Here is a 57671-nt window from a genome sequence, read left to right on the forward strand (position 1 = left end):
GAGACCCGGGCGCCCATGCGTGCCGCCAGCACCGCCAGCGCGCCGCCGCCTGTGCAGACGTCCAGGAGATCCATGTCCGCCGCGAGACCTTCCGCGTGGAGCGCTCGGGCGAGCAGGCGGGTGTCGTCCTGAGGGGCGTACACCCCGGGCAGGGTCCACAGGGAGCCGAGGTCGGCGGGCGTCAGGGCGGCGGTCGTCATCGGGTACCTCCGGTGGGAGTGCGGTCCAGCGGTGTGATCGTTCCGCCAGGCGCTGAACCAACCCTTTCTCCAGCCTCTGCGCACCTGTGCTCCGCCGCCACTGCTGGGGCGATCACCGGGCCACCTGCCCCCTGCCCGCCCTTCCATGTGCCGGCCGAACCGCCGGGGACCGGCGGGGGACCGCCGGGGGAGCGACGGGGGAGCGACGGTTCGGTGCGGGACGCGCTCTCGCGGTGGCGGGAGGCGGCGGTGCCGAGGACGGCCGTGCCTACGCGGACATGTCCTCGGCGCCCTTCCTCGCTCAGGTCGCGGACCGCTCCAGAATCACCTTCAGCGCTCCGCTCTCAGCGCTGGAGAACACGTCGTACGCCTCCTCCATCCGGTCCAGTTCGAAGCTGTGCGTGACCAGCGACGAGGTGGGCAGCCGGCGGGCGGTCGCCATATCCGTCAGCATCGGCGTGGAGAAGGTGTCCACCAGCCCTGTCGTGATGGTCACGTCCTTGATCCACAGGTCTTCCAGGTGCAGTACGGCCGGCTTGCCGTGCACTCCGACATTGGCGACGTGCCCGCCCGGTCGCACCATGCGGGTGCAGAGCTCGAAGGTCTCCGGCAGCCCCACCGCCTCGATCGCCACATCGGCCCCGAGTCCGCCGGTCAGATCCGCGATCAGATGCGCGGGATCCTCCCTCGCGTCCGCCACCGCGTCCGCGCCGATCCGCCGCGCCACCTCAAGACGGGACGGCGCCAGATCGACCGCGATGACACGGCCCGGTGAGAACAGCCGGGCCGTGGCGACGGCGGCCAGACCGATGGGCCCCGCACCGACCACGACCACCGTGTCGCCCGGCCGGACCCGGCCGTTGAGCACCCCCACCTCGTAGGCGGTGGGAAAGATGTCGGCGAGCAGGACCGCGTCCTGGCTGTCCAGGGCACCGGGCAGTGGGTGGACCGACAGATCGGCGAAGGGCACCCGCACATACTCGGCCTGCGTCCCGTCGATGAGATGTCCCAGTACCCAGCCCCCGCCGCCCAGGCACTGGCCGTACCGGGCCTCGCGGCAGAAACGGCAGCGCCCGCACGCCGAGACGCAGGACACCAGCACCCGGTCGCCGGGCCGTACGGTACGCACATCACCACCCGTCTCCACGACCTCGCCGACGGCCTCATGACCGAGAACGGTCCCGGGAACGACCTCCGGGAGGTCTCCCTTGAGGATGTGCAGATCGGTGCCGCAGATGGTGACCGAGTCGACGCGGACGATCACATCCGCCCCGTCCTTGACCGAGGGTTCGGGGACCTCGTCCCATGAGGACCGTCCGGGCCCGTGAAAGACCAATGCCTTCATGACGCGCATCTCCTCGCCGGCGAGTCGGTGGTGGCCCGCCGATGGCGATCGGTGGTTGATTCAGGGGTGTTCGGGGATTTTCTCCCTACGCCCAGCCTGCGGCGGTGTACCCGGCGGGCGCATGGGCCGACCGGCCCCGTACGGGGACCCGCCGACCCGTTGGGCATGGGCACCCGCCGACCGTTCGGCCCGGCTGCCTCCCTGTTCGCCCGTACGACCTGTTCGCCCGTACGGCCTGCTGGCCCGTACGGCCCGTCGGCCCGTTCGTTCCGGGAACTCAGTCGTGGGGGACGACGGCCACGGGGCACGGCGCGTGATGCAAGGACGCCGACAGGACATGTCCGACCCGGGGGGAGAGCGCGGGCCGGTTCCTCCGGCGGCCGACCACCAGCAGTCCGGCTCCGGCCGCGCCCCGGACAACCGCCCGCGCCGCACTCTCCACCCACACCGTGTCCTCCACGCGCACCTCCGGGAACTTCTCCCGCCAGGGCCGCAGCGCCCCCGCCAGTTCCTCACATGCCTCCCGCGCCGCCCTCCCGGCCACCGTCCCCGGGGTGTACGGGTCGGCGCCGCCATGAGTGAACGCGGGCGGCGGGAGGTTCCTGCCGTGGACGGCCCGCAGGGTGACCCCGCGCCGCGCCGCACTGTCGAAGGCGAACTCGATCAGGGCGTCGCGGGGACCGTGCAGACTCAGTCCCATCACCACATCACGTCCCTCGAACACGGAGGCGGTGTCATCCTGGTCGCCCCGGTCGTCCCCGGCGCGCACGAGAACCACGGGGCCGTCGGCTCTCGCCACCACATGCAGGCCCGTTCGGCCGAGGAAGTAGCTGGCCATGGGCGCCATGTCCTGGGAACCGAGCACCAGCGCGTCCGACTCCCGCGCCGCCGCGAGCAGCGCGCTCACCGGGTCCTGGGCGACCAGGTCCTCGACGACGGACAGATCCGGGTGGTGCTCGGTGACGGTACGCAGAGCCTCCGCCATGATCCGTTCCGCCCAGTAGTTCTGATCGCTCTCCCGGACGGCCCCGCCGGGTTCGACGGACAGCAGTACCCACGCGTGCAGCAGACGCAGCGTCGCCTGCCGCAGCTCCGCCTCCCGCGCCGCCCAGCGGACGGCGGACAGCGACTCGGGGGTGCCGTCCAGTCCAACGGTGACGACCGGTGTCATGACGACGCTCCGCGGCCAGGACCGGAGGCGCCGGCGTCCCACACCGGTTGCCTCAGATCCTCGGAGACCGACACGACACCGTCCACGCTGCGGCACAGCCGTAGCAGTACGGGCACCAGGCGGCCGTCCTCCACCGTGCCGTGCAGGGCGACTTCGCCCTCCTTGACATCGGCCGTGACCGCCCCCGGCGCCAGGCCGAGCGTTTCGGCCAGGACATCGTGTGTGATCTCGTCCCGGATGGCGTGGTCCTGCCGCAGAAACACCCTGAGCAGGTCGGCGCGGCTGACGATGCCACGCAGTGTGTCCGTCTCATCCACCACAGGCAGACGCTTGACGTTCTGCACCGCCATGAGACGGGCGGCCTCCACAACGGTCCACTCGGGGTGCGCGCGGACCACCGGGGCGGACATGATCTCCTCGGCGGTGCTGCCCTCGACACGGGCGCGCTCCCACGCCTCCAGGTCCGGCAGCGGTGTCCGGCCCGACAGATCGGACCGTCCCGCCGCCTTGCGCAGCAGATCCGCTTCCGACACCAGGCCGACCGGACGGCCCGCGGTGTCAATCACGGGTACGGCGCTGATGTCGTGGTCCGCCAGTGTCCTGGCGATCTCCTTGAAAGGGGTGCCGGGCCGCACACTCACCACGTTGTGGGTCATCAGCTCACTGATGCTGCGGTGGTCCATGTCCTCACTGCTCCCTTTGTGGCCGTTTCTCATGGGTGACCGTGTCTCATGGCCATGACCGCGAGGGCGCGGCCATATCTCCTCTCCTCCACCGTCTCCGGCCCCACCGCCGGACGCCATGAGCCACTCGGCCCCTCATGGCGGGAACAGAGGGGGACCGGCCCCCACTCCGGGCCGACGGGCCCCGCCTTCAGGCCGACGGGCCCCGGTACAGGGCCGTACGGCCCCTGCCGCCGACCCGACGGGCGGCGGCAGGCTGGCAGGGAGGTCGGAGAGAAACGGGTATCACCCCATCGGGGGAGCAGTCACCCAATCGGGAGCAGTCGTGTGGTCACCCACGCTTGACGGAACGACGGTGAGCGGCCTGGTCACCGAGGCCACGGCCGCGCCTTCCATGCACAACGCCCAGCCCTGGCGCTTCCACTACACCCCGGAGAGCCGGACCCTCGCCCTCTCCGCGGACCTCGACCGTGCCATGCCGGACTCCGACCCCACCCTGGCCGGTCTGCACATGGGCTGCGGTGCCGCACTGCTGAACCTCCGGGTCGCGGCCGTCCACCAGGGGCTCCGCCCGGTGACGACTGTGCTGCCCGACCCCCGCGATCCCGTACTCCTGGCGACCGTACGACTCGAATCCGCGGCGACCGCGACAGAGGCACCGGACGACGGACTCCGCGCGTTGTACCCGGCGATCCTTGAGAGGCACACCAGCCGTCAGCCCTTCTCGGACCAGGAGGTGCCGGAGGAGGACCGGCGCGCGCTTGCCGGAGCCGCCGGGCAGGAGGGCGCCGAACTCGTCTTCCTCACCGGCCCGCACCTCCAGTTCGTCGTGGATCTGATCCGGGACGCCGAGGGATACAGCCGAATGTCCCCCGGAAGGGAGGCCGAGCTGCACCGGTGGACCTGGAACTCCGCGTCCGCTTCATACGCCGACGGAGTCCCCGACTACGCCTTCGGACCGCGCGAGAGGGGCGGCGGGGCTCCGGTGCGCGACTTCGCGGGCAGCGGCGTGGTGCCCGGCAGACCGATGGTGGACTTCGAGGACCGGCCCCAGCTGTCCTTGCTGAGCACTCCGGGGAACGGACCCGGCGACTGGCTGCGCGCGGGAGAGGCGATGGAACGCGTGCTGCTCCTCGCCACACTGCGCGGACTGTCCGGTACACCCGCCACTCAGGCACTCGAACGGCCGGAACTGAGCTGGCTGCTCCGCGATCCGGTGTCGGGCTCCGGACATGTGCAGATGGTCCTGCGCCTGGGCTACGGCCCTCGCGGCCCCCGGACCCCACGCCGCCCGGTACGGGACGTGCTGACGATCGGCGACTGACCGGCGCCCCGAAGAACGATGCGAAGAACGGCGCGAACGACGGCGCGAACGACGACGAGAGGCGGTGGCAGCCATGGAACTTCCCATGGTCGTGGGAGTGGACGGATCCGAAGGCAGCCTTGAGGCGGTCGACTGGGCGGCGGCCGAGGCGGCGCGTTCCGGCCTGCCGCTGCGACTGGTCCATGCCTCGCTGTGGGAACACTACGAGGCACCCCTCACGGGGCTCGGCACCGACCGCCCCTCCGAGCGGATATTCGCGGAGAACGTCGTCGCCACGGCCGAGGAGCGGGTGCACCGTCTCGCCGCCGATGTGAAGGTGTCCACCGACATCCAGCCGGAGGATCCGGTGACGGCGCTGCTGCGAGCGGCGCCGGACGCCTCCGTTCTGATAGTGGGATCCCGTGGACGCGGCCCGGTCAGGACCATGCTTCTCGGATCCGTGAGCCTGGCCGTCGCGGCCAGGGCCCGCTGTCCCGTGGTCGTGGTCCGCGGCGAGGAGACCGACCGGCGACCTGCCTCCCGGCGGGTGGTCCTCGGCGTCGGGAACTCCACCGGGAGCACCGCCGCCGCGCGCTTCGCCCTTCGCGAGGCGCGGTTGAGGGGCTGCGAACTCGTCGCCGTACGGGCCTGGCGCTACCCGGCCTACGAGATCACACCGTGCCAGATGATCGGCGGAGACCAGGCGGAGGCGTACCGGCAGGAGGCGGAGGAGTGCCTGGACCAGCTCCTGGGGGCGGTCGACGCCGATCACTCCGACGTCGTCGTACGGCGCAGGCTCGTCCAGGGCACGGCGCATCAGACACTCCTTGAGGAGGCGACGAGTGCCGATCTGCTGGTCGTCGGTGCGAAGCGTCGGCACGCCGCCGTCGGTCTCCAGCTCGGCCGTGTCAATCACGCGATGCTGCACCACGCCGCCTGCCCGGTCGCGGTCGTCCCGGCCACCGACCGCGCGGCCGACACGGAAGCCGAGCCCGCGTCCGAACCTGAGCCCGCGTCGGAGTCCCGGTTCACGATGTTGAGCGGCGAAGAGTGCCGTGCCCTCCTCTCGACGCATGGTGTCGGTCGGGTGGCCGTGAATACGCACAACGGTCCCGCTGTCGTTCCCGTCAACTATGTCGTGGCGGGGGACGGCTCAGTGGCGTACAGGACGGCCCCGGGCACCGTCGCGGCGGCTGCCGCCGAACACGAGGTCGTCTTCGAGGTCGACCATGTCGACGACGCGGTGCGCCAGGGCTGGAGTGTCAATGTCGTCGGCGTCGCGCGTGCCGTGACGGGAGACGCCGCGGCGCGCGGACTGGACCAGCAGGCCTACACCGCCCCGTGGGCGGGCGACCACCGCCGGCTGTGGCTCGCGATTTTCCCCGCCCGGATGACGGGCCGTCGGATAGGCCCCGTTCCGGCCACCGGTCCGTGAGCGGAGCGGGCTCATGCCGGCTTGTCGCGCGGTCACGCGCACCGGCTGTCAGCCGGGTTCCATATAGGGACGCCGGAAGATCCTCGTCCGCTCCGCGCCGTCCGGGCGTACCACCTCCACCGCCCGCTCCACCGCGGACTCCAGCCGTCCGCCCGTATCGACCCTGACCGCCTCGGGCCACGGATCCGCCGCCGCGGCCATCGCTTCGGCCACGCCGGGACCGGCGTCGGAAGGCCCTGGAGGGCGGTCGGCGAGCCGGCGGGCCGTCACACCCGGCGGTACCTCACAGCACAGTGGAACCAGATCCGCGCTGCGGTCCCGGGCCATCTCGGCGGCCATGGTCCGCCATGTACGGTCCGTCCATGTGGCGTCGAGCACCACGGACTCTCCCAGGGACAGCAGGGCCGAGGCCCGGTCGATCAGCTCTTCGTACGTACGCCGTGTCCACTCGGGGGTGTACGCGCCCTTCCCGTACTCGGCGGGCGCGGGTTGTTCCGGCGGTACACCGGCCAGTTCCTTCCGGAGCCGGTCGCTGCTCAGCAGGGTGAGTCCCAGCCGGTCGGCGAGCGCGCCCGCCAGGGTGGACTTCCCGCTCGCGGGGAGACCGCCGACCAGGACGAGCCGTACAGCCGAGGTCCGCAGGTGCCGCAGGGCGAGAGCCGCGAGCCGTTCCGCGTCCGACCGCGCCACGGCGCTCCCCTGCCCGGCCTGGAAGAGCGAGACCTTCGCCCGGACGAAGGCGCGGTAGGCGACGTAGTGGTGACGCAGGGACGGCGGAGCGGGATCGCCGGAGAACTCGCTGTAGCGCGCGAGGAAGTACGCGGCGGCGCCGGGCGCCCCCAGGTGCTCCAGATCCATGGTGAGGAACGCGGCGTCGTCGAGGCCGTCGACGTAACGCAGGGTGTCGTCGAATTCCAGGCAGTCCAGCACACGGGGGCCGTCGTCGAGGCAGAAGATGTCCTCGGCCCGCAGATCGCCGTGCCCGTCCACCACGCGGCCTTCCCGGATACGGGAGTCGAAGATGTTCCGTCTGCCGTCGAGATAGCGCCGCACCAGGCGTTCGATCTCCGCCATGCCGCTCGGAGGAGGCTGGCCGCTGAGTCCGTGGACCTGCTCGAAGCTCGCCTCCCAACGGGCTCGCAGCGCGTCACGGGTGCCCTCGTGGGAGATCACGGGGCCGCGTGGCGAGTCGGCGTGGCAAGCCGCGAGCAGGCGGGCGATCCTGCGCAGATCGTCGTCCACCGGGGCCCCGATGCCCACACGGTGTGCCAGTCGGCTGCCGGGAGGCATCCGGCTCATCACCACGACCGGTTCCGGCGGGCCGCCCCACGGCAGGTGGACCTCGGCGACACCCTCGTACACGTCGGGCGCGAAACGGCGGTTGAGCCGGACCTCCCGCTCGCACGCCGCGAGACGGGCGGCCGGCGTACTGAAGTCGAGGAAGCCGAGGTCGACGGCCTTCTTGACCTTGTAGGCGTGCTCGTCGATGAACACCACGACCGCGGTATGCGTCTCGGACAGTTCCGCGCGGGAACCACCACCGGCGCGGAACACCTCGCGGTTCGATGACATCACTTTCCTCAGTGTTCCGCCCGTGGTGCGGATGTGTCGCGCCCGAAACTCCGCCGCCGCCCGGCGGACGCCGGATCACCGGGCGGCAGATGCCCCGGGACGCCATCCGACGCATACCCGCACCGTGGTTGAACCTCCCCGCGACCGAATACGAATCACCTGATGAGCCCAGCGCAGCCCAGCGCCGCCCACCCCAGCCCAGCCACATGAGCGGTGGTCAGGGCCGGTGGAGGGGAGCCGCGCCGACCCAGCGGTGGTAGGCGTCCATGTCGACGTTGCCGCCGCACACGATGGTGACGACGTGCCGGCCGGCGAAGCGGCCGCGGTCTTCGAGGATCGCGGCGATGCCGAGCGCGGCCGAGGGTTCGGCGACGAGGCCGGCGTGGTCGAGGAGCATGCGCATACCGGTGGTGATCGATGCCTCCTGGACCAGGACGGCGTCGTCGGCGACCAGGAGGAGGTCGTCCAGGACGGCCGGGATGGGGAACCGGCCGGCGACGCCGTCGGCGATGGTGTCGGTGGAGTCGGTGGTGACGACGCGCCGCGTGCGCCACGAGTGGGTCATCGCGGGTGCGCCCAGCGGCTGGACGCAGATCACCTCGACCTCGGGCGCCAGCGCCTTCAGCACATGGCCGATGCCGGTGGCCAGCGCGCCGCCGCCGAGAGCGATCAGGACGGTGTCGAACGACGGTGCGGTGTCGAGCAGTTCGAGGCCGATGGTCGCCGCGCCCTCGCAGGTCTCGATGTCCAGGCTGTCTTCGAGGAGCCGGATGCCGTCGTACCGTGCGATGGCCGCGGCCCGTTCGCGAGCCGTCTCGTGGTCGCCGTCCACCAGTTCCAGTCCGGCGCCCAGCGCGCGGATGCGATCGAGCTTGGCCACGGTCGCGGAGCGGGAGGCCACGACGGTGACGTCGAGGCCCCGGCCGCGGCCGGACCAGGCGAGGGCCTGGCCGAGGTTGCCCGCGCTGGCGCACACCACGGCCCGCGGACCGTGGGCGGCGAGCAGACTCGCGACGAGCTCGGTACCGCGGGCCTTGAAACTGCGGACCGGGTTCGCCGTTTCGAGCTTGATGCTCACCGCGCACCCGAGGGCGGGCTCCAGCGCCTCGCAGCGGTACAGCGGAGTGTCGAGGAAAACCGGATCGATCACCCGGCGAGCCGCCCGGATCCGACCGGTGTCAAGGCGCGTCTCCAGCACGACACGACAGCGTAGTGCCGGCGGTGCCGCTCCGTTGAGGATATATCCGCCGAGCGATGCTAACTTAGGCTAGGCTAACCTAAGGAGTGTTGATGGCTCTCGCAGATGTCCGGGCGGCCGGACCCACCGACGCCGAGCGGATCCGTTCGGTCATGACACGTTCCGACTCCTTGAGTCTCACGACCGACGGCAATGGCTACGACTTGATGTCCATGCACACCGTTGACGGGCGCGGAACGCTGCGGCTGCGCGTTCCCTCGGAGAGCCCGCTCGCCGACGAGGCCGTGCTCGCGCCGGGTGGCACCCTCGCGGGTCTGATCGAGTTCACCGACCTCGCCCCCGTACCGGTCCGCGACCGGGTCCGCTCGCGCGTCACCCTCGCGGGCCGTCTCACCCCGGCCGAGATCCAGGACGCGCCCGAGGTGCTCGTCCTCCGCCTGGACATGGCCCGCGCCGCCATCGAACGGGACGGTGGGACCGCGAGCGTCGGCCTCGGTGAACTGGCCGCCGCGCGGCCCGACCCGTTGGCCGTCGAAGAAGCGGCGCTGCTCACTCATCTCGACCGGGACCACGGCGATGTGGTCGCCCAGCTGAGCGGACTCGTCGACCGAAACGTCCTCCAGGGCGTTGTCCGCCTCCGTCCACTCGCGCTGGACCGCTACGGGCTCGTCCTGCGCTGCGAGTACGCCCGGCAACACCAGGACGTGCGGCTCACGTTCCGTTCGCCGGCCCGGAACGCGGACGACATCGGCGTCCGGGTCGCGCAGCTCCTTTCCCCGCGCCGGGGCGACTCGCACCGGTGCCGCTCCGAACACTCGTGACGCGGCTGTCGGCCGACCGCGAGAGCGAGAGGCCATTGACCCCCGCCATGCCCGCTTCCGATCACCGCCTCGACCGGCCCGTGGTGCGGACCGCCACGCCGGCGGACGCCCGGACCCTGCACCGGTTGTCATCGACGTTTGTCCGCGGCGGCGCGCTGCGAGAGCGTCCGGAAGGCCATTACGCTCGCCATGCCGGGCGCTTCCTCGTCGCCGCGACGGCGACCGGAACCATCGAGGGCTGTGTGGCACTGCGCTTCTACCCGGCGTGCTCACCCGTCTACCCGGCGCGCTCGCCCGTGTACCGGAATCCTTCGCGGGCCGCGTGGCCGGACGCCGGTCGCAGCGCCGCGGTCGTCTACAACTTCTGTGTCGCCCCCGGTAGTCAGCGGCGCGGCGTCGGCTCGGCCCTGCTGCGGGCGGTTCTCTCCAAGGCCGGACCTCGGTCCGTGTTCACCGCGACGACCGGCGGCGGTGAGCTGTTCCTGCGGCACGCCTTCCATATCTGCGACGCGAGCACCGCACCTGCCGCCTGGCTGGCCGCACTCGACCCACGCCGAGGATCGACGGTCCTCTCCCGATGCGTCGGGACCTTTGCCGACGGGTGTGAGCCGGCCCGTCCGCAGGTGCGGGCGCACGACGAGGGTGAGGCGTGTCGCCGACTTGCCTACGAGGAAAGCCAAGGGTAACTTTCCTCGTAGGAAAGTGAAGCGGGGACGGGAGGGCAAGCGACGTGAGCACGCCGGTGGATGCCGAACAGGCATGGAGAGATCTTCAGCGCATCAGAGTGCCGCAGGAGCGGGTGTACGACGAGGTCGAGCGGTTCGCCGCGGGCGGCTGGGGCACCACCTGGGCGACGGCCGCGCTCATGTGGCTTTTCCTGGCCGGTCTGGGCCTGGACCTGCCCGGCTGGGGTGTGGGGCTGGCCATCGCCGTGTACGCCGCGCTGCTGGGCGTGCTGGCCGTGCTCCACAACCGCCGGAGCCGGGTGCGCCTGCACCACACCCGGTGCACCCCGCGGATGTTCGGCACCTTCGTGGCGGGGGCGGTGGTGACCGGCGGGACGGCCCTGCTCTCCGGCCGTCTGGTCGATTCGCTGGAGCCGATGCCCGGCAGTCTGATCCAGGCCACGGTCTCGGCGACGGTGTTCGTGCTGTTCGTCGGGCCGTCGGGCCGCTGGGCGGCCGGGTCGGCACGGGACCGCGGCACACAGTCCGCCGGCACCAGCACCAGCACGGGCACGGGCACGGGGGTGGACCGATGAGCATCCCCGCCGGATTCGACGAGCTGATCCACCCCGCCACCCGGCTGTCGGTGGTCGCGCTGCTCGCCGCCACCGAATGGGCGGACTTCGCGTTCGTCCGCGACAGCCTCTCGCTCAGCGACTCCGCACTCTCCAAACAGCTGCACACCCTGGAGGAGGCCGGATATCTGGAGCTCCACAAGGACGGCGGCGGCCGCAAGCGGCGCACCAGGGTACGGCTGACGGACCGCGGCCGTACCGCCTTCGAGGGGCACGTCGCGGCGCTCCGGGCGATCGTCGAGGGCGCCGGTCCCCTGGCGGAGACCGAAGCACCACCCGAAACACCACCACGACAGCGACATCACTCGGGGGCAGGACGATGACGCCGGAGCACACACACGCCCAGCCCGTCGTCCACGCGCGCGACGTGACGATGACCTACGGCGACATCGACGTCCTCCACGGCGTCGACCTGGACATCCACCGCGGCGAGGTCTTCGCGCTGCTCGGCCCCAACGGTGCCGGGAAGACCACCACCGTCGAAATCCTGGAGGGCTTCCGCCAACGTTCCGCCGGTGAGGTGAGCGTCCTCGGTACGGACCCGGAGCGGGGCGACGACGCGTGGCGCGGCCGGATCGGACTGGTCCTTCAGTCCTGGCGCGACCACCAGCGCTGGCGGGTCGCCGAGCTGCTGACGCACTTCGCCATGTACTACCCCGACCCGCGCGACCCGGCCGAACTGCTGGCCCTGGTCGGCCTCACCGACCAGGCCGGCCGGCAGGTGGGCCGGCTGTCCGGCGGCCAGCGCCGGCGGCTGGACGTCGCGCTCGGCATCGTCGGCCGCCCCGAACTCCTCTTCCTGGACGAGCCGACCACCGGCTTCGACCCGGAGGCGCGGCACGAGTTCCACGTCCTGGTCGAACGGCTGGCCCGCGACGAGGGTGTCACCGTCCTGCTCACCACCCACGACCTGGTGGAGGCCGAGCGGCTCGCCGACCGGATCGCCATGCTGGTCGGCGGCCGGATCCGGGCCTGCGGCACACCCGCGGAACTGGCCCGGCGGGCCGCCGCCCGCGCCGAGGTCCGCTGGACGGCCGACGACGGGACGTCCCGCCGCGAACGCACCGGGGACCCCTCACGGCTCGTCTGGGAGCTCCACCAGCACACGGACGGCCCGATCGCCGGCCTGGAGGTCCGCCGCCCGACGCTGGAGGACACCTACCTGCACATGGTGCACCGGGAGGCCGACGGCACGGACGGGGACGCGGACGAGGAGGCACGGGCCGCATGACGAAGACACCCGTGAAGACAGCCGTGAAGACACCTGTGAAGTCACCCGTGAGGACGCCCATGACGAACGGCCGGCGTGCCGGACTCCAGCGTGGCGGCATCGAGCTGCGGCACCTCCTGCGCAACGGCAAGGAGATGTCCGGCCACCTGACCAACGTGGTCGTCGCGCTGCTCGTCGCCGCCTACATCAGCGGCGACGTGCCCGGCACCCGGACCCCGATGGCCCATCTGATGCTGGCGGGCTTCGCCGCCTACCTGCTGTTCCAGATCGGACTGATCAACCTCCCGCAGATGCTTGTCGCCGAGCGGGAGGAAGGCGCCCTGCTGCGGCTGCGCGCCACACCCGGCGGGATACCCGCCTACCTCGTCGCCAAGTGCGTGCTGGTGGTCGTCGTGGCGGTCGGCACCCTGGCCCTGCTCCTGGCGGCCGCGGCGCTGCTGGTGGACGGGCCACTGCCGCACGGGCCGGGCGACTGGCTGACGCTGCTGTGGGTCACCACGCTCGGGCTGCTCGCCGTCGTACCGCTGGGCGCGGCCATAGGAGCGGTACTGCCCAACCCCCGCGAGGCGCTGGCGTTGATCATGCTGCCGACGATGGGGCTCCTGTTCACCTCCGGAACGGTGTTCCCGATCACCTCGCTGCCCGTGCCGGTCCAGCAGGTGGCCGCGGTCTTCCCGCTCAAGTGGATGGCGCAGGGCCTGCGTTCGGCGCTGCTCCCCGACACGGCACGGACCGCCGAGGCGGCCGGCTCCTGGGAACTGCCCATGGTCGCCCTGGTCCTGACCGCCTGGGCGGTCCTCGGGTTCCTCCTCGCGGTGCCCCTCCTGCGCCGCGCCGCCCGCCGCGAGTCCGGCTCCCGCCTGTCCGCGCGCCACCGCAAGGCGGCACAGAGCGGCGCGCTGCCCGCGTAGGTCCTCTCCGGTCGGATGCGCGACCACGTCCGCGGATCGCCGGGCCCGGTGACCCGCGACAACGGCCGGGAGCCGGAACACGGGCGTACGGAAGGCGCCGTGACCTGAGGCGCCGTGACCTGAAGTCGACCCGGCGGCGACCTGCCGCGGACCCGGCGGCAGCGGCCTGGGCCCATAGTGTGGGGCGTTGGTTCCGCGTGACCTTGTGATCCCGCAGCCCGCGCACAATCATGGGCTCATGTCACCTCGCGCTGGACAGTTCGACGTCGCGTCGGTTCTGCGGGAGGTGAAGATGGTCCGCCTGGAGGGGCTGGTCCGTATCCGCGACCTCCAGCTTCCCCTGCTGAGGCTCGCGGCCGTGTCGGTCCCCGGCGCCGTCACGGACGCCTGGCCCGTCGAGGTGGAGAACCTGCTGCGTACGGCCGTTTCCCGGCTCGGCGGGGGCGACCTTCAGCAGGCGGCCGAACTCACCCTCGGGCTGTCCCCGGGTATGCGCGACCGGGCGGCGGCGGACCGGCGCAGACTCGCGGCCGGGGTCTACAGCCTCAGCGTGGAGCGGTTCCGCAAGAGCCAGGAGGAGATGGTCCTCGGGCAGATCGCCGAACAGGTGTGCTGGCTCGCGGGCACCGGGATGCGGGGCACACCACCGGCGGGGATCGCGCTGCTGGCCCCCCATCTCCAGCACCGGGTGCTGGATTTATCGCGGACCCGGCAGCCGCTGCGGGTCGTGCTGCATGTCCATCCCGTCGAGCTGCTGCGCGGTGTGGACGTCGTCGTCTCCCCGAGCAACACCCATCTCGGCCTGCCGGAGATGTACAAGGCGTCCGTGTCCGCGTCGCTGCGCCGGGCCGCGGCGGTGCGCGACACCGCGGGCGATGTGATCGCCGACCCCGTCAACGAGGACCTGATGCGCTGGCGCGAGGAACACGGTGTACTGCACCGCCCGGCCCAGGCCGGCACGGTCGCGCCGACCGGGCCCGGTGCGCTGGCCCAGCGCGGCGTCCGCCGTATCTACCACGCGGCGGTGGCCGTCCCCCGGCCCGGTACGAACGACTACGACGTCACCCCGCAGTACGTGGCCGGGGCGGCCGCCCGCGTACTGGGGCTGATGACACGGGAACGCGACGCGTACGCACCGCCGCTGCGGTCCGTCTGCTTCCCGCTCCTCGGCGCGGGCCGCGGTGGCCTGCCCCCCGAGACCAGTGTCAGTGCTCTCTGGACGGCGATCGCCGCGAACACCGCGCCGGACCACGAGCTGCATCTGATCGTACGAAGGCCGCTCGTGGCCGACCTCGTGGTGGACGTCCTCGGCGCGCGACCGCTTCCGCCGGAGGCGGCCGGCTCGCACCCCGGTGAGGAGAAAGGGCAGATGTGCGGGTGAACCCCTTCATGATGCTGGCCGCCTTCGCGGCCGACTGGCCCCGGATATCGGCGTTGCTCGACACCGGAGGGCGCCGGACGCTGACCGTACAGCTGACCGGTCTGCGGACGGCCCCTAGCGGCAGCGCCGAGGAACGGTCGGCCGCAGACGCGGCGGTACGGGCCGTGCTGGACGCGCTGCCCGCCGACGACGCGGTCCGGCTGTGGCGCGAGGGGAACACGAAACGCTTCGCGGGCACGTCACCGGCCGTTCTCCACCAGGGGTACGCCGCCGCCGATCTGTGCCTGCTCGTCATCGACGGCAACCCGATGGTCGGCCCGTATCTCGGGCCGCTGCGCGAACGGCTGCTGGCGGTAGCGACGTTGAGCCCGGACGACATCGGTGGGCCCATGGACCCCCGCCTGATCGTGCTGTCCCATCACAACGGCGAACGCCGCCTGCCCGCCTTTCAGTTCGAGGCCGGGGCCATGCCCTGGAGGGTGGTCCTGGCGGTCAACGAGGAGCTGGGCGCGGACACGGACCCGTGGGGCGCGGCCGACTGGTGGCTGGGCGCCAACGCCTGGACGGGGACCGCGCCGGCCGGTCTCCTCGGCCGGGACCGCGACCAGGAGTTACTGGGCGCGGCACGTGCCCTGGCCGTCCCGGACGGGGAGGAGTAGCCGTGCCCAAGTACCCGCCCCCCGATGTCCTGCCCGGCAAGCCGAACCGCGCGACGCTGCCCGCGGGCACCCCCGTCTTCCGGGTGCACACCACCCACCGTGAGGCGACAGGCTTCAACTCCCGGGCCGCGCACCCCTTCTACTACGGCGGCCGGTTCGACAGCACCACGTACGAGAAGTACGGCTTCCTCTACCTGGGCTTCAGCGCCGGCGCCGCCGTGTGCGAGGTGCTGCTGCGCTCGATGCCCTTCGACAGCGACGGCTCACCACGGCTGCTGCCCCGAGTCGCCTTCGAGCGGCGCAGCCTGTCGTTCCTGCGGCTGACCGCCGACATCGAGGTCGTGTCCCTGATGTCCGGTACGGACCTGGCGGCGGTGGCGCAGGACACCTGGCTGGTGCACACCGAGGGCGCGGACTATCCGCAGACCCGTGACTGGGGCCACTGGATCCGGCGGCGCACGGAACCCTGGGCCCAGGGATTCGTCTGGCCCTCCAAGCGCGAGCCCGCCGACCGGGTCGCGGTCCTGTTCCAGGACCGCTGCGGGACCGCGCCTCTGGAATCCGCCGGGCCCGGCCCCGTCGACTTCGGCACCCGGCGGGGCGAGGAGTGGCTCAACGGCGTGCTCGCCCCGTATCGCGCACATACCGCGCCGCGGCAGCGAGGACGGACGCTCTGACATGGCGGACAAGCCGTACGACCTCAGCACCCTGGTGTACGAAATCCAGCAGGCGTCGAACGGGGGCGTGACCGACGGGCGCGACATGGGCCGCATGGCCGACGTGGTGCTCGACCATCTCGGCTGCGCCACGGCGGCCGAGGCGTACGAGAGGCTCTACCACGACTGGCGCGCTCTGCCCCGGGGCACCCTGATGTCCGCCATGCGGGCGGGGCATGTGCTCAGCGTCGTGACCATGCTGATATTCCACGATCCGCTCCCCGGCCGGTACCGGGCGGAGCTCCTCCGTGAGGCGCGGGACCACGGGCCGGCGGACCCGCGGTGGCAGGCGCAGATCATAGTCCTGGGCAATATGTTCGCGATGCACGGTCCCCTCGGGAATCCCGCGGAACTGGAGACCGCTCTGGCGCATCTCGAAGAAGCGCGGGCCATGCTGCCGCCCGGCAGTCCGGAAGAGGACAACATCACGTTGGTGCATGCCGGCGTCCGGGTCAATCTCGCCCAACTCGGCGGCGGGGAGGACGACTTCGATTCCGCCGTCGCCGATCTCGAACGGCTGCGCGACTCACCCGCCTTCGACGAGACCCAGCGGCTGCACATGGCCGCGCAGCTCACCGCCTTCCGTATGCACCAGGCCAGCCGGCGCGAGGACGAGGACGCGCTCGCCGGGAACATCCGCGAACTGGAATCCATCCTGGCCCGGTTGTCGCCCGATCACATGGACCGCGTCGCGCTGGAGGGGAACCTCGAAACCGCCAGGGGCCACCTGCGGATGCTGCGGGAGCGGAGCACCGGACGGTCCGATCCGGACACCATCGCGGTCCTGCCCCCTCTGCGCGAGGTGCGCCGGCAGATCTCGGTGCTGCCGCGCGACGCGCGGGCCGACCGGCTCCGGGAGATGGGGCTCGGCAGGATTGTCCATCACCTGGCGACCGGCGACCACCAGGGCATCGTCGAGTCGATGGAGCTCCTTGAGGAGGCCCTGGACCTGCTCGAACCCGACGACGACAGCTGGATCCGCTGCACGTCGATCCTGGGCACCGTCCATCACGCTCTCGCCGTGCTGGGGAAGCTGCCCCCCGCGGACCGCTCCCACCACCTCGACCAGGGCATCTCCTGGCTGAAGCACAGTCTGCGACTGGCCGGCGGCCCGGAACACCCGCTCCGGGGGTCCATCGGCACGTCCCTGGCCTTCGCCTACCGTGTCCGCGGCGATGCCCAGACGCTGGACAGACGGGTCGCACGCCTCAATCACGCCGAGTCCCGCCGCGTGGGCCTCGACGCGGTGGGGGCGAGCGCCTGGAGCGTGCTGCTCCAGTCCGGTACGGCGCACGCGGCGGAGACCGGCCGCGGCGCGGGAGAGCAGGCGCTCGACGTGGCCCGCTGGTGCATCACCGACGGTGCCTACGACGAGGCCGTCCGCGCGCTGGACGCCGGGCGCGGGCTCGTCCTGCACGCGGCCACCGCGGCGGCGACGGTGCCCGACATGCTGACCGCCCTCGGGCAGTCCGCCCTCGCGGACGAGTGGCGTGCGGCGGGAGCCGTCGTACCCGAAGTGGGGCAGGCGACGATGCTGACCGGCGGGGTCACGTTCTCGGGACCGTCGAGCCGGCTGCGACGGCGTGTGCTTCAGGCACTCACCGCGTCCCCGCGCTGGCGGCGGCTGCTGGAACTGCCCTCGCCCGGCGAGATCGGCGAGGCCCTGCGCGCCATGGGCCGTACCGCCCTGGTGTATCTGGTGCCCGGCGGCGACGGTGTCCCGGGAACGGCGCTTGTCGTCACCGCCGACGGCACCGTCACACCGGTCCGGCTCAGCGGACTGACCCTCGAAGCGTCCCCGTTGGCGGAGTACCGGGCCACCGGCGCCCCGGGCCGTACGCCTGGCCGCGCACCGGGCGGTCCGCCTGGCCGTACCCCGGGCCGTACCGCGGGCGGTCCGCCCACGGCGAGCCCGCCTCCCCAGCAGCAGCAGCAGTCGCCGCCGGACGGTGGCCGGGCCGCGCTGGAGCGGCTCTGCGACTGGGCGGGATCCGCGGTGATGGCCCCCCTGCTCAAGGAACTGCCCCGCGGCTGGGGCCGGGCGCCCTCCGTCGTCCTGGTCCCGATGGCCGAACTGGGAGTGGTGCCCTGGCACGCCGCGCGGCTCCCCGGCCGGCGCGGTGCGCGGCGCCACGCCTGCCAGGAGGCCGAGATCTCCTATCTCCCCTCGGCCCGTCTGCTGTGCGAGGTCGCCGCCAGGGCCGAGACCGGCGCACGGCAGGCCCTGGTCGTCGGCAACCCGACCCGGGACCTGCACCACGCGGGTGAGGAGGCCGCGGCCATCCACCGTACGTTCTACCCGGACGGCACCCTGCTCGGCCCCGGCGACGCCACCCCCGCCGCCCTGACCGACCGGCTGCGGCGGCAGCGCGGTGGCGTACTGCACCTGGCCTGCCACGGGGTGGTGGAGCGGGGCGAGCGGCGCAGCGCGTATCTCCTGCTGTCCGGGGGGCGGCTGGCCGCCGAGGAGCTGACCGAGGGGGTGGCCAGATACCGGCATCTGGAGCTGGTGGTGCTCGCGGCGTGCAGCACCAGTGTGTCCGGCCACGGCCATGACGAGGCGTACAGCCTGTCCACCGCGTTCCTGGTCGCGGGGGCCCGCTCCGTGCTGGGTTCCCTGTGGCCGGTGCCCGACGAGGCGACCTCCCTGCTGATGTACATGACCCATCACTACATGCGCCGCGAGGGGCAGCCGCCCGGCCGGGCCCTGCGCAGCGCCCAGTTGTGGATGCTGAACGGCGGACGGCAGGCGCCGCCGGGGATGCCGGCGGACATGGTGGCCCGCGTCCCGCACATCGACGCCGGCGATCTGGCGGGCTGGGCCGGGTTCACCCATCTGGGCTGGTGAACCCGCCCGCCGGACCGGGGCACCTCGCCCGATCGGGGCACCCCAACGGATCAGGGCACCTCGGTGCGTACCAGCACCGAGGCGGTGCCCCACCGGCCCACCTCGTGCGCCGGACCGCCCGCGAGGCGCCCGCCGCGCGGCGGTACGAACCGCAGCAGCCCGTCCCCGCCCCCGCCCCCGCCCGCGGGTACGGCGCCGGCGCGAGCGGCGCCGGATGTGCCCAGGGACCAGGCGGGCAGTCGGAACGGGGCGATGTTCAGCTCGTTCTCGGCGACGATCGCCTTCAGCCAGTCCCGGGCGAACGCGTTCCGCACCACGGGACGGCCCGGTGGGAGCCGCAGCCACACCGGCTCGCCCCGCCGCGCCATGCCCGCGTTTCCCCCGGCGACGAACTCACCCTCGTACAGTCCCGGGGACGACTCGTAGTTGTCCGCCAGGTCGAGCAGAACACACCACAGAGGGTTCACCCAGTCGTTGTGGATCCGCACCCGTACCCGCGGTTCCCGGCCGTCACGGGTGTACGAGCAGACGGCCTCGCCGGTCACGGTGTACCGGAAGTCGCCGACCAGCGGCTCGACCGTCACACGCACCAGCGACGACAGCCACGGATCGGGGTTGGCGAGGTCCCGCAGCCGGTGCCAGCGGGCGATGTGCGTAAGACAGTCCGCGACCCGGTCGGCGTCGGCGGACGACCGCAGCGGCAGCGGGTCCAGGGGGTGCCCGCCGCCCCCGGACACCAGGGCCCGGCCGCCGCCCGCCTCGACCAGCAGTGCCGGCGCGTCTCCGGTCGACTCCCCGGTCCACTCCCCGGTGTTGTCCCCGGCCAGGGACAGCATGGGCGCGCTCGCGACGGCGGCCGAGACCGCGCGTACGGCGTCGGGCTGTCCCACGACCGTCACGACGGCCGGCGGGAACGCCAGCGCGGACGGCGTCACGCCGTGCACCGTCTCCCGCTCGTCCGCGCCGGGCCGCCAGTCCGCCGGCTCCACCAGGGAGGACTCCGCGCGGACCTCGCGCACCACGACCCTCCGGGCCCCGCCCGCCCGCCGGACGTCCTCCTGGCCGATGCTTCCAACGGCGCCGATGACGGTGAACTCGGCTCCGGGTGCCCGCAGTCCATGCGCGTAGCCGCAGTTGACCTCCCAGCCCGCCGTTGTGTGGCGCAGCAGGAACGGTGAGCCGGCCGCGGCGTCGCCGTACAGGAAGAGGCGGTCCTCGGGCCCGCGCAGTTCGGGGTGCTGGGCGTGGTGCGCGCCGCGGACGCGTTCCTCGACGAGGGAGTGCAGCGCGCCATAGGTGGCCGCGGGGCCGAGCCGGTCCAGAGCCAGCAGCAGCGCGTGGCTGAAGTATCCGCGGCTGAGACCGTCGATCACCGCCTCGTGGGCCTTCTCCTGCGGGCGGCACGCGGCGAGCAGGACATGCTCGCGCGGTACCGGGCCCGGTGCGCCGGCGGACCGTGACACGCCGGGATCCGCCGTACGCCACCAGGGCCGCCACGCGACTCCCCGCGCGGTGGCCTCGCGGGTGGCGCCGCCCGAGTGGCAGCAGTCGAGGACCGCGATCACATGGGTGCCGTCCTGCGCGATCTCGTCGAGAAGCGCGCCCAGTTCGGTGTCCTGAAGGAGCGGCTGCCCGCCCTCGTCGAGGCTGTCGTGGCACACCAGCGCCTGGCAGGTGCCGGTGGCCGAACGAGGGTCGTCGGTCGTCTCCTCGCTGCCGTGACCGCTGAACCACAGCAGGGCCGTGTCGCCGGGGCGGCTCCGCCCGAGGTGGTGTCTGATGCCCTCGGTCACCGCCGCCTTCGTGGCCCGCTCATCGCGCAGCCGCAGGATCTCCGGCACGAATCCGGTCTGCCGCCGCAACCAGCGCTCCGCCGCCTCCACATCGTTCACACAGCCGTTCAGCGGGTGTTTCGGATAGTCGTCGATGCCCACCAACAGGGCGTACACGGTCCGCATGCGGTGATACTGCCAGGCCGTCCGGGGCGCGGGCGGGGCGTTCCCGGGTCGGTTGCCGGGCGGTTGCCGCCGTCGGCGTGCCGGAGCGCGCCCAAGGCAGTTGAATGTTCCGTCTGGAGAGTTGGAACCATTCAGGACCAGAAAGGAAGCCAGCGTGACTTTCGGGGGACAGAATCCGTACGGCCCGACGTGGCGGCCGGACGGGACACCGGCACCAGGTGTGCCACCACAGGGCGGGACGAATCCCTATGCGGGGCCGCATCCTTATCCCGGGCAGCATCCCTATCCCGGGCCGCATCCTTATGCCGGGCCGCCGCCTTACCGGCCGTATGTCCGGCCCCGTTCGCTGTGGCAGGAACTGCGCGAGGACGACTGGCCGCCGCTGTTCGAACTGCTGCGCCGCCTGCCCGTCCACGGCTGTATATGGATCCCCGTTCTCTTCTGCTTCTTGCCCGGATTCCTGCTGCTGCTGGCCTACCCGGTGGCGCGCTCGGCCCGTCGGCAGGCACGCCGGAAATTCTCGCCGTACAGCCACCGCCGTATCCAGGACCCGGAAATGACGCGCGTGCAGAAGGCCAGGACTTGGCTCGCGCTGGCGGCGTCCTTCCTGATCCTCGTGGTCTACGGCAGCGGGGAGGACTGGGCGGAGATCCAGGAGCAGTACACGCTCCGGCTGACGATCACACCCTGGCTGCTGCTCCTCACCGCACCCGTGGTGATCGCCGTCCTCTTCCGGCTGGCGCCTCCGGCCGCGCGGCCGGAGATGCGCGCCCGGCTGCGCCCCGCCGTGCGGTCGGTGCTCTGGTACTTCGGTGCCTTCACGGCCGTACCGCTGCTGTTCGCGGGCGTGATGCTCCTCGACCGGACATATCAGAACGTCACGGTCGCTCCGCTCATCACGATCGCGCTGATGTATCCGGTGCTGTGGGTCGTGTTCTTCGTCCTCTTCGCCTCGCCGACGGTGGTCCGTACCGTGTTCGGTGTCTCCGAGGTGCACGCGGCGCTTCCGGCGCTGCTCACCGGGGTTCTGGTGTGGGAACTCGCGGCCATCAATCTGACGGCGGGCATGCCGCCGGGCCCGCTGTTCATCCAGATCTGCGCGGTCCTCGGCGGACCGGCGTCGGTAACGGCGGTGGCATGGTGGGAAGTCGCGCGGTTGCGGAGTCGCTTCGGGGTGAGGCTGCGGGGCTAAGGGCTGTCCCGTAATCCCCGGCGGGCTCGCGACGACGGCTACGGCACCTCGCAGCGTTGTCGGAACACCCGAATACTTCCAGTATGCGGGCGCCCCTCCGCCTTGCGATGCACCGCATCCGACGCCGCTCGCTGATCCACCAGGGATTACGGGACAACCCTTAGGATCTTTCGTTTGGGTTTGGCTGGTCAGTTGATCGAATGGGTCTGCCCGCCAACACCGGGGATGCTCCCGCCGGCGCCTGGCAGCGTCTGTCTCCTGGTGAGGACATCGGCGCCACCGGTCCCGGCGCCCCGGCGCGCGGGTGCGTTCGTCCGTGTGCCCATGCGGGGCCGCCACGTATGCGTGGCGGCCCCGCATGATGGCCTTCTTGCCGTCCGTGGGGGAGCGTGGGTGGCCACGCGCCGGCGGGAGGGCGGATGAGTGCCGGGCACTCACACCCAGCGCCACACCTGGTTCGCGCGGTTCCATTCCGTGCCCGAGGTGATGCAGTTCCACACCTGTAGAGGTGACTGCTCACCCGGCTGGCCGGAGGGGGAGTTGACTTCCATGCATCGTCCGCTCAAACGGTTCCTGATGATCATGTAAGTAATGGGGAAGCACATGCACGGCCCCTGCGGCGGACGGATCTCCTGCGTGTACCACTCATTCGACCGGCCGCCTGCGTCGCAGTACGGGTCCTGAACGATCGGTACGCCGTTCGCGGGGTTGCCGCCGGCAACGGTCAGGCACTGGCCGGAGTGACGTGCCTTGATGCGGAAGAATCCGTTTCCGCTGTCGAGCCGTTCGAACTCCTGCGACCAGCTTGCGTTGTCAGGCCAGAGGAAGACCCCGGTGCCCGGGTTGGTGTAGGCCCACATGACGTCCGCGCGGAGCCCGGTCCACTGATTCACGATCTCCACGTACGGGGGATCCGCGGCCGCCGCCGCTTCCCGGGCAGTGGCTGACGGGATGGCCACGAGGCTCGCCAGTGTGATCATCGCCGCTACCAGCGTCGTTTGCCTCAGTCTTCTTTTCCGTAAGAAATGCAACCCATTCCCCTTCCCTGGCGTTCACCGGTGAGATGTGGTGACGAGCGGATGAGATCGGAGTGTTCCCGGTTCGCGAAGCTGGGTGCGAATCCGGGGCAGGATCGACCATGCCCGCCTACGTCGGTGACGTGCCGTTACCCAATCGGTTTCCGGGCATGTTTCTGGGTCGGGGCGAATGGGGCGCTGGAAAACACCGCGCCGTCACCCGTCCCCGAATCCCAGACATTTCTCGCCCCCGCGTCCATCGTGGAGGGGGCGGCGTGCGGGCGACAGGTGCCTGTTCCGCCACCTTGACCCCTCGGATGACCTGTGCATGACATGCCCTTCGGCTTATTCTCGCTTCGGGAAGCCGACCGGGGGGCCGCTGTGAACGAGGCAAGTCTGTTACGGCACGCGCTGCGCGCTGCCCACCGCATCGTCAACAACGAGCCCTACGTGGAGGACTTGGCCGAAGGGCTGCTCCGCGCCGTCGGCGCGGACTGCGTATGTATCGACATATGCCCTTCCTGGCGGACGCGGACGCCATCGGTGACCATGGCCGGAGAACCCAACGGCCTGTCCGCAGGCGAGATCGACCAGTGGATGGCCCTGTCCGCCGACGACCCGTACCTCGGGAACCTGCTCGCCACCAGCGACCCACGCCCGTACCGCATAAGCGACTTCATGACCTTCAACCGTTTCCGGCAGACTCTCGTCTACCAGGAAGTGTTCGCCCGGTACGGCATGCGCCATCTGCTGGTGATGGCACCACGCGTCACCGACGAGAACCTGGTGCTCATCGGCCTGACACGCAGGCTCCACGACTTCTCCGACCGCGAGACCCAGGCTCTCCACCCCATTCGCGACCTCATCGCCACAGCGCTGGACTTCCAAGCCCAGACCACCGCGATTCAAGCCAGGATCGATGCGGACCCGCCCGGCGCCCCACGGCACCGGCGCACCCTCACCGAACGCGAAACCCAGGTGCTCGCGCTTATCGCCACCGGCCACACCAACGACCAGGCCGCCCGCAAACTCGGTATCAGCCCACGAACCATCCGCAAACACCTCGAAGGCGTCTTCACCAAAGCCAACGTCCCCAGCCGCGCCGCCGCCGTCGCCTGGTGGCTCCGCCAACCCGAAAATCACGCCCGGCGATGACCCGGCGAAGCTCAATCCGGGGTGTCGGGCGTGGTGATGTCGCAGTCCTTCCGCGTGAGGGGACGGGGGTCGCCCGCCGGTCTGGCGCACAGCTTCGTGGACACGACAGCGCCGTCGTCGCCCTTGCGTACCCGGACCAGCGCGATGCCGTGGCCCTCGCGGTCGCCGTACACGGGGGCCTTGGTGAAGTCGATCGTGCCGGTGGCCATGTTCTTGAGCGTGACCGTTCTGAGGTTCACCCACGTGGTGGCGCGGTTCTGCGGTTCCCGGCTCGGGCCGCGGCTCGCGCCTTCGGTCAGGGGCCGCTGCGGCTGCCGGCTGCGGCTGCGGCTCGCGGCCTCGTACAGAGCCTGAGTCGCGTCGTGCGAGAGAGCGGTCTGGCCGTTGCGGAGGAAGGGGCTCGTGTACGACGCGTCCTTGCCGTCGAGGCCGGGAAGGAATTTCTTGGCGTTCGCGTAGAAGAGCGTACCGTCGGCGGGCGTTTCGAGATCGGCCAGAGAGGCGTGGTAGAGCGTCACCTTCTGGGCCACGGGTTCACCGCGTCCGAAATCCGCCTTGGACAAGTCGTCGCCCGTGATGACGGCGATCCTCCGGTCGCCGCACCTCGAAGTCAGCTCCGACATCAGCGGCCCGACGTCCTCGGTCCTGCCCGCGAAGTAGATGACGGAAGGAGGCTCGCCCTGTTCGCAGAGCTTCTCGATCTGGTTCTCCAGTGACGCCGTGCCGACACTCACCTGGTAACGCAGCTCCTTCGTGATGAAGCCCTCCCTCTTCAGCATCCGCCCGCCGTAGTACGCCTGCTCGTCGGTGTAGAGATCGTCGCTGCCGAGGGTGTTCCGGGCGAGGACGGCGGCATACTGCGGCTTGGCCGGAGTGCGAAGCTGGCGGACGAGAATTCCCAACTGGTCGGCCTGCCAGTTGTCGGGCGCGGCAAGGCTGAACCAGTTGGGCATCTGGCGCGGGAGATAGGCGGCCGAGTTCGTCCCCGACACCACGGGCAGGCCCGCCTCCACCAGCCGCTCCGCGGTGGCCAGGCTGGTCTTGAGATCGCGCCCCAGCCCGATCACACCCACCACGGTGGGATCCCTCTCCGCGTACGTGGCGATCCTGTCGGCCATCGTCTTCTGCCGGCTCATGTCGATCCCGCCGTTGGCGGGCAGGACACGGAGTTTGACCTTGTTCCTCCTGTTGATCACCACCTGCGCCAGATAGACCCCGGCCAGTTCCTCGGACCCCTTCACCAGGGGCCGCCCGCCGTCCTCCGGGGAACTGCTCAGCGGTCCGGCGTACACCACGGTGACATAGGAGCCCTGGTGGCCCCGCTCGATCCGCGCGTTCTCGGCGTGGATCCGGTCCTCCAACTGCCCGAGAGTCCATGGGACGGCGTTGTCGGCGGTTCCGTCGTCGGCGGTTCCGGTCTTCCCCGCGTCGGCGAACCGTACGCCGCCGGTGGCGATTCCGATGCACTCGTCCGTGCCGCCCACGCCCTCGACCAGCTCGGTGTCGTGGTTCGCGGTCAGTACCCCGGCGGAGCAGTAACGGTTCCGCAGATCCCACCAGGAGTAGCCGAGCGAGCCCACGATCAGCAGTCCGGCGAGGGAGAAGACGGGCAGCGACCAGACGAGGCGGGCGAGGGCCGGGCGCGACGGAGCACGGGTGCACCAGCGTCGCTGCTCCTCCAGCCGCCGCAGGTCCTCGGTGGGCAGCGCGATCCGCAGTTCCCACGGCACCTGTCCCGACCGGCTGGGTGACTGGCCGGCCCGCAGCCCGTGCTCCCACTCCTGGTGGGCCTGCCGGATGCCGTCCCGCAGCCCGTCGGAGAGCTGAGCGGCCTGCTGGACGGGGCGGGCGGAATGGTGCTGGTCGAGCAGGCGCACTTGGTCCTTGGCCACGGAGGCCACCAGCAGGAGCGGGTCGAGTTCGCTGCGGACACTGCGTACGTCACTGACCGCCTTGATCAGCGCGAAACCGCCGCCCTGTTCATCGGCGCCGGGCAGGAAGAGCATCGGGGGCCGGGTGCGTTTGAGACCGCGCAGGTCCCAGCTGCGGCGGCGGTGGTTGTCCCGCAGATCTTCGAGGAGCGCCAGGACATGGAGCTGGAGCTGCGCCTGCCCGCCCTCGCGCACACTGTCCGCCACCTCGTTGGCGCGAGCCGCGATGGCCCTCCAGGAACGGAACGGATGCAGCAGCCGCACTTCGGAGGGCTGCTGACCGGAGACAGGCAGGAGAAAGGTCGTGGTCAGGAACCAGCGGCTCTCGCGGCGCAGCCACAGGAAGATCGGGGCGCGCCCCGGCAGCCAGTAGTTGAGGGCCGTGAGCAGCGCCAGGATGCCGAGTACCGCGGCCAGTGCCACCCACAGGTCGACACTGGCCAGCAGCACCGCGAGCCCGGCGACCACGCTGGCCGGGAGCACATGGGCGGTGTCGAAGAGGGAGGGGCCGACCCGCCAGCGGGACCCCGCCCTGGGCCGCCAGCGCTGTTTCGCGAGCTGGTCGAGCAGCTGCTGTTCCCGCTCGCGTTCCGCGTCGGGTGTGGTGGGCGAGGGCGGCGGACCGTCGCGGTCCAGTTCCCGTACGGCCTCCTCTATGGCGCGCACCAGCCGCAGCCGGGGGAAGGCGTAGCGTCGGTACAGCGCCCCCGGGGAGTCCCAGCGCCGCGGTTCCCCCAGTTTCCGTACGAGATGGGCGGCCCGTACGGGCTCGGGCGCCTCCCGTGGCGCCTTGGGCGGAACGGCGAGACGGCTGCCGTGTGCCTCCTGCCCGGCGCGTAATTCCTCGACGAGCTTGCCGACCCGTTCGTCCTGGGCGGACTCCTCGGCGTGCAGGACGATCACGGGCATCAAAGGATCGCTGGTGCGGAATTCGTGGATCAGTGTCTCGATATGGGCCTGGACGTCGATCCCCGCCTGGGAAGACATCCGCGGGTGTTCCTGCCCGCACTCCGCAGGGCCACGCCGGTTCCGCTTTATCAAGGCAACCCCCCCTTCACCAATGGTGAGTTGCGAGAATAACCGTTACCGGAAGGGCTGGAGAGGTCCCGAGCGGCGACGATGCACAACCGGTAGGGAGGGGAAAGGCGGCACACCGCGGAGGGTGGAATTCCGCGGAAGATGGGGCTCCGCCTTTCGGACGCGCTTCTCACGTGGACCGGCACCCGGGGCGGGTCGGCGGTCGGCCGGCCCGCCCCGTCCTGCTGGTGTCAGGGGGTGCAGTTCAGGGTGCCGGCGCGCAGGGCGTGGCCACCGTCGTTGGCGTCGTCGGACCACACAACCGGCTTCTTGCCGTTGGCGCAGGTGGACTGCGGGGCGATGGCGAAGCCCTCGTTGTTGTAGTCGGACATCCCCGAGGGGCGGTCGTGGACGGCGGTGGGCCTGAACCGGCCCTGGGCGTCGATCTCCAAGGTGGAGGTCCGGCCCTGGCAGGTGTCGTCACAGGCCGCCCACAGAAGGCCGGTCGCGGGCTCGAACTCCAGGTCCATCACGGCGGGGAAGCCGCTGGAAACGGTGGCGACGCGGGTGTATCCGGTACCGGACAGGTTGAGGGCGTAGGCGTAGATGGTGCCGTTGGCCTCCAGGCCGACGAAGTACAAGCCGGTGCCGTGGCCCGGGTAGGAGGCCGGGTCGTAGGCTGCGCCGGTGTGCTCGTCGCGGAAGCCCTGCGCGGTCAGGAGGGAGTCGGGGACCCAGGAGATGCCCTCGGGCCCGGAGTTGGCGTCGACGGCGGGCAGGTCGGAGGTGAGGTTCCAGCTGCCGGTCGCGTTGAGCGACGAGGCGCTGGAGGCGACGTCGAAGCGCAGGATCTCCGGTCGGCTCTTGCCGTCGTTGTCGTTGTCCCGTTCGGAGACGGCGAACATCCCGTCGGGGGTGACGACCACGCCTTCCGTATCCGGTTCGCCGCTACCGCCCTTGTAGTGCAGGGACTTGCCCGACGACCAGCCGGAGGCCGAGTCGCGCTTCCAGGTCGTGCCGCTGGGCACCAGCCGGTAGAGCTTGCTCGGACCGTTGTTCACCGCCCACAGCACACCGGGGCTCTCGAAGGACAGCCCGCTGAGGTTCTCGCCGAACAGGTTCGAGGCGTCCGCGACGGTCACCGCGGATCCCCCCGGCCACGGCCCCTGGACCGGAGTTCCGCCTCCGCCTCCGCTGGTGCCGCACGCGTTGGCCGCGCCCTCGGTCGCCGCGGTCGTCGTGGTGAACGCACCCGTGCCATCAGGGCAGCGTCCGTACGTGGTGTCGGCGTGGTCGGTCCAGGAGTAGGAGTCCACCAGGGCGCCATTCGCGTCGTACAGCCGCGCGGAGTCCTTGTCGCCCAGCCCGAACGACGACTCGACGTCCAGCGCGAGGAACGCGCCCGCGGCGAGCGATGTGTTCTTGGCGATCTTGTAGGAGTGGTCGTCGTCGTTGTCCTTCACGACCCACTTGGACACGTCGACCGCGACCGGGCCGGTGTTCACCAACTCGACCCAGTCGCCCGAGCCGCCGCTGGACTCGACCTCATTGATCCGTACCGTGCTCTGCGCCGCTTGGGCCTGCGCGTGCGCGGATGCCGGGGCGCCGGCCAGGCCGAGGGCGAAGGCGGACAGTGCGGCCGCGGTGAGTCGGGCTCTTCTGTGCCAGTGCGTACGCAAGATGGCCAGTCCTCTTTTCGTGGGGGAGGAGGAGAGCGAGCAAGGAGCGCGCCGACGCTCCCGGCGAAGCTTCCGCCACACCGGCGACGGCCATCTGAACTCCCCGCGAACAGCGGGGAGTCGGCGCAGACACCACACCGCCCTCGCTCAGACTTCGGCGGGCTCTTCGGCGGGCTCTTCGGTGGACGCTTCGGTGGGCTCTTCGGGGGTCATGGCTTTCTGATCCCGCGGCTCCGGGCCGGGCCGGCCCGGCAACAGGAGCCGGCAACAGGAGACAGAGCGGAACAGCCGCGGCTGTGAACGCGGCGCGGCGAAGGGGAGGGTGAAGGAGAGGGTGAAGGCGGCGATGGCGACCGGGCGGGGTCCGAGGCGGTCCGTGTACCGGCCGGCGAGCGAGCGGGAGAGGAGGGTGCCGACGCCCTGCGGGATGAGCAGCAGCGCGGCGCCGAGGGCGTCCTGGCCGCGCACCTGCTGCCGGTGGAGCGGCAGCGGCATGGTCCCGTGGAGGGCGGCGGCGCCGGACAGGAACACCAGCGCCGACGACGAGGCGAGGGCGCGGTGACGGAACGGCCTCACGTCGATCAGGACGTCCTCACCCTCGTACGGGAGATCAACGCCGCCACCCGCGTCCGGCTCGTCACCGTCATGAGCGTGCGACTGGCCGGCTACCACGAGGAGACCGGAACCAGCCCCGGTGATCTGATCGAACCCCCGGCCGTCGGCACGATCTTCCTCGCCCTGGTGCGCCGACCGCGGCAGCACCGTGAACGGGCGGGGCCGCCGCGGGGGCCGGACGGTGATGATGTCCGTGTCCGGTAATGGCCGGTCGACGAGCCGTCGGCGGTCGCGGGGAAACTCTCGTCCGGACGCGGAAGCCTGCGCACAGTGGTCACGACGCCAACGTCACCCGCCGGGGGGAGATTCGGCGGGATCACACTCGATGTGGGGGTAATCATGCGCACGCGTATCCGCTCTGCCGCAGCCGTCGTTGTCGGCGCCTCGGCCCTGTCCGCTCTCGCCCTGCCGGCCGTTCAGGCGGCTTCGGCGGCTCCGGTCGCTCCGGCCGCTCCGGCCGACGATGTACAAGGCGACACCCAGATATCCAACGTGATCGTCAACGACGGCAAGTCCATCGTGGTCGGCGCTACGGGCAAGGCGTCCGTGACCGTCAAGCTGACGGCCTCCGACCCGAACGGCATCAGCGACGCCGGCGGAATCCTGTACCACGGCACCGACGTCAACCACAACGACTGGGGTGTGACGCTCCCCAGCTGCGGCGAGCACCTCGTCACCACCTACACCTGCACCTTCGCGCTGAAGAGCACCTCGGCCCGGCACTTCGGCGTGAGCAAGAACTCGCAGGCGGGCACCTGGAAGATGTGGGCCTACGCCATCGGCGCCGACGGCGACTACAGATTCAGGGATCCCGCGAAGACCTTCAAGGTGCTGCGCGCCACCAAGCTGACCGCCAACGCGGCCCCGGAGCCGGTGAAGAAGGGCAAAACCATCACGGTCACCGGCAGCCTGACCCGGGCGGACTGGGAGAGCCACAAGGACATCGGCTACGGCGGCCAGTCCGTTGTCCTCCAGTTCCGCAAGGCCGGGACCACCAACTACGTGAACGTCAAGGGCATCAAGTCCACCAGCACGGGCTCCCTGAAGACCACCGTCACCGCCGCCACCGACGGCTACTACCGCTTCACCTACGCGGGCTCGGCGACCGCCGGCGCGGTCAGCGCGACCGGCGACTCCATCGACGTCCGATAGGCATCGCACCGTCACACTCGCGGACACACACCACACGCGGCGCCGGACCGTCCTCAGGGGCGATCCGGCGCCGCTTTCCGCGCGTCGCCCATCGCGGGTTCGCGCGCGCTCGACCACGCTGGACGCCCGAGGCAGGCCCTGCGGGTCAGGGTCACCATGGCCAGGGCATCGCGTTTCGGTCATCCAGCACTATGTGTGCGCGCCCCCCGGCGGGCCGCGGTGGTGGGGTGACGGCGGTCAGACGCGGGCCTTGCGGCTGCGGGCGAAGGCGAAGGCGAAGGCCGCGCCGCCGAGCGCCAGGGCGGCGGCTCCGGTGCGGGCGACGGTCATCGTGCCGTTGCCGCCGGTCGAGGCGAGCGAGCCGGTGGCGGCCGGGGCGTCGCCGCCCGTGGTGCCGGAAGCCCCGGAGGCCCCGGGGGTGGCGCTGTTCCGGGTGCCGGTCTGGGGGGAGGGCTGGTTGCCGCCGCCGGTGCTGCCCGAGCCGCCGGTGGTACTGGTGGCGGCGCCGCCCGGCACGGTCACGGTGAAGGTGCCGGTGTTGTTGGCCTTGTCGGTGTCGTACGGCAGCGCGCCTCCGTAGGCGAGCTGCGCCGTCACGGAACTGCTGGTGGTGGCTGGGGCGTCGGCGTCGACCTTCACGGTGAAGGTCAGCCGCTGCGTGTGGCCGCTGTCGAAGGGGGAGTCGAGGTCGCACATGTACTGCGGCGCGCCGAGCGCGGGCTCGCCGCTGCCGCCTTCGGTCCACGGGTCGCACGCGGCGGGCACCCGCGTCGTGGTGGTGCCCCTGGGGATGCCGACCAGCAGGCCGAGGTTGTCGTCGTACGTGGAGCGGTCGACCGAGGCCGGACCCAGGTTGCCGACCGTGGCGGTCAGCGTGGCCGTGGCGCCGGGCTCGGCAGTGGCGGTGTCACCGGTGACGGCGAGGTCAGCGGTGTTGGCCGCGTGGATGGCCCACTGGGAGTGCTGGGGCGCGCTGGCGGCCGGCGGCGCGCTGCCGTCGGGCACGAGCGACAGGTCGGCGGCGCTCGCGATCCTGGGCGTCACCGGCACGGTGGTGGAGGTGGCTGTCGGGGCGTAGCTGAGGAATTCGTAGAGCGCGGACTTCTTCACCTTGAGCTTCAGCGCGGTGGACAGCTTGTACTTCTTGCCGGGTTCGATCGGGGTGGTGAAGTGGCACGTCGCGATCGTCTGCTCCCATCTGCCGGTGTTTTCGTCGGTGTCGTAGTCGCAGTTCGGGAAGTGTGTCGCGAAGGAGAGGCCCCGGGAGATCGCGAACCGGTAGTCCGTGGTCGCGGCGGTCAGCGAGCCGGTGTTGGCCACGGTGATCGGCGCGGTCAGGGTGCTGCCGGGCTTGGCGTCGTCGATCTGCTTGATGGAGTTGACGACCAGGCCGACCGCGCCGACGGTGACCTTGACGGTGAAGGGGGCGAGCGCCTTGCCGGAAGCGGTACCGGTGATGACGGCCGTGCCGCTGGTCCCGAGCGCGGCCTCCGGCTTGGCCTTGATGTCGACGATGCCGCCGGTTCCGTTCTCGTCGACGTCACCGCGGTCGAAGGCGCACAGCCCGTTGACGCAGAAGTCGTTCGAGGTGCTGGTAAAGGAGCTGATGCCGGTGATGTCGACGGTGACGCGGACGTCTTGGAGGGTGCTGCCGTTCGAGTCCAGCCCCCAGCTGACCTGGCCCTCGCCATCGTCCGGCACCGCGAGCCCGACCGCGGGGGCAGCGAACAGATACGGCGCGGACCCGCCGTCCGCGTGTGCCGGGCCGGTGGCCAGAGCCCCTCCGAGCAGGGTGACCGCCGCCGCGGTCAGAGTGGCCGCCCATCGGCGCCAGGTACGTATCGACATCGTACGGTTACCCCCATGGTCCTCGGAGTACAGGTTCAGGACACCCCATGCGACCCCCGAGCGACCCGGATGGTTGCCCTGAGCGCCCGTCGGCCTTCACGAAAATCCGAGAGCGAACATGAACGCCGCGGGCGAAGGCTCAACACTCCATCAGCGGTCGTCAGCCGCCGTCGACTACGGGATCTGCCGGATGCTGCCGAGGCCACCGTGCGGTCAGTCAGGCGGAGTTGGGGAGTTGGGGACGGTTCGTCGGAGCTCTGGCGCGGTTGACGTCGTCGGCCGGGAGTTCCACCGGGTCCGCGACGAAGCCATCAACGACGAAGCCGTCAACCGCGTGTTGCGGTTGCTGCGGACGGGCGTCCCGGTCGAGTTGTCCCGTGACCGGGCGCCTTCCACGGTCACGGGACGGGGCGACCTGTTCCGGCTCGTCGGGGCGGCTGCGCCGTATCGGTCGGGTCCGTGCGCGCCCGGTGGACGTCTACTCACGCGCCGGGCGCGGTGCGATGCTGGCTTGGGGTGTGCGGCCGGGGCGTGTCGGGTGCCATGGCCGCCGGGAATGGGGAGGCCGAGGGCATGCGGTGGTTCGGCAGACGGCGGGAACGCGGCGACAAGGGCACCGGCGGTACGGAGCGGTCCGGCGCCCCCGAGCCCGGGGCGCGCGAGAGTGGGCGGACCGGCGGGGAGGGGATTCCGCCGCTGCCCGGCGAGTATGCGGACGACACGGACGGTCCGGCGTCGATGACCGCACTCCAGCGCGCGGCCTGCGCGCTCCGGGCCTTCGTCCAGGGCGACGAGGCGCTGGCGGTGACCCTGTGCAAAAGGGCCATACTCGTCGGTGCCGGGACGGAGCTGTTCGCCATGGCCGAGTACCGGCTCGGCATCGGCGTGGCGGACTATCAGGCCGTGCGGCACCTCCTGGACGCGGCCGGCGTAGGCGGCATGGCCCCCGCCCACCCCTTCCCACGCGCGGAGGCCCTGAACAACCTGCGCGCCAGGGACGCGCAGTGGACGGAGCTGTGCCACAGGGCCCGGTCCGGGGACGGTCCGTCATGTTCCGACCTGGGCGTCCTGCTGCGCGGCTGGGGTGACGAGACCGGCGCCGAGCACTGGTACCGCAAGGCGATCGACGCCGGCGACCCCACGGCCAGCGGTGCCAACAACCTCGGCAACCTGCTGCGCGACCAGGGCCGGCCCGACGACGCCGTTCCCTGGTGGACCCGCGCGGCGGAACAGGGCGCCGTGGCCTCCATGGTCAGCCTGGGCGCTTTCGCCTATGAGCACGGGGACACCGCCCTGGCGGAACGCTGGTTCCGCGCGGCGATCACGGCGGGGGATCCGGACGGTGTGGCCGCCACCAACATGGGCGGCATCGCCCATGATCAGGGCCGCACCGGGAAGGCCGCCCAGTGGTGGGCCCAGGCCGTGGACAAGGGCCACGCACCGGCCCTGACCCAGCTCGCCGGCCTGGCAATGGAACGGGGGGACCTGGAATCCGCCGAACGGCTTCTGCGCCAGGCCCTCGATCAGGGCGACCCTCACGCCCTCAACGCGTTGGCCTTCCTCCTCGAACGCACCGGCCGCACCGAGGACGGCGGCCCCACGACGGGTCCACCGGCCCCCACCACCGACTGAGACCACCGACTGAGACCACCGATTGAGACCACCGACTGATACCGGCAACGGCCCTGGAGCGGCAGCCATCTGACAGGCCATCAGTACTGCGGGCACCTGACATACGGTGAGAGCCACGGTGCCACCGGCCGGGCCGTGGCCCGGCCACGGTTCGGCGATGGCGTGGCGCGAGCCGCCACTGCCTCCGGTACGAGCCCTCTCGTACGGCGCCCCGCGGCCGCGCGCCCCCGCAGCCCCGCCCCGCGCCCGGCTATCGCGGTCACTGTCGAGTACAGGCCCCGGCGCGCGCGTCCGAAGTGGCCCGGCCGGGCTGGGCTGCCGGGCCTCCACCGGGCGGTGACGTACGGGGCGCACGGCCGGACGAGCCGGCCCTTCCACCCCTCGTCCTCACCGACCACCTCACCGACCACCTCGCTGATCTGGGGGTCATCCTTCGGCCGGAGTCGAGGTCAGGAACCGTCGCCGTCCGCCGGTTCGGGGGTGCGCTCCGGCCCCGGCGAGGCGCTGGCGCGCCCGGCCGGTGAGGACGGCGGGCTCTGCGGCGATTCGCCGGTCGGCTGAAAGCCGCGCTCCTCGTCGGGGGACTCCAGCCAGGCCTGTTCCATCGGGGTCAGCGGCTCGTCATTCGGCTGTTCCTCGGGCATCTGCTCCTCGGGCATGCGTGGATGTCCCTTCGTCGTCCGGACCGCCGGCAGGTACGGGTGCGCGCACCAGCTCAAGCACGTCGATGTTCTCAACGCGTAGATACAGCCCGGCGGTTCCCGTCACCGGCGCGCCGATGCTGCCGTCGGAACGCATCTCGTACGCCCACTCCAGGAAGAGGTCCGCGCCGTGGGGATAGCCCGAGGCGTACGAGCGCGTGCCGTACCAGCCGCCCACCCACGTACCGTCCTTGAGCCTGGCACGTATGAAGCAGGGGGCGCCGTTGTCGGCGGCGCCGAAGAGGTGGTCCCAGGCGGTCGGCGCGGAGCGGTAGACGGCCACGGCCCGGCGTCGCTGCCACCAGGAGACGGACGCCGCCGCGGCGGCCGGGACGGCCAGGAAAAGCGCCAGCGACCACAGGCCGACCGCTCTGGGGTGCGCGGCGAGGGCCGTGTACTGAAGGCCCTTTCCCGTGCGGAAGGTGTCCAGGAGCTGGGGGCCGATGGCCGCGGCGTAGACGGCGTTGAGGGCGACACTCGCGGTGATGGCGCGCAGCACCCGCTCACCGAACTGGGACTCGCCGGGGACCGGGCCGCGCCATCGCTCGCGCAGGTACTGGTATGAGATGCCCGGCAGCACCAGGAGGACCAGGAAGGTCAGTTGCTGCACGGAGGACGGAGGCTGCATCGGCTCACCATCGCATCCCCGCGCACGGGTGTCCCCCGCCTGGCACCATCGTTACTGTCGGGACGGGAACGGCTTTTGACGGGCGGCTGTCACCGTGCGGGGCCGCGGTGCGGGGGGTGGGCTGATGGATCGGCGGGGGGATCTGCGGAGGGTCGTTCAGGAGCGGATCGGGCGCATCGCGCGCAGCCAGGATTTCACCCTGGCCCTGGCCGACGAGGCGCTCGCCGAGGCCCAGGCACTGACGGAGGCGCTGCACGGGGACGAGTCCGACGTGCCGGCCCGGCATGTGCTGGGGTGGTTCTTCTACACGCGCCACCTCGCGCTCGCCGCCGCCGGGAAGGGAGAGCGGGACCGGGAAGTGGCGCTGGACCTGCTGGAGCCCGTCCTGGCGCTGGGATACGAGACCGTGCCGGCCGAACTGCGGCCCACGCTCGCCGAGCGGATGGTGCCCGCCGCCCTCGGCATGCGGGCGGAGGACGAGGAGACGGCGGTGGCCGTGGTCCGGTTCGCCGTACGCCTTCTGGACGCGCTTCCCGTCGCCCACCCGCGGTGGGCCGGGCTCGCCCGCCGCGCGGCGGCGCTCGCCGTCTCGTTCCGGCCGGCCGCGGCCGTGCTGGACGAGTTCACGGCCCGGCTCTGGGGGCGGGCCACGCCCGGCTCCGCGGAACTCGACGCGGTGGTCACGGTCCTGGAGACCCAGCTGGCGGCCCTGCCCGAGAACGCCCCCGAACGGCCCGGCTACCTGTCGAACCTGGGCCTGGCCCTCTCGCGCCGGTACGCGGCGACCCGGGACGCGCGGGACCTGGAGGCGGCCGTACGCGCGGGACGTTCCGCGGTGGACGGCACCCCCGACGACGCCGAGCACCGTGCCGTGCGCGCGAACCAGGGACACAATCTCACCTCCGTCCTCGTCACGCGGTATGAGCGCGAACCGACGGACGACCATCTGCGCGAGGCCATCGACGTCGCGCGGCAGTGCGTGGCGGACACCCCCGCCGAGGACCCCAACGCCCGCGACCGGTCCGGGAATCTGGCCGTCCTGACCCGCCTCGCCCACCAACGCACCGGCGACCCGGGCGACCTGCGGACCGCGATCGACGCGCACACCGCGGCCGTCGACCTCGTCCCCGAGCCGGAGCGCGCCACCTCGCCCCATGTCGGCAGGCTGGGCACACTGCTGTGGCAGCGTTACGAGTCGCAGGGCGACGCCCTCGACCTCAGCGGAGCCCTCGACCTGCTTCAGCGGGCACGGCCCCCGCTGCCCGCGCGGGGAGACGGTGAGCCGGCGATCGCGCATCGGGTGGAGTCGCCGCCCGTGCGGGGAGACGACGAGCGCTCCGTGCTGGTCTCCCTGGGCGGCGCGCTCCTCGCCCGCCACCAGCGCCACGGCGACCCGGCCGACCTGGACGACGCCGTACGCTGCCTGGAAGCGGTGGGCGGGGACGACGTGATCGCGACCACCGCGTCGGCCAACCTGGGGGCTGTGCTGTGGGCCCGGCACTCGCTCACGGGCGATCCCGGCGACCTGGACAGGGCGATCGCCCGCCTGGAGAACGTCGCCGCCCGCCTGGACAGGGCGATCACCCGCCTGGAGAACGTCGCCGCCCGCCTGGAGAATGTCGCCGCCCCCCTGACCGGGCCCGATCCGGCCGGCTCCGTCACGCACGCCAACCTCTCCCTGGCCCTGCTCTCCCGCCACCAGCGCTCCGGCGACGCCCGCGATGTGGAGGCCGCCGTCGCCCACGCGCGCACCGCTCTGGCCCACGCCCCCCTGGACGGAGCCGTCCGCGCCGAGCGGGCGACCCAGCTCGGCAAGGCCCTGCACGCCCGCCACCAGCTCCTCGGTGCCCCGGCGGACCTCGACGAGGCCATCGACGTCCTGACCACGGCCCGCCCCCATATGCCGGCCGGCCACCCCAAGCGGTCCGCCCTCCTGAGCACGCTCGCCATCGCCCTGCACACCCAGTACAAGCACTCCGGGGCACTGGGCGACCTCACGGACGCGATCAGCGCCCACCGTACGGTCGTCGACCTGCTCCTGCCGGAGAACCCCCTGCGCCTGGTGGCCCAGTCCGACCTGGCGGTCGTCCTGTGGTCACACTACGAACGCACCCGCGACCGGGCCGCGATCGACGAGGGGATCACGATCCTGCGCACGGTGTGCGACGCCACCCCGGCCGACCACCCGCAACGCCCCGGCCGCCTCGACAACCTGGCCATCCTGTTGCGCTCCCGCTTCGCCGGCCTGGGGGAACGCGGGGACTGGCAGGACGCGGTGGAGGCCGCCGAGGCAGCCTTCGCGGCGACGCCGGAGAACCACCCGGACCACGCGATGCACGCCAACAACCTCGCCGGGATCCTGCTCACCCCCTTCCGCGCGCGTACCTCGCTGCCTCCCGCCGATCCCGATCCCAATCCCGATCCCGATCCCCGTTCCGACCCCGATTCCGATTCCGATCCCCGTTCCGGCTCCCGCTCCGGCCCAGGCTTCGAAGCCGACCTGGCCGCCCTCGACCGGGCGGTGACGGCCGCACGGTCCGCCGTGGCGGCGACCGGACGGCACGCACCCGCGCGCGGGGGCTATCTCTCCGTCCTCGGCAACGCGCTGCGCCTGCGCCACGACCGCACCCACGACCCCGAGGACCGCGACGACGCGGCCGCCTCGTGGGAAGAAGCGGCCGGCACCGCCGGGGCGGCCCCCACCCTGCGCATCCGCGCCGCCCGCGCCCTCGCCTCCCTGCTGCGCGACACGGACCTGCCCAGGGCCCGACGCGCCCTGGAGGCCGCCGTGCCCCTTCTGCAACTGACCGTCCCCCGGCACCTGGAGCGCGACGACCGGCAGCACGCCCTGAGCGATGTGCCGGGTCTGGCCGGCGACGCCGCCGCCCTGGTCCTGGCCGACCCGTCACTGCCCGCCGCCGAACGGCCCGAACGTGCCCTGGCAGTTCTGGAGTCGGGCCGGTCGGTGCTGCTCGGCCAGGCCTTGGACATCCGCGGCAGCCTGGCCGACGTCCGCGCACACGCCTCTGAACTGGCCGACCGTTTCGTCCGCCTGCGCGACCTGCTCGACCGCCCTTCGCAGCCCGCGCCGGTCACCGAGGGCGATCCCGTACCCGCGTCGGGCCGGCGGCAGCGCTGGGCGAAGGAACTCGACGCCGTCCTCGGGGAGATCCGGGAGCTGCCCGACCTGGACGGCTTCGCGGCACCGCTCGCACCCGAGGAACTGTCGGCCCAGGCCGGTCAGGGCCCGGTCGTGACGTTCAACCTCAGTACGTTCGGCAGCCACGCGCTGCTGCTCACCACCGAGGGCGTCACCGCCGTCGAGCTGCCCGCCCTGACACCGGGAAGGACCGCCCGGTCGGTGGACGCCTTCCACCGAGACCTGCGCACCACCTCCGACCGGAAGGTCTCCGGCGCGAGGCGGCTGGCTGCCCAGGACCGGCTTCGCCAGACCCTGGCCGAGCTGTGGACCGACGCCGTCCTCCCCGTCCTGAAGGCACTGGGCCTGCACTCCCCGCCCCCTTCCGGCAGCCCTCTGCCCCGTGTGTGGTGGGCGCCCGGCGGACTGCTCGGCATGCTGCCCCTGCACGCCGCAGGCGTACCGGGCGGGCCGAGCCTCCTGGACCACGCCGTGTCCTCCTACGTCCCCACCATCCGGGCGTTACGCCACGCCCGCAGCAGGAGCGGCCCCCGCTCAACCCACCCGGCGCTGATCGTGTCCATGCCCGTAACCCCGGGTCCCCGGGAACTGCGCGACCTGCGCCACGCGGTCACCGAGACCGACGCCGTGCGCCGGCATCTGCCCGAAGCGGCCTTCTACGCGACCGGCGAAAACGCGGAGAAGGCCGGCGTCCCCGCTCCGCGGCGCGCGGCCGTGCTCGCCGACCTGCCAGGACGGGCCGTGACCCACTTCGCCTGCCACGCCACCACCGACCACACCGACCCGTCCCGCAGCGCCCTGTTGCTGGCCGACCACGCGACCGCACCACTCACCGTGGCGGACCTCACGGCCATCGACCTGGACCGGGCTTTCCTGGCCTATCTGTCGGCCTGTACCACCGCCACCACCCGGGCGGCCGACCTCCTCGACGAGGCCGTCCATCTCGCCGCCGCTTTCCATCTCGCCGGATTCCCCCATGTCATCGGCACCCTGTGGGAGGTCCAGGACCTCTCGGCCGCAGGACTGGCCGCCACGTTCTACGGCAACCTGTCCCTGGCGAGCACCACCACCGGTTCCCCCGGCGGCCGTTCGCCCGATCCGGCGCGGGCCCTGCACACCGCCGTGTCCGAACTGCGCCGCGCCGCCCCCCGGCTGCCCTCGCTGTGGGCCGCGCACATCCACTTGGGCGCCTGAACCGCCGGTGGGCCTGACAGCACGGCAGGTGCGGCTGCTGATCGTCAGCTGGGAAGCGGTCAGTCGGCGACGGGAGTCTCGGGCTGCGTCTCGTACGAGTGCTGGATCGCTTGACGGTCGTGTCGTCGGTGTGGTCGCGAGGGTCCGGGTTGATCGCCGGTGCGGTGTGAGAGGTGTCGCCTACCGGACCTTCGCGTAGACACGCATCTGTTCGGCCAGCCGGTCGAGTTCGGCCGACTCCGCGGGTGAGGTGTTGCTGAGTCCGCTGTGTGCGGCCGTCGAGCTCCGCAGGAAGCGCCGCAGCAGGGGTACGAGCAGCCCTTCCGGCAGAGTCCGCAACGCGGCGAATCCGCGCGGGACCGGTGGCGTCGGCATGGCGGCCAGGTTCTGCCGCATGAGATGGAGCATGCCGCGGACCGCGTCCGGATCGTCGGCCAGCGCTGCCGGGCCGCCCGCCGCCCGCACCGCTTGCCCGAGTGGCACCGTGAACGCGGCGTGCGTCTTGAGCCAGGCATCCATCCGCGGCTCGGGCCTGGCGTTGATCCCGGTGGTACGGAACGCCTCCACGATCCGTTCCAGTCGCGGGGTGGTACGGCCGTCCGGTTCGCCGATCGGCATCGCGACCCGGCGGGCCAGGAAGTTGGCCGCGCGGTGGCGGACCACGTCGCCGTCCATCGTGCCGCCGGCCGCGGGGAAGCCGAGCAGCACCCGCTCGTGGCCGATCACCGCGCCCAGCGGCTCCGCGCCGGCCGCCCAGCTGAGCAGGAACAGCACGTCGCCCTCGGAACCGGCGAGTGACTCCAGCACCGCGTCCATCTGATGGGTGCGGACGAAGACGGCGATCAGGTCGTAGCCGCCGGCCGGGTGCTCGACCACCGGTACCGGTACCCGCCTGACGGCCGGGCTGTTCTCCTCGGCGAGCCGCACGCCGCCGTGCCGGCGCAGGGCGGCCAGCCGCTCGCCCCGGGCGAGGAGCGAGATGTCGTGCCCGGCCTCGTGCATGCGGACGGAGAACAGGCTGCCGAGAACCCCGGCGCCGTACACAAGCAATTTCATGACAACCCTCTATCGTCTGTTCGATCGTCTGTTCGGTTCAGTCATACGTTCGTTTGATTCGAACGTCTGTATAGTATGCACATGGCGCCAACCGACACCCGCACCAAGATCCTCGACGCGGCCGAACACCTCTTCGCCGAGCGCGGATACCGCGGTACCTCGATCCGCGCGATCACCGACCTCGCCGGAGCGAATCTGGCCGCCGTCGGATACCACTTCGGCTCGAAGGCGGAACTCCTGGCCGCGGTCGCCCGCCGCGTGACCGAGCCCATCACCGCCGCCCAGCGCGCCGGGCTCGACAAACTGCTCGCCCGGACCCCGGACCCGGCGGTCACCGAACTGGTGGAAGCGTTCGCGGGGCCGCTGTTCGACGGGATGCCGGCCGGCGACGAGGGCGGCGCCCGCACGTCCCGGCTGCTCGTGACGATCCTCAGCGACCCGGCCGAGGAGGCGCGCAGCTGGACCGGCCCGGCCGAGGACACGGTCCGCGAGCGCTACCTGGCGGCCTTCGCGCGCGCACTGCCCGGCCTCGCCCCGGAGGAGCTGTTGTTCCGGATGCGGGGGATTTTCGCCGTGACGGCCGTGGACCGCGTCGAGGTCTACAACCGGCCCTCCCCGGCCTGCCCGACCCCGGTGGCGGGCGAGGCGGCCCGGCGCTGGGTGATCACGTTCCTGACGGCGGCGATGAGCGCCCCATCGAGCGCGGCCTGACGACCGGCCGCTCGCCGTCCAGGTGGTGAAGGCGACCACTGAGCACAGTGCGAAGGCTGCCACTGGGCACGGTGAAGGCAGCCACTGAGCAGCCCGGTCCCGCAGGGGCGGGACCGGCGCTCCCGCCTGGGCTTCCCCTACCTGCGGACCATGTCTGCCGCGACTTCCTACTGCCGCCGCAGTACAGCGCAGAGCCTGTCGGCGGACGACGACGATGACCTGTCGGGAGACGAACAATCGGGGCATTGGCAGGGGCCGGTCGTAGTACCGGCGGGTCAGCCCCGACGGGGCATCGCCCTGTCGTCTCGAAATACTGACAGGAGAGCTTCTTCCGTGGCTACCTTCCTCTACCGACTGGGTCACCTGGCGTTCCGGAAACGGCGATGGGTCGCCCTGATGTGGGTGGCGATCCTCGCCGCCACCGCCTTCGCCGCGGTCAAGGCCCCCGCGGCGCCCGACGACGGCTTCGCGATGCCGGGCACGGAGTCGCAGAACGCATTCGACCTGTTGGACCAGCGCTTCCCCTCGGGCAACTCCGAGGGCGCGGACGCCCGCCTCGTCTTCGTCGCGCCGGACGGTCAGAAGATCACCGCGACGCGGTACAGGGAGGCCATCGGCGAGGCCGTCACCGCAGTGGCCGAGGGCGGGCAGGTCGCGACCGCCCTTGACCCGTTCGACGCCCACGCGGTGAGCAAGGACAACTCGACGGCGTACTCCAGCATTTCGTACGCCGAGAAGGCCGAGGATCTCACCGACGCCACGAAGAAGACCCTCACCGACGCGGCCGACGACGCACGTGACGCGGGTCTGACCGTCGAGATCGGCGGCTCCGCGCTGGGGGTCGCGCCCGAGTTCGGCGGGACCACCGAGATCATCGGCGTGGCCATCGCCGCGGTGGTGCTGGTCATCACCTTCGGGTCGTTCGTAGCGGCGGGTCTGCCGCTGCTCACGGCGCTGCTGAGCATCGGTGTCGGTGTGGCCGGGATCGTCGCCGTGGGTCTCTCCACGACGACCACCACCCTCGCCCTGATGCTGGGGCTGGCGGTGGGCATCGACTACGCCTTGTTCATCGTCTCGCGCTACAGCGCCGAACGAGCCGCGGGCCACAGCCCCGCGGAGGCGGCGGCCCGAGCCGCGGGAACGGCCGGCTCCGCCGTGGTGTTCGCGGGTCTCACCGTGGTCATCGCGCTCGCCGGACTGTCCGTGGTGGGCGTTCCCACGCTCACGAAGATGGGCCTGGCGGCGGCCGCGACGGTGGTCATCGCCGTCCTGATCGCGGTGACCTTGGTGCCCGCGGTGCTGGGCTTCGCGCCGAAGGCCGTCCTCTCCCGCAAGGTCCGCACAGCTCCGGAGCCGACTCCCGCGACCGAGCCCAGTGCTCCCGCGACCAAGCCCAACATGGGCACCCGCTGGGCCCGTTTCGTGGTGGGCCGGCCCCTGCCGGTACTTCTGCTGAGCATCGTGGGTCTGGGGATACTCGCGGTGCCGACCCTCGACCTGCGGCTGGGTCTGCCCGGTGACGAGGCGCAGCCCACGTCGACCACCCAGCGCCGTGCCTATGACGACTTGGCGGAAGGCTTCGGGCCCGGCTTCAACGGTCCCCTGACCGTGGTCGTCGACGCGAAGGGCGCGCGGGACCCGAAGGCGGCGGTGGCGGCGGTCGCCAGGAAGCTGGCCGCGACCGACGGTGTCGTCTCCGTCTCGCCCGCCATGTTCAACAGGTCCGGCGACACCGCGATCATCAGTGCCACCCCCTCCACCGGTCCCAGCGAAGAGGGGACCAAGGATCTCGTTCAGACCCTCCGTGAGGAGAGGGCCGGCCTCAAGGCCGACACCGGGGCGACCATGCTCGTCACCGGCACCACCGCGGTCAACATCGATGTGTCGCAGAAACTCACCGACGCGCTGGTGCCGTATCTGGCGGTGGTGGTGAGCCTGGCCTTCCTGCTCCTGATGATCGTCTTCCGGTCCGTCCTCGTACCGCTCAAGGCCGCCCTGGGCTTCCTGCTCTCCGTGGCCGCGTCCTTCGGAGTGATCGTCGCGATCTTCCAGTGGGGCTGGCTGGCCGGCCTCGTCGGTGTCGAACAGACCGGTCCCGTGATGAGCATGATGCCGATCTTCCTGATCGGCGTGGTCTTCGGACTCGCCATGGACTACGAGGTTTTCCTCGTCACCCGGATGCGTGAGGCGTACATCCACGGCGAGAGCCCCGGGCAGGCGATCGTCACCGGATTCCGGCACAGCGCGCGCGTCGTCGTCGCGGCGGCCGTCATCATGATCGCCGTCTTCGCCGGATTCGTCGGATCCGGCGAATCCTTGATCAAGATGATGGGTGTGGGGCTGTCCACCGCCGTCTTCTTCGACGCGTTCGTCGTTCGCATGACCATCGTTCCCGCCGTCCTGGCCCTTCTGGGCGACACGGCGTGGTGGATGCCGCGCCGGCTGGCCAGGATCGTGCCCAACGTGGATGTGGAGGGTGAGGCGCTGGGCCAGGGACAGCCCGGCCAGGCCCTTCCGGGACACCTGGACGAGCAGGGCCGCGAAGCGGTTCACGTCTGAGGGTGAGAGACCGTACGCGAGCGGGAGGGCCGCACGTGGCGACACGTGCGGCCCTCCTCCGCGACGGGAAGGGCCGCCTCTCCATCGCGGACGATGGCGGGACCGAGAAGGAAGAGTCCAGCATGACCACCGACCGGCACCATCCGGACAGACGCCTGCCGACCGGGGGCGACTGGCTTCTCGCCCCCGGTCTGTACGGTGTCTCGATCGCCGGGCTCTCCATGACCGACGATTTGGGTCCGTCCGGCCTCGGGCTCATGGCGGCCGCGTGCGGCATGCCGGCGTGGTACCGGGCCCGCCCCCGGACGGTGGTGGTGCTGGTCACCCTGTGCACCATCGCCATGGGAGTCATGGGTTCCGTGTTCAGCCCGCTGCTGATGACCCCGGTGCTCGCCGCCGTGTACCTGCTGCCCCAGCGGGTCGAGCGCCGTACGGCCCAGGTCTTCACGGTCACCGCCGTGGGCCTGCTGCTGATCACCTCGCTGATGTCCGGTACGGGAGGGATCCTGGGGCACGAACGGCTCGGCTTCGTCCCCTGGGTCCTGCTCGCCGGCGCCATCGGCGACGCGGTCCGCAACCGGCGCGACTATGTGAGCGCCGTGGAGGCCCGTGCGGAACTGGCCGAGCGCACCCGCGAAGAAGAGGCGCGCCAGCGTGTCGGCGAGGAACGTATGCGGATCGCCCGAGATCTGCACGATGTCATCGCCCACCACATGGCGCTCGCCCATGTCCAGGCCGGCGCCGCCGCGCATCTCCTGCCCACCGACCCCCGCCAGGCCCAGCAGCTGCTCGGCCATCTCACCGACACCACGTCCTCCGTCCTGCGCGAACTCAGGGCGACCCTCGGCCTGCTGCGCCGCACCGACCGCCCCGACGCCCCGCTCGAACCCGCTCCCGGCCTCGCCCAACTCCCCGATCTCATCGCGGCGTTCGAGGCGGCGGGCCTGGCCGTCACCGTCTCGCCGCAGGGGGTCGTACGGCCGCTGTCTCCCGGCGTCGATCTGACTGCATACCGTGTGGTCCAGGAAGCGCTGACCAATGTCGTCAAGCACGCGGAAACCGGCGAGGCCACCGTGCGGCTGGCCTACTCCCGCCGGGGTCTCACGATCACCGTGTCCGACAATGGGCGGTCCCGCGACCCGGGCACCCGGCCCGCGGGTTACGGCCTCATCGGGATGCGCGAACGGGTGCGGTCGGTCGGCGGTGAGCTCTTCACGGGCCGTCGCCCGCAGGGCGGATTCGAAGTGACCACGGAGCTGCCCCTCCAGAGCGACAACCGGAACCGGCCCGGCGGATCCGATGGAAAGGACGTGCTCTCGTGACCATCCGGGTAGTGCTCGCGGACGACCAGGCTCTGCTCCGGGGGACGTTCCAGCTGCTCATCGATTCCTGCGACGACATGGAAGTGGTCGCGGTCGCCGGCGACGGCGAGGAAGCCGTCGCCGCGGCACGCGCCACGCGTCCGGACGTGATCGTCATGGACATCCGCATGCCCGGCGTCAACGGCCTCGCCGCGACCGCCGAGATCTGCCGGGACGAGGGTCTGCGCGACACCAAGGTCCTGATCCTCACGACCTTCGAGATCGACGAGTACGTCGCCCAGGCCCTGCGCGCGGGTGCCAGCGGGTTCCTCGGCAAGAACATCGGCTCCGGCGAGTTCCTGGACGCCATCCGTACGGTGGCGGCGGGGGACGCGCTGCTGTCGCCCGCCGCCACCCGGTCCCTGATCGGTGAATTCCTGACCCGCCCGGTGCGCGGCCGGATGCCGTCCGCCGCGGCCCTGGACACCCTCACCTCACGCGAACGGGAGATCGTGGCACACGTCGCCGCCGGACTGTCCAACGACGAGATCGCCGCGGACCTCTGTCTGAGCCCCCTGACGGTGAAGAGCCATGTCCAACGCGCCATAGCGAAACTGGACGCCCGGGACCGGGCCCGGCTGGTCGTCATCGCGTACCAGTCGGGGCTGGTCCGGCCGTGACCCCGGTTCCCCCGCCGCTCAGGTCCCCGTGCCGGATTCATCGTATTCATCATGACCATTTCGCGTACACATCTTGACGCCCTGGCCCGTGCGAATGCAGCATCAGGCTAATCATCATGATGAAATATTGATGACCGGACAAGGGTGCCGTCACCGACGCTGGTCGCCGGACGACGGACCCACAGCGAGTCGAGGAGAGCCGTGAGTAGAAGTCCCTCGAAGGTGCACGACGTCGCGATCGTCGGCTTCGGTCCCGTCGGGCAGATGCTGGCCCTGCTGCTCGGCCGGGCCGGTCATGACGTCATCGCGCTCGAACGCTGGCCGCGTTCCTACGACTTGCCCCGGGCCGTGCACTTCGACCACGAGATCGGCCGCGTATTCCAGGCCGCGGGAGTGGGGGAGGAGGTGCGTGCGATCACCGACCCGGTGCCCGACCACTACGAGTGGCGCAACGCGGCCGGTGAGTCGCTGGTGCGCATCGACTGGTCCGGTGACGGTCCGTCCGGCTGGCCCACCGCCAGCTTCTTCGGCCAGCCCCAGCTGGAAGCCGTCCTCGCCGAGGCCGCCGGGAGCCGGCCCACGGTCACCGTGCGCCGTGGCTGCGAGGTCACCGACCTGCGACTCGACGAGGAATCCGTCCGGCTCACCACTGGTGGGGACGACGGCGCGGGGGAGGTACGGGCCCGCTATGTGATCGGCGCCGACGGGGCCAACAGCTTCGTCCGCGACCGGATGGACACCTCCATCACCGACCTCGGCTTCTTCTACGACTGGCTGATCGTCGACACACTTCCGCACGAGCGGGCCGAGTGGTCTCCGATGAACTGGCAGCTGTGCGACCCCGAGCGCCCCACCACGATCGTCTCCGGCGGTCCCGGCCGGCGCCGTTGGGAGTTTCTGCGACTGCCGCACGAGAGCGTCGAGGAACTCAACACCCGGGAGACGACATGGCGCCTGCTGGAGCCGTGGGGACGCACACCGGAGAACACCACGATCGAGCGGCACACCGTCTACACCTTCCAGGCCCGATGGGTGGACCGCTGGCGCGACGGACGGCTCATCCTCGCCGGTGACGCCGCCCACCAGATGCCGCCGTTCGCGGGACAGGGCATGTGCTCGGGGATGCGTGACGCGATCAACCTGGCCTGGAAACTGGACCTGGTCCTGACGGAGCGGGCGGACCCCTCGCTGCTGGACACCTACACCTCCGAGCGCAGCAACCACGTCCAGCACGCCATCGGCATGTCGATGGCCCTGGGGCAGGTCATCTGCGTACTCGATCACGACACCGCCGCGGCGCGTGACACCCGCATGATCGCTGCCGGTGCCGACCCGCGGCACGCACTCCCGGCCGCCCCGCCGCCCGTCCTCGGTGACGGTGTCCTCCAGTCGGCGCCCGACGGCACCCGCGCCCCGAACGTCGGCCACCTCACCCCGCAGTACGAGATCACCCACCAGGGCCGCACCGCTCTGTCGGACGACCACACCGGCGGCGGGTTCACGGTCCTCACCGACGGATCCGCCCCGCTCGACGCCCTGGACGCCGCCGACCGCGACTTCCTCTCGGACATCGGTGCGACCGTCCTCCCGCTGTATGCCGACAGCGCCCCGCCCGAGGGCTACCTCGACGGACCCGACGGCTACCTTCCCCACATGCGCGAGCACGGTCATGTCGCCGCGGTCGTTCGGCCGGACTTCTACCTGTTCGGCGCCGCCGTCGACGGGCCGGGACTGAAGGACCTGGTCGTCCAGTTGCGGCGGCAGTTGCGGCGGCCCACCCCGGTCGCCCGCCGCACACCGGCGGCCACACCACTCACGGCCGTGGCCGAGGAGTAGGCGTCCTTCCGCGGACCGCGCCTCCCCCGGCGAGTGCGTCCGGGATCAGGGGGCGCGTGTGCCGGCCCGTGCCGAGGGCGTGGGCGGCCCTGAGGTCGTCGAGGGTGTCCACGTCCAGCCGGACGCTGGGCGCCGCCGGATCGGTCAGCTCGTACGCGCCGCTCCGCCGGTGCCGCGCGCGTGAGGCGTCCTCGAAGGACGGGGCGAGATCCTGCGCGCGCCGCGCGGCGAGCAGCGTCGTGCCCCGGCGCCCCTGATCGGCGAGGAAGGCCCGTGGATGCCGGGCGGCGGCGGCCAGCACGTCGCCCAGCTCCGCGCCGCGCAGCGCGGGCAGATCGGCGGTCAGCACCGCCACGGGGCCACACACCCCCGCCGCGAGCACCTCGGCCGCGGCGGTGCTGATCGCCGCGTTCAGCCCGGCGGAGAGCCGGTCCGGTACGGTTCCCGCCCCTGCCGCCCGCGCGTCGGCCGCCGCTGCCCCGTCGCTCGTCACCACCAGGACCGCGCCGACCCCGGGGGCGTCGAGGACGGCGTCGAGGGTGTCCCGGAAGAAGGCACGGGCGAGTGCCGCGCGGACGCCCGGATCCGGACAGCGCAGACGGGACTTGGCCCGGTGGAAGGGCTTGACCGGCAGCAGCACGGTCCAGTCGGCCGGTACCGTCTCACTCCGGCCGGCGGCCTTCGCGATGGCCTCCAGGCCGCTCACCGACCGGTACGAGCCGTGCCGCGAGCCCGCCATGCGCGAGTTGGTCTCCTCCATCGGCGTGCCGCTCCTTGACGTGCCGGAGGTCCGGGGGTGCGGGAGGTGGGGGTGCCGGGCCCGGGGCCCGGTGCTCTGTCACCGGCACCGCCTGCCCCGCCCGGCGGCCGGGCGGGACAGGCGGGCGAGATGACGGTCCGTCCGGGCGAGGCGTCAGGGACGGGCGTCAGGGACGGCCGGGTCCACCGGGGCGGCCCGGTCCGCCGGGTCCGCCGGGTCCGCCGCCGAGTTCAGGGTGGGCCTGCGCGTACTCGCCGATCGTCGACTGCATACGGCCGGACTTCGACACGACGCTGACCTCGGGCCACGGGGGCGCGGGCAGTTCGCCGTCCGGTGTGGTGATCGCCAGGTCCAGGTGGTCCAGGTGGATGTGCAAGGAGGCCATCATCGGCAGTACGGCGTCCTCCTTGCCGAAGGGGCCGTAGGAGACCTTGAGCACGCCGTCGGTGAGGACGTAGGAGAGCGTGACGTCCGGCGACAGGGCCGGGTGCGTCGTCGTCCACCGGAAGGCCAGGGCGTGCGGGGGCTCGACCGAAGTCACCTTACCCAGGGCGAACGCCTTGGCCTGCGGGTTGAGATGGGCGTAGACCGTGGCGCCCTCGCGCAGCTCGGGGAGGAACTCGACCGGGTGCTGCCACAGCACCAGCCGGGCCGGTTCGGTGAGCGCGGCCCAGACCGCCTCGGGCGCATGGGACACCGGGCGCTCGAACTCGATCCACCGGCCCGCCTCGTCCTCCCGGACGATGCCGTCCGGGGCGGTGCGCGGGACCTCGTCACCGGCCGGGACCTCGTCACCGGCCGGGGCGCCGCCGCCGGCCGCCCGCCCGCCCGGCCGCTGACGCCCGGTCGGACCGAGCTGACGCGGGTCGAAGCTGTGGTACGTGACCTTGGACGGCGTCACACGGATCTGGAGGACGGTGACGGCCGCCTGCTCCTGGTCGGTGGGCGCGGACGTGCCGCCCTCCCGCGCGTGCCCCTGGAGAAGGCGGGACTTCTGCTCCTGCTGGAGTTCGTGGATGGTCGCCGTCCCCCGTACCTCCACGTACCGCATGGGGGAGGCGGGGTCGATGATCAGGACGTTGACCCGGGGGTCCGCCCGGAGGTTGTTCAGCCGCTTCGCGGTCGGAGCCGTGTTCGTCACCAACTGGTCACCCTCCAGCACGACTCCGGAGACCACGGAGTGCGGACTGCCGTCGGGGAGCAGGGTGGTGAAGGTGGCCGGAGTCTTCGTACTGAGGAGAGCTGCGGCTTCTGGAGGAAACATGGTTACTCCCTGGGTGCGTGCCCGGCGCGTCGAATAAGGGAGCGCCGGGTCGTTCGGTGAGCCGGCCGGGGAAGCGGAACGGGACCGCCGAAGTACGGAGGTGTCCCGCGGCTTCCGCCGGCCGAAACGTGCATGTCGGACACCCTGCCCCGCATGGTGGGGAAAGAAGTGTTGTGCTGTGGTGTCGGTGTGTTCGAGGGACCGTCAGGGTCCTTACGAGCCGTCAGGGCCGCCGCGGGCCCTCAGGGAGCCTGGTGGGCGGCCTCGGCGAGATCGTGCAGGTCCGGCAGGGCCGCCGCGATCCGTTCGACGGCGGCGGGGCTGAGCGTGCTCAGGGCGGCCTCGACGTTGCGGTAGATGCCGGCGTTGACCTCCCGGCCCTCCGCGAGCATGCGGGGGGTGGGCCGCAACTGGGCCTGGCGCCGGTCGTCGGGATGGGGGGACCGCTCCAGCAGCCCGTCCTTCACCAGCTGGGTCACCAGGGTGCTCACATTGTTCGGCTGCATGCGGAGCATCCGCGCGGCCTCCCTGACACTGACCCCGGGCCTGTCGGTCACGAGCTGGAGCAGCTCCACCTGCGCCGGGGGGCGCACGTGTTCGCCGACCGGGGTCCGGGTGGCCTGCAGCAGCGTCCGGTGCAGGGTCCACACCAGGCGGGCGAGGTCGGTGGGGAGGTCCGGGTGCGGCATGACCGGACTGTACCTCCTGCCCCGCGAGAGACCACATGGGTGCCTGGTCAGGCGACGCAGATGCCGGGCATGGCCATCTTCTGGTACAGGACCGGGTAGGCGACCGAGCCCTCCGGCGGGAGGATCAGGGAGTCCGCGAAGTCCTTGCGGGCGAAGACCGCTTTGAGCGCGCTCCCCGACTCCCACACCGCGACGTTGGTGAGGACCCTGCTGTCGCCGACACCGCGATAGAGCTGCGCCGAGATGAAGCCGGGCTGGGCCGTCATCACCTCGCACTCCTTGGCCCACGCCTCCAGACACGCCTCGATTCCCCCCTCGGGGGCGACGAAGGTGTTGATGACGGTGACGGGGCTGTCGTCCGCCTGCTCGACCTGGGTGAAGAAAGGGCAGCTCTCGTCGATGTTCCTGAGTTCCATCATGGTGTGCTCTCCGTTCCGGGTGCTGGATGGGTACGCCGGGCGCGGGTACTGCGGAAAGGACCGACCGGAGGTGCCCGGCGGGAGTTCTCCGGAGTGAGGCGTCCGCGCCGTCGCGCCCACCCGTCGCTCGGCGGCCGGGCGCGTTCCGCGCCCACCGCCACGAGGAGCCGCGCGGCCGTACGGGCCGCGAGCCGACGGGCCGCTCGTGTGGGTCGCCTTCGACCACCTCGAAATTGACTCTACTACTAGAGGTTATGAAGCGCATCCCTGCCGCAGGTCAAGAGTTTCCCGGATGCCCGCCGAGGGTGTACGGCTCCTCCTGGACGCATTCGTTGCGTGTCTCGCCCAGCCCTTCGACGACCGTGCGGAGCACCTGTCCCTCCCGGAGGTAGACCTGGGGGCTGCGGCCGTCCCCCACGCCGCCCGGCGTCCCGGTGCAGACCACGTCGCCCGGCAGGAGCGTGACGATCTCGCTGACGTACGCCACGATGTCCGCGATCCCGAAGAGCAGGTCGGAGGTGCGGGATCGCTGCATCACGACGCCGTCGACCTCGCAGCTGATCTCCAGGTCGGGCTCCCGGCCCCCGAACTCGTCGGCCGTGACCAGCTCCGGGCCGATCGGGGTGGTCGCCTCGAACGTCTTGCCCGCGAGGAACTCGCGTGTGCGGCGCTGGTAGTCGCGGACCGTCACGTCGTTGACCACCGTGTAGCCCGCGATGTGCTCCAGGGCCCGCTCGCGCGTCACATGGCGGCCGGGCCGGCCGATCACGAAGCCCAGCTCCGCCTCCCAGTCGACGCGGTCGCTCACCCGCGGCAGCACGATCGCGTCGCGGGCGCCGATCAGGGAGCCGTCGTACTTCGCGAAGAGCGTCGGGTACTTGGGGGTGTCGCGCCCCATCTCCTTGATGTGGGAGGCGTAGTTCAGGCCCAGGCAGATGATCTTGTTCGGATGGGGGACGAGGGGCGCGTAGTTGGCCTCCTCCACGGCCACCCGCCCCCACTGGCCGGTGGCTGCCGTCCGCCGGGGGTCGGCACCCAGGGAGAGCAGGGTGCCCACGTCGGGCTGGGGGAGCAGGGCGTACGAATCCCCGTCCAGGCGGGCCGCAAAGGTCTGTTCCCGTACACGCAGTGTGGCGAGTCGCACGGTGCACCTCATCTTTCGTCGTTGACCTACCGCAGGGGCGATCGTACGCTAGTAGCGATTTGCAGGATATGTGTCCTGTAAAACGAGACGCGAAGGGCTGGGGTGGATCGTGGCGATCACCGGGCTGGGTCACACGGGGCTCTGGGTGTACGACCTGGAGAAGATGCGCGACTTCTACGAGAGGGTGCTGGGGCTGACGGTCACCGACGCCGACGACGCTCTGGCGATCGTCTTCTTCAGCGCCCGGCCCGAGGAGGAGCACCACGAGTTCGTCCTCCAGCGCGGCCGGACCGCCGCGATCGGCGACAAGCAGCAGCACCAGATCTCCTGGCGGGTGGAATCGCTGGAGGATCTGCGCGCCTTCCACACGCGGTTCGCCGCGGAGGGCGTCGACGTCCAGCAGGAGGTGACCCACGGCAACGCCTTCGGCATCTACTTCTTCGACCCGGAGGGGAACCGCAACGAGGTCTATCTCCGCGTCGAGCGGGACGTCCGCCAGCCGTTCCGCAAGTCGATCGACTTCGGACTCCCGGCGGCGGAGATCCATGCCGAGGCCGACCGGCTGCTCGCCGACGGGGGGAACCCCTACCAGCCGGTGCGGTAGTCCGCGCCGACCCGGTGCGGAGGCCGGCCGACGCCGACGGGCGCCGACGGAACCGGCCGGGTTCCCACCAGGCGCCCCCTGGTACGTTTCCTGTATGTCAGGAATCAAGCCGCGTGAGACAGGTAGCGGCCACGGGTATCGCGGACGCAACTCCACGGCGGACCGGGCCCTGGACATCCTGCTCATGTTCACCGACGACCGGCTCGACCTCTCCGCCGCGGAGGTCGCCGCGCGTCTGGACGTCGCACGCTCCACCGCCTACCGGTATCTCCAGAGCCTCACCTCCAACGGATTCCTGGAGGAGAACGACGGCTCCGGCTTCCGGCTCGGCCCCCGTGTCCTCGATCTCGCCCGCCTGGCCCGCAAGAGCGTCGGACTCTCCGACCTGGCCCGGCCCGTGATGCGCGAACTGGTGGAGCGCACCGGTATGTCCGTCCTGCTCACCCGGCGCTCCGGCGCGGCCGTGGTCTGCCTGGAACGGGAGGAGACGGGCTCGGCCCTGCGCCTGTCCTACGAACGCGGCCAGGTGCTGTCGATCAACGCCGGCGCCTCCGCGCTCGCCCTGACCGCCTGGGCCCCGGAGGCGGAACTCGACGAGCTGCTGGCCCTTCCGCTGCCGCGCTACACCGACGCGACCCACACGGACCCCGACCGTCTGCGCGCCTATCTCGCGGAGATCCGCGAACAGGGGTACGCCGTCGGCCGCGGTGAGCTGGACCCCGACGTCCTGGGGGTCGGCGCGCCCGTCATGGGGGAGCAGGACCGGGTGGTGGCGGCGCTCAGCGTCGCCGCGCTCTCGCACCGCGTCCCCGACCGCGAGGTCCCGCGCTACGTCAAGGCCGTACGGGAGGCCGCGGCCGAATTGTCGGACCAGGTCCGTCGCATGGGCATCGGCTGACGACCGCCCCGCTCGGCACGACCGCCCCGCTCGGCGCAGGCGCTTCGTTCGGTGCGGGCGCCCCGCTCGGCAACCCACCGCGCCCGCGCCCCCGTTCGGGGACGCAGGCGTCGGCGTCGGCGCCGCTGGATCTACGCGCTGTGGGAACCCGTCATCAGGCCCGCCAGGTCGTCCGGCCGGATGAACGAGGGCGGCGGGGGCGGACCCCAGCTGAACAGTCCCTTGGCGCCGTCGAACACCTCCGGCTTCCACAGCTGGTCGTCGACCACGCAGTCCATGTCGGAGTAGTACTCGGAGAAGTTGCCGGCCGGGTCCTTCAGGTACCAGAAGAAGTTCGACCCGGCGTGGTGGCGGCCCAGCCCCCACACATGCCGTTCGGGGTGGTCCTCCAGCATCGCCATCGCGCCCCGCCCGACGTCGTCCACGTCGTCGACCTGCCAGGACGTGTGGTGCAGGAAGGACACGGGCGCGGAGAGCACCAGGACGTTGTGATGGTCGGTCGAGCAGCGCAGGAAGGCGCCGAAATCGCCCATCAGGTCCGAGACCTTCAGTCCGAGCCCGTCCCGGAAGAATCCGGTGGTCGCGGCGAAGTCGGTGGTGCCCAGGACGGCGTGCCCCAGCTTGCGCGGCCGGATGCGCCCGTCCCGCAGCAGAGCGGGCGCGCGCACGTCGACGCGCTCGGTGCGGCCGGGCCCGTTGTAGGGCGTGGCTGCGGTCTCCGGCTGGCTCACCCGTGGCTCGACCCGCAGAACGGCGCGCAGCCCGGTGGTCTTCTCGATCGCGGTCAGGGCGGAGCCGTCCCGGTGGGCGTGGACGCCGAGCCGGGTCAGCCGCGCGGCGGCCCGTTCGAGGTCGTCGGGGCTGTCCACGCCGATGGACAGTTCCACCAGGCGCCGGGTGGGCGCGTGGACGACATGGAGCTGGCGTCCGCCGTCGCGGGTGCTCAGCCAGCCTCCGTCCTCGGGGGTGAGGCCGAACTCGGTGTAGTAGGAGATCGTCCGGGCGGGATCGGGAACGCCCATGACGACGGAGGACAGACGGTGCAGGGACATAGGGGACTCCCGGGCTCAGAGACTCGGACGGTCGCGGAAGGTCTGGCGCAGTTCCCCGATGCCTTCGATCCGGCTGACCAGCGTGTCGCCGGCGGAGATCCAGCGCTGCGGACTCCGGCCCAGGCCGACGCCGGCGGGGGTGCCGGTGAAGACGACGTCACCGGGGAGCAGTGGCAGGATCGCGGACAGCCGGGCGATCAGCGCGGGGACGGAGAAGATGAGGTCGTCGGTGCGGCCCTTCTGGACCTCCTCGCCGTTCAGGGAACAGCCGAGCGCGAGGTTGTCGGGATCTTCGATCGCGTCCGGGGTGACCAGGAAGGGGCCGGTCGGGGAGAAGCCGGGGAAGGACTTGCCGAGGCCGAACTGCGCCGCGGGGCCGGACAGCTGGGTGATGCGCTCGGAGAGGTCCTGTCCGGCGGTGAGGCCGGCCACGTGCAGCCACGCGTCGTCCTCCGAGACGTGATGGGCCCGTTCGCCGATGACGGCGACCAGCTCCACCTCCCAGTCGGTGTGGCCGTCCGGCGGGAGGTCCACCTCGGTGACGGGACCGGTGATGCTGGAGACGTACTTGGGGAAGACCGGCGGCAGCGTGCTCGGGGCCTCGAAGCCGGACTCGGCCGCGTGGGCGCGGTAGTTGAGCCCGACCGCGAAGACCTGGCGGGGCCGCGGCGCGGGCGCGCCCAGCTCCTCGGGGGTGAAGGGACGCCCTCGCGGGAGGTCGGCGATGATCTGCCAGCCGCGGAAGTCCCACCAGTCCTGGTAGATGTCCTGCGGATCGGGTCCGAACCGGCCGTCGCTGGCCTGTTCGACGTCCACGGCCAGGCCGTCGTCGGTGACGAGGACGAGACGGCCGGAGAGATTGGCGGTGCGCACGTAATGCTCCTGTTCGCCACGGGGGTGGGGATCCTCAGACGAGGGGGGTGATCGTTTCGTCGACGCCGAGCAGGGCCTTGCCGTAGACCTCCAGGGCCACGGCCGGGGCGGCCATGGCGTGCCGGCCGGCGGTGTTGGCGTCGCGCCAGATCCGCTGGAGGGGGTTGGCCTCGGCGAAGGAGGCGGCGCCGTGCACGTTCAGCAGGATGTCGATCGCCTCCAGCACGTTCTGGATGGCCCAGCCGGTGTACGCGCGTACGCGGGCCCGCCGGGTGAAGTCCGGGTAGGTGTCGCGCCGTGCCGCCTCGTCGATGTCGGCGGCGGCCCGTTCGGTGAGGAGGGCGGCGGTGTCGATCCGCAGCGCCGCCTCGGCGATCCGCAACTGCACGGCGACCGAATCGGCCTGGGTCTCGTAGAAGGTGTACGAGATGGGCTTCTGGCCGGCCTTCTCGGTCACGTACTTCAACGCGGCTCGGGCCAGGCCCAGTTGGGGGCCGGCGAGTACCAGCGTCAGGATCGGCACGAACGCGGAGCGGGGGAGGACCTCGTCCTCGTGCTCCGTGGCGTAGTGGCCCCCGATCGCGGCAGGCACCGAGATGACGCGGTACTCGGGGACGAAGAAGTCCTCCCCGGCAAGGCAGTTGGACGCGGTGCCCTTCATGCCCGCCACGAACCAGGTGTCCTCCAGGGACAGGTCCGTACGCGGTACGAGGGCCAGCCCCTGGTCGACCACCGTGCCGTCGGTGTCGGTCACCGGGATGCCCAGGACGGCCCAGCCGGAGTGCGCGGAACCGGAGTTGTAGTACCAGCGGCCCGACACCAGCCAGCCGCCCTCGACCCGGACGGTCGTGGAGGTGGGGGTGAGGACGCCGGTGACCCGGGCGTCCGGGTCGGCGCCGAACACGTCGTCCTGTGCCTTGGTGGGGAAGAGGCTGGTCAGCCAGTTGCACACATTGACGAGGGCGACCACCCAGGAGGCGGATCCGTCGCCCTCGGCGAGCGCGGCCGACACGTCCAGCATGGTCCGCGTGGACGACTGGTGGCCGCCGTAGCGCGTCGGGGTGGCGAGTTTGAACAGGCCCGCTTCGGCGATGGCGTCGATCACCTCGTCCGGCAGCCGACGGTTCGCCTCGGCGGCGGCGGCGTGCTCGCGCAGCAGGGGTTGCAGGGCCACGGCGCGGGCCAGGAGGTCGTCGTGTGCCGAGCGGGACTCCTGCTCGCCGAGGTCGACGGTCATCAGGACTCCATTCATCATCATGATTATAGTGATGCTGCCCGGTGATTTTGCCGGGCGTCAAGAGGTGCGACGCTGTCCGCCACAATGAACGGACGGTTGTGTGGACTGCGGGCGGGAGCGGTTGTGGCGGCGCGAGGCGGAACGGACGGGCGGAGCGGGCGGGCGCAGGGAGCGGGCGGATATCTCGATCCTCCGGCGCTGCGGCGGACGGAGTGGGGCCAGGCGCCCGTGAAGTCACGGGCGGAGGGGGCCGCCGAGTTCGTGGCGCATCTCGCGGCGAGCGTCGAACGCGGCTCCCGGCTGGGTACCAAGGACGAGCTGCGCGTGCGGTGCGGGGTGTCGGTGGGCACGTTCAACGAGGCGCTCCGGCTGCTGCTGGTGCGCGGGGTGGTGACCGTCCGGCCGGGGTCCGGCGGCGGCCTGTTCGCCGCCGAGCAGAACCCCATGGTCCGTCTCGGCAACTCGGTCCTGGCCCTGGACGCCTCCGAGGCGGACGTGACCGAGGCTCTGCGCATCCGCGGTGCGCTGGAGCCGCTGCTGTGGCAGGACGCGCTCTGGCACGCCTCCCCGGCGGACGTCCGTGACCTGCGCGTCATTCTGAAGGAGATGCGCGAGGCCGCCGAGGCGGGCGACGCGGACACGTTCGTACGGGCCAACTGGGACCTGCACAGACGGGTCGCGGCCGTCGCGCCCAACGCGCTCCTGCGGTCGCTGTACACGAATCTCCTCGATCTCGTGGCGGGTCATACGGTGGGCGTCCGGCCCGGTGCCGGCCTGTCGCTCGACGAGTACGTCCTGGACCGCTACCGGCAGCACGCGGCGATGGTGGACGCGCTCGACCAGCGGGACGAGGCCGCCCTGATGCGCCATGTCGCCGACCATGACTCGGTGGCCGGCGGGGTGATCAAGGGGTGACCGGTGGCCGGCTCGGTGGCT

General features: G+C 71.6%; 48 protein-coding genes and 1 pseudogene. 26 read left to right on the top strand and 23 right to left on the bottom strand.

Features of this window, described 5'->3' with window-relative positions; translation table 11 throughout:
* From ACWGDX_RS04570 to ACWGDX_RS04585, 4 genes and pseudogenes are all read right to left on the bottom strand, one after another.
* Nucleotides 1–200: pseudogene (locus tag ACWGDX_RS04570) on the bottom strand (methyltransferase); the annotation flags it as partial.
* A 301-nt stretch (nucleotides 201–501) separates the two neighbouring features.
* Nucleotides 502–1545: a zinc-dependent alcohol dehydrogenase family protein gene (locus tag ACWGDX_RS04575; RefSeq protein ID WP_453622195.1), complete on the bottom strand. Its 1044-nt coding sequence runs from the start codon at nucleotides 1543–1545 to the stop codon at nucleotides 502–504.
* A 277-nt stretch (nucleotides 1546–1822) separates the two neighbouring features.
* Nucleotides 1823–2716 carry a universal stress protein gene (locus tag ACWGDX_RS04580; RefSeq protein WP_453622197.1) on the bottom strand — a complete coding sequence of 298 codons (894 nt, stop codon included), beginning with the start codon at nucleotides 2714–2716 and terminating at the stop codon, nucleotides 1823–1825.
* On the bottom strand, nucleotides 2713–3399 hold the full coding sequence (locus tag ACWGDX_RS04585) for a CBS domain-containing protein (RefSeq protein ID WP_453622199.1): 687 nt from the start codon (nucleotides 3397–3399) through the stop codon (nucleotides 2713–2715). The genes ACWGDX_RS04580 and ACWGDX_RS04585 overlap by 4 nt, the downstream gene beginning before the upstream one ends.
* Before the next feature lie 355 nt (nucleotides 3400–3754).
* Between ACWGDX_RS04585 and ACWGDX_RS04590 the strand changes: the two genes are divergently transcribed.
* Nucleotides 3755–4723, top strand: a complete 969-nt coding sequence (locus ACWGDX_RS04590; protein ID WP_453622201.1) for an Acg family FMN-binding oxidoreductase — start codon at nucleotides 3755–3757, stop codon at nucleotides 4721–4723.
* Between the two features lie 73 nt (nucleotides 4724–4796).
* A complete protein-coding gene (locus ACWGDX_RS04595) occupies nucleotides 4797–6137 on the top strand; it encodes a universal stress protein (RefSeq protein ID WP_453622203.1) in 1341 nt (446 codons plus the stop codon).
* Nucleotides 6138–6185: 48 nt separating this feature from the next.
* Here the strand turns inward: ACWGDX_RS04595 and ACWGDX_RS04600 are convergent, their stop codons facing one another.
* Together ACWGDX_RS04600 and ACWGDX_RS04605 are read right to left on the bottom strand one after the other, a co-directional pair.
* Complete coding sequence (locus ACWGDX_RS04600) at nucleotides 6186–7709, bottom strand: bifunctional aminoglycoside phosphotransferase/ATP-binding protein (protein ID WP_453622205.1); 1524 nt, start codon at nucleotides 7707–7709, stop codon at nucleotides 6186–6188.
* 217 nt (nucleotides 7710–7926) lie between these two features.
* Nucleotides 7927–8907: a threonine ammonia-lyase gene (locus ACWGDX_RS04605; RefSeq protein ID WP_453622207.1), complete on the bottom strand. Its 981-nt coding sequence runs from the start codon at nucleotides 8905–8907 to the stop codon at nucleotides 7927–7929.
* Between the two features lie 92 nt (nucleotides 8908–8999).
* On the opposite strand from ACWGDX_RS04605, the gene ACWGDX_RS04610 reads away from it, so the two are divergent.
* The 10 genes from ACWGDX_RS04610 to ACWGDX_RS04655 all read left to right on the top strand — a co-directional run bounded on the left by ACWGDX_RS04610 (nucleotide 9000) and on the right by ACWGDX_RS04655 (nucleotide 18774).
* Nucleotides 9000–9728, top strand: a complete 729-nt coding sequence (locus tag ACWGDX_RS04610; RefSeq protein WP_453622209.1) for a DUF2470 domain-containing protein — start codon at nucleotides 9000–9002, stop codon at nucleotides 9726–9728.
* Entirely contained in the window at nucleotides 9725–10414 is a 690-nt protein-coding gene (locus tag ACWGDX_RS04615) for a GNAT family N-acetyltransferase (protein WP_453622211.1), read from the top strand. Before ACWGDX_RS04610 ends, ACWGDX_RS04615 begins: the two co-directional genes overlap by 4 nt.
* A 44-nt stretch (nucleotides 10415–10458) precedes the next feature.
* On the top strand, nucleotides 10459–10989 hold the full coding sequence (locus tag ACWGDX_RS04620) for a hypothetical protein (protein ID WP_453622213.1): 531 nt from the start codon (nucleotides 10459–10461) through the stop codon (nucleotides 10987–10989).
* Nucleotides 10986–11351: a transcriptional regulator gene (locus ACWGDX_RS04625; RefSeq protein ID WP_453622214.1), complete on the top strand. Its 366-nt coding sequence runs from the start codon at nucleotides 10986–10988 to the stop codon at nucleotides 11349–11351. Before ACWGDX_RS04620 ends, ACWGDX_RS04625 begins: the two co-directional genes overlap by 4 nt.
* Nucleotides 11348–12259 carry an ABC transporter ATP-binding protein gene (locus ACWGDX_RS04630; RefSeq protein WP_453622216.1) on the top strand — a complete coding sequence of 304 codons (912 nt, stop codon included), beginning with the start codon at nucleotides 11348–11350 and terminating at the stop codon, nucleotides 12257–12259. The genes ACWGDX_RS04625 and ACWGDX_RS04630 overlap by 4 nt, the downstream gene beginning before the upstream one ends.
* Before the next feature lie 59 nt (nucleotides 12260–12318).
* Complete coding sequence (locus tag ACWGDX_RS04635; RefSeq protein ID WP_453622547.1) at nucleotides 12319–13170, top strand: ABC transporter permease; 852 nt, start codon at nucleotides 12319–12321, stop codon at nucleotides 13168–13170.
* A 238-nt stretch (nucleotides 13171–13408) separates the two neighbouring features.
* Nucleotides 13409–14551 (top strand): hypothetical protein, encoded by a 1143-nt coding sequence (locus tag ACWGDX_RS04640; RefSeq protein WP_453622218.1) that lies wholly within the window; start codon nucleotides 13409–13411, stop codon nucleotides 14549–14551.
* Nucleotides 14542–15210 carry a hypothetical protein gene (locus ACWGDX_RS04645; protein ID WP_453622220.1) on the top strand — a complete coding sequence of 223 codons (669 nt, stop codon included), beginning with the start codon at nucleotides 14542–14544 and terminating at the stop codon, nucleotides 15208–15210. Before ACWGDX_RS04640 ends, ACWGDX_RS04645 begins: the two co-directional genes overlap by 10 nt.
* A 2-nt stretch (nucleotides 15211–15212) precedes the next feature.
* On the top strand, nucleotides 15213–15887 hold the full coding sequence (locus ACWGDX_RS04650; protein WP_453622222.1) for an RES family NAD+ phosphorylase: 675 nt from the start codon (nucleotides 15213–15215) through the stop codon (nucleotides 15885–15887).
* 1 nt (nucleotide 15888) lies between these two features.
* Nucleotides 15889–18774, top strand: a complete 2886-nt coding sequence (locus ACWGDX_RS04655; RefSeq protein ID WP_453622224.1) for a CHAT domain-containing protein — start codon at nucleotides 15889–15891, stop codon at nucleotides 18772–18774.
* Nucleotides 18775–18824: 50 nt separating this feature from the next.
* Here ACWGDX_RS04655 and ACWGDX_RS04660 read toward each other — a convergent pair whose 3' ends face one another.
* Nucleotides 18825–20732 (bottom strand): caspase family protein, encoded by a 1908-nt coding sequence (locus tag ACWGDX_RS04660; RefSeq protein ID WP_453622226.1) that lies wholly within the window; start codon nucleotides 20730–20732, stop codon nucleotides 18825–18827.
* 154 nt (nucleotides 20733–20886) lie between these two features.
* Here ACWGDX_RS04660 and ACWGDX_RS04665 point away from each other — a divergent pair, with 154 nt between their 5' ends.
* Nucleotides 20887–21924 carry a hypothetical protein gene (locus ACWGDX_RS04665; protein ID WP_453622228.1) on the top strand — a complete coding sequence of 346 codons (1038 nt, stop codon included), beginning with the start codon at nucleotides 20887–20889 and terminating at the stop codon, nucleotides 21922–21924.
* A gap of 434 nt (nucleotides 21925–22358) precedes the next feature.
* On the opposite strand, the gene ACWGDX_RS04670 is transcribed toward ACWGDX_RS04665, so the two are convergent.
* Entirely contained in the window at nucleotides 22359–22904 is a 546-nt protein-coding gene (locus tag ACWGDX_RS04670; protein WP_453622230.1) for an RICIN domain-containing protein, read from the bottom strand.
* Between the two features lie 369 nt (nucleotides 22905–23273).
* Between ACWGDX_RS04670 and ACWGDX_RS04675 the strand changes: the two genes are divergently transcribed.
* Entirely contained in the window at nucleotides 23274–24095 is an 822-nt protein-coding gene (locus ACWGDX_RS04675; RefSeq protein ID WP_453622549.1) for a response regulator transcription factor, read from the top strand.
* Between the two features lie 11 nt (nucleotides 24096–24106).
* Here ACWGDX_RS04675 and ACWGDX_RS04680 read toward each other — a convergent pair whose 3' ends face one another.
* The 3 genes from ACWGDX_RS04680 to ACWGDX_RS04690 form a co-directional block, all read right to left on the bottom strand.
* On the bottom strand, nucleotides 24107–27013 hold the full coding sequence (locus ACWGDX_RS04680) for an ABC transporter substrate-binding protein (RefSeq protein ID WP_453622232.1): 2907 nt from the start codon (nucleotides 27011–27013) through the stop codon (nucleotides 24107–24109).
* Nucleotides 27014–27294: 281 nt separating this feature from the next.
* On the bottom strand, nucleotides 27295–28722 hold the full coding sequence (locus ACWGDX_RS04685; RefSeq protein WP_453622234.1) for a lamin tail domain-containing protein: 1428 nt from the start codon (nucleotides 28720–28722) through the stop codon (nucleotides 27295–27297).
* A gap of 147 nt (nucleotides 28723–28869) precedes the next feature.
* Nucleotides 28870–29298, bottom strand: a complete 429-nt coding sequence (locus tag ACWGDX_RS04690) for a hypothetical protein (protein WP_453622236.1) — start codon at nucleotides 29296–29298, stop codon at nucleotides 28870–28872.
* Between ACWGDX_RS04690 and ACWGDX_RS04695 the strand changes: the two genes are divergently transcribed.
* Both ACWGDX_RS04695 and ACWGDX_RS04700 read left to right on the top strand, forming a co-directional pair.
* Nucleotides 29281–29541, top strand: a complete 261-nt coding sequence (locus ACWGDX_RS04695; protein WP_453622238.1) for a hypothetical protein — start codon at nucleotides 29281–29283, stop codon at nucleotides 29539–29541. The two genes, ACWGDX_RS04690 and ACWGDX_RS04695, sit on opposite strands and share 18 nt — an antisense overlap.
* 135 nt (nucleotides 29542–29676) lie before the next feature.
* The gene (locus ACWGDX_RS04700) at nucleotides 29677–30489 is read left to right on the top strand and encodes a calcium-binding protein (protein ID WP_453622239.1); all 813 of its coding nucleotides are present in this window, start codon (nucleotides 29677–29679) and stop codon (nucleotides 30487–30489) included.
* A gap of 237 nt (nucleotides 30490–30726) precedes the next feature.
* Here the strand turns inward: ACWGDX_RS04700 and ACWGDX_RS04705 are convergent, their stop codons facing one another.
* Nucleotides 30727–32337, bottom strand: coding sequence for a hypothetical protein (locus ACWGDX_RS04705; RefSeq protein ID WP_453622241.1), 1611 nt, complete (start codon nucleotides 32335–32337; stop codon nucleotides 30727–30729).
* 543 nt (nucleotides 32338–32880) lie between these two features.
* Between ACWGDX_RS04705 and ACWGDX_RS04710 the strand changes: the two genes are divergently transcribed.
* Nucleotides 32881–33969 (top strand): tetratricopeptide repeat protein, encoded by a 1089-nt coding sequence (locus ACWGDX_RS04710; RefSeq protein ID WP_453622243.1) that lies wholly within the window; start codon nucleotides 32881–32883, stop codon nucleotides 33967–33969.
* Between the two features lie 449 nt (nucleotides 33970–34418).
* On the opposite strand, the gene ACWGDX_RS04715 is transcribed toward ACWGDX_RS04710, so the two are convergent.
* Together ACWGDX_RS04715 and ACWGDX_RS04720 are read right to left on the bottom strand one after the other, a co-directional pair.
* Complete coding sequence (locus tag ACWGDX_RS04715; protein WP_453622245.1) at nucleotides 34419–34628, bottom strand: hypothetical protein; 210 nt, start codon at nucleotides 34626–34628, stop codon at nucleotides 34419–34421.
* A complete protein-coding gene (locus ACWGDX_RS04720) occupies nucleotides 34591–35298 on the bottom strand; it encodes a DUF6338 family protein (protein ID WP_453622247.1) in 708 nt (235 codons plus the stop codon). The genes ACWGDX_RS04715 and ACWGDX_RS04720 overlap by 38 nt, the downstream gene beginning before the upstream one ends.
* A 124-nt stretch (nucleotides 35299–35422) precedes the next feature.
* Between ACWGDX_RS04720 and ACWGDX_RS04725 the strand changes: the two genes are divergently transcribed.
* Nucleotides 35423–39652 (top strand): CHAT domain-containing protein, encoded by a 4230-nt coding sequence (locus tag ACWGDX_RS04725; protein WP_453622249.1) that lies wholly within the window; start codon nucleotides 35423–35425, stop codon nucleotides 39650–39652.
* 180 nt (nucleotides 39653–39832) lie between these two features.
* Here the strand turns inward: ACWGDX_RS04725 and ACWGDX_RS04730 are convergent, their stop codons facing one another.
* Nucleotides 39833–40708 carry a ketopantoate reductase family protein gene (locus tag ACWGDX_RS04730; protein ID WP_453622251.1) on the bottom strand — a complete coding sequence of 292 codons (876 nt, stop codon included), beginning with the start codon at nucleotides 40706–40708 and terminating at the stop codon, nucleotides 39833–39835.
* An 81-nt stretch (nucleotides 40709–40789) separates the two neighbouring features.
* On the opposite strand from ACWGDX_RS04730, the gene ACWGDX_RS04735 reads away from it, so the two are divergent.
* The 5 genes from ACWGDX_RS04735 (at nucleotide 40790) to mhpA (ending at nucleotide 47795) form a co-directional block, all read left to right on the top strand.
* Nucleotides 40790–41419, top strand: coding sequence for a TetR/AcrR family transcriptional regulator (locus tag ACWGDX_RS04735; RefSeq protein ID WP_453622253.1), 630 nt, complete (start codon nucleotides 40790–40792; stop codon nucleotides 41417–41419).
* Between the two features lie 333 nt (nucleotides 41420–41752).
* Complete coding sequence (locus tag ACWGDX_RS04740) at nucleotides 41753–43978, top strand: MMPL family transporter (protein ID WP_453622255.1); 2226 nt, start codon at nucleotides 41753–41755, stop codon at nucleotides 43976–43978.
* A 35-nt stretch (nucleotides 43979–44013) separates the two neighbouring features.
* Complete coding sequence (locus tag ACWGDX_RS04745) at nucleotides 44014–45300, top strand: sensor histidine kinase (RefSeq protein ID WP_453622257.1); 1287 nt, start codon at nucleotides 44014–44016, stop codon at nucleotides 45298–45300.
* Nucleotides 45297–45959, top strand: a complete 663-nt coding sequence (locus tag ACWGDX_RS04750) for a response regulator (protein ID WP_453622259.1) — start codon at nucleotides 45297–45299, stop codon at nucleotides 45957–45959. Before ACWGDX_RS04745 ends, ACWGDX_RS04750 begins: the two co-directional genes overlap by 4 nt.
* 201 nt (nucleotides 45960–46160) lie before the next feature.
* Nucleotides 46161–47795: a bifunctional 3-(3-hydroxy-phenyl)propionate/3-hydroxycinnamic acid hydroxylase MhpA gene (mhpA, locus tag ACWGDX_RS04755; RefSeq protein WP_453622260.1), complete on the top strand. Its 1635-nt coding sequence runs from the start codon at nucleotides 46161–46163 to the stop codon at nucleotides 47793–47795.
* On the opposite strand, the gene cofC is transcribed toward mhpA, so the two are convergent.
* The 5 genes from cofC to ACWGDX_RS04780 all read right to left on the bottom strand — a co-directional run bounded on the left by cofC (nucleotide 47773) and on the right by ACWGDX_RS04780 (nucleotide 52071).
* Complete coding sequence (gene cofC, locus ACWGDX_RS04760) at nucleotides 47773–48555, bottom strand: 2-phospho-L-lactate guanylyltransferase (RefSeq protein WP_453622262.1); 783 nt, start codon at nucleotides 48553–48555, stop codon at nucleotides 47773–47775. The two genes, mhpA and cofC, sit on opposite strands and share 23 nt — an antisense overlap.
* 166 nt (nucleotides 48556–48721) lie before the next feature.
* Nucleotides 48722–49819, bottom strand: a complete 1098-nt coding sequence (locus ACWGDX_RS04765) for a pyridoxamine 5'-phosphate oxidase family protein (protein ID WP_453622264.1) — start codon at nucleotides 49817–49819, stop codon at nucleotides 48722–48724.
* Between the two features lie 242 nt (nucleotides 49820–50061).
* A complete protein-coding gene (locus ACWGDX_RS04770; RefSeq protein WP_382864401.1) occupies nucleotides 50062–50508 on the bottom strand; it encodes a MarR family winged helix-turn-helix transcriptional regulator in 447 nt (148 codons plus the stop codon).
* Between the two features lie 47 nt (nucleotides 50509–50555).
* Entirely contained in the window at nucleotides 50556–50927 is a 372-nt protein-coding gene (locus ACWGDX_RS04775; protein ID WP_453622266.1) for an antibiotic biosynthesis monooxygenase family protein, read from the bottom strand.
* A 277-nt stretch (nucleotides 50928–51204) separates the two neighbouring features.
* Nucleotides 51205–52071, bottom strand: a complete 867-nt coding sequence (locus ACWGDX_RS04780; RefSeq protein WP_453622268.1) for a fumarylacetoacetate hydrolase family protein — start codon at nucleotides 52069–52071, stop codon at nucleotides 51205–51207.
* Between the two features lie 109 nt (nucleotides 52072–52180).
* Here ACWGDX_RS04780 and ACWGDX_RS04785 point away from each other — a divergent pair, with 109 nt between their 5' ends.
* Together ACWGDX_RS04785 and ACWGDX_RS04790 are read left to right on the top strand one after the other, a co-directional pair.
* Nucleotides 52181–52675: a VOC family protein gene (locus ACWGDX_RS04785; RefSeq protein WP_453622270.1), complete on the top strand. Its 495-nt coding sequence runs from the start codon at nucleotides 52181–52183 to the stop codon at nucleotides 52673–52675.
* Nucleotides 52676–52769: 94 nt separating this feature from the next.
* A complete protein-coding gene (locus ACWGDX_RS04790; protein ID WP_453622272.1) occupies nucleotides 52770–53573 on the top strand; it encodes an IclR family transcriptional regulator in 804 nt (267 codons plus the stop codon).
* 131 nt (nucleotides 53574–53704) lie between these two features.
* Here the strand turns inward: ACWGDX_RS04790 and ACWGDX_RS04795 are convergent, their stop codons facing one another.
* From ACWGDX_RS04795 to ACWGDX_RS04805, 3 genes are read right to left on the bottom strand one after another with little or no spacing between them, the layout of a single operon-like run.
* Entirely contained in the window at nucleotides 53705–54625 is a 921-nt protein-coding gene (locus ACWGDX_RS04795) for a VOC family protein (protein WP_453622274.1), read from the bottom strand.
* Between the two features lie 15 nt (nucleotides 54626–54640).
* On the bottom strand, nucleotides 54641–55498 hold the full coding sequence (locus ACWGDX_RS04800; protein ID WP_453622276.1) for a fumarylacetoacetate hydrolase family protein: 858 nt from the start codon (nucleotides 55496–55498) through the stop codon (nucleotides 54641–54643).
* Between the two features lie 34 nt (nucleotides 55499–55532).
* A complete protein-coding gene (locus ACWGDX_RS04805) occupies nucleotides 55533–56735 on the bottom strand; it encodes an acyl-CoA dehydrogenase family protein (protein WP_453622278.1) in 1203 nt (400 codons plus the stop codon).
* A gap of 123 nt (nucleotides 56736–56858) precedes the next feature.
* Here ACWGDX_RS04805 and ACWGDX_RS04810 point away from each other — a divergent pair, with 123 nt between their 5' ends.
* On the top strand, nucleotides 56859–57650 hold the full coding sequence (locus ACWGDX_RS04810; protein WP_453622280.1) for a FadR/GntR family transcriptional regulator: 792 nt from the start codon (nucleotides 56859–56861) through the stop codon (nucleotides 57648–57650).
* Nucleotides 57651–57671 lie beyond the last annotated feature (21 nt).

The sequence above is a fragment of the Streptomyces sp. NPDC055025 genome (assembly GCF_053608565.1).

Coding starts and splice junctions, on each gene's coding strand:
- cofC (WP_453622262.1), bottom strand. CDS start 48,555: ATGGAGGAGACCAACTCGCGCATGGCGGGCTCGCGGCACGGCTCGTAC.
- ACWGDX_RS04635 (WP_453622547.1), top strand. CDS start 12,319: ATGACGAACGGCCGGCGTGCCGGACTCCAGCGTGGCGGCATCGAGCTG.
- ACWGDX_RS04575 (WP_453622195.1), bottom strand. CDS start 1,545: ATGAAGGCATTGGTCTTTCACGGGCCCGGACGGTCCTCATGGGACGAG.
- ACWGDX_RS04680 (WP_453622232.1), bottom strand. CDS start 27,013: ATGTCTTCCCAGGCGGGGATCGACGTCCAGGCCCATATCGAGACACTG.
- ACWGDX_RS04655 (WP_453622224.1), top strand. CDS start 15,889: ATGGCGGACAAGCCGTACGACCTCAGCACCCTGGTGTACGAAATCCAG.
- ACWGDX_RS04725 (WP_453622249.1), top strand. CDS start 35,423: ATGGATCGGCGGGGGGATCTGCGGAGGGTCGTTCAGGAGCGGATCGGG.
- ACWGDX_RS04715 (WP_453622245.1), bottom strand. CDS start 34,628: ATGCCCGAGGAGCAGATGCCCGAGGAACAGCCGAATGACGAGCCGCTG.
- ACWGDX_RS04805 (WP_453622278.1), bottom strand. CDS start 56,735: ATGACCGTCGACCTCGGCGAGCAGGAGTCCCGCTCGGCACACGACGAC.
- ACWGDX_RS04710 (WP_453622243.1), top strand. CDS start 32,881: ATGGCCGCCGGGAATGGGGAGGCCGAGGGCATGCGGTGGTTCGGCAGA.
- ACWGDX_RS04770 (WP_382864401.1), bottom strand. CDS start 50,508: ATGCCGCACCCGGACCTCCCCACCGACCTCGCCCGCCTGGTGTGGACC.
- ACWGDX_RS04585 (WP_453622199.1), bottom strand. CDS start 3,399: ATGGACCACCGCAGCATCAGTGAGCTGATGACCCACAACGTGGTGAGT.
- ACWGDX_RS04700 (WP_453622239.1), top strand. CDS start 29,677: ATGCGCACGCGTATCCGCTCTGCCGCAGCCGTCGTTGTCGGCGCCTCG.
- ACWGDX_RS04640 (WP_453622218.1), top strand. CDS start 13,409: ATGTCACCTCGCGCTGGACAGTTCGACGTCGCGTCGGTTCTGCGGGAG.
- ACWGDX_RS04595 (WP_453622203.1), top strand. CDS start 4,797: ATGGAACTTCCCATGGTCGTGGGAGTGGACGGATCCGAAGGCAGCCTT.
- ACWGDX_RS04580 (WP_453622197.1), bottom strand. CDS start 2,716: ATGACACCGGTCGTCACCGTTGGACTGGACGGCACCCCCGAGTCGCTG.
- ACWGDX_RS04720 (WP_453622247.1), bottom strand. CDS start 35,298: ATGCAGCCTCCGTCCTCCGTGCAGCAACTGACCTTCCTGGTCCTCCTG.
- ACWGDX_RS04705 (WP_453622241.1), bottom strand. CDS start 32,337: ATGTCGATACGTACCTGGCGCCGATGGGCGGCCACTCTGACCGCGGCG.
- ACWGDX_RS04630 (WP_453622216.1), top strand. CDS start 11,348: ATGACGCCGGAGCACACACACGCCCAGCCCGTCGTCCACGCGCGCGAC.
- ACWGDX_RS04670 (WP_453622230.1), bottom strand. CDS start 22,904: ATGATCACACTGGCGAGCCTCGTGGCCATCCCGTCAGCCACTGCCCGG.
- ACWGDX_RS04765 (WP_453622264.1), bottom strand. CDS start 49,819: ATGTTTCCTCCAGAAGCCGCAGCTCTCCTCAGTACGAAGACTCCGGCC.
- ACWGDX_RS04790 (WP_453622272.1), top strand. CDS start 52,770: ATGTCAGGAATCAAGCCGCGTGAGACAGGTAGCGGCCACGGGTATCGC.
- ACWGDX_RS04660 (WP_453622226.1), bottom strand. CDS start 20,732: ATGCGGACCGTGTACGCCCTGTTGGTGGGCATCGACGACTATCCGAAA.
- ACWGDX_RS04625 (WP_453622214.1), top strand. CDS start 10,986: ATGAGCATCCCCGCCGGATTCGACGAGCTGATCCACCCCGCCACCCGG.
- ACWGDX_RS04775 (WP_453622266.1), bottom strand. CDS start 50,927: ATGATGGAACTCAGGAACATCGACGAGAGCTGCCCTTTCTTCACCCAG.
- ACWGDX_RS04675 (WP_453622549.1), top strand. CDS start 23,274: ATGCCCTTCGGCTTATTCTCGCTTCGGGAAGCCGACCGGGGGGCCGCT.
- ACWGDX_RS04735 (WP_453622253.1), top strand. CDS start 40,790: ATGGCGCCAACCGACACCCGCACCAAGATCCTCGACGCGGCCGAACAC.
- ACWGDX_RS04610 (WP_453622209.1), top strand. CDS start 9,000: ATGGCTCTCGCAGATGTCCGGGCGGCCGGACCCACCGACGCCGAGCGG.
- ACWGDX_RS04600 (WP_453622205.1), bottom strand. CDS start 7,709: ATGTCATCGAACCGCGAGGTGTTCCGCGCCGGTGGTGGTTCCCGCGCG.
- ACWGDX_RS04795 (WP_453622274.1), bottom strand. CDS start 54,625: ATGTCCCTGCACCGTCTGTCCTCCGTCGTCATGGGCGTTCCCGATCCC.
- ACWGDX_RS04730 (WP_453622251.1), bottom strand. CDS start 40,708: ATGAAATTGCTTGTGTACGGCGCCGGGGTTCTCGGCAGCCTGTTCTCC.